The 45,728-nt window shown below is 37.3% G+C and carries 36 protein-coding genes, 1 tRNA gene, 1 rRNA gene and 1 riboswitch (1 of these 39 cut by a window edge); of the genes, 16 read left to right on the plus strand and 22 right to left on the minus strand.

Translation table 11 applies throughout. The annotated features are described in order from the left end of the window. The 17 genes from HC728_RS07490 to csrD all read right to left on the minus strand — a co-directional run. Nucleotides 1–1,914 carry the 5' portion of a DUF6701 domain-containing protein gene (locus HC728_RS07490; RefSeq protein WP_190395254.1) on the minus strand. 1,194 nt of this gene lie to the left of the window's left edge, so the window shows 1,914 of its 3,108 coding nt (coding positions 1–1,914); its start codon is at nt 1,912–1,914; its stop codon lies off the left edge, out of view. After that, nucleotides 1,914–2,348: a hypothetical protein gene (locus tag HC728_RS07495; RefSeq protein WP_017020151.1), complete on the minus strand. Its 435-nt coding sequence runs from the start codon at nt 2,346–2,348 to the stop codon at nt 1,914–1,916. Before HC728_RS07495 ends, HC728_RS07490 begins: the two co-directional genes overlap by 1 nt. Then, nucleotides 2,338–3,063, minus strand: coding sequence for a type II secretion system protein J (locus tag HC728_RS07500; RefSeq protein WP_017020152.1), 726 nt, complete (start codon nt 3,061–3,063; stop codon nt 2,338–2,340). Before HC728_RS07500 ends, HC728_RS07495 begins: the two co-directional genes overlap by 11 nt. Next, the gene (locus tag HC728_RS07505; protein ID WP_190395255.1) at nt 3,063–3,644 is read right to left on the minus strand and encodes a type II secretion system protein; all 582 of its coding nucleotides are present in this window, start codon (nt 3,642–3,644) and stop codon (nt 3,063–3,065) included. Before HC728_RS07505 ends, HC728_RS07500 begins: the two co-directional genes overlap by 1 nt. Continuing rightward, a complete protein-coding gene (locus tag HC728_RS07510; protein WP_190395256.1) occupies nt 3,641–4,237 on the minus strand; it encodes a type II secretion system protein in 597 nt (198 codons plus the stop codon). Before HC728_RS07510 ends, HC728_RS07505 begins: the two co-directional genes overlap by 4 nt. Before the next feature lie 126 nt (nt 4,238–4,363). Continuing rightward, nucleotides 4,364–4,825 (minus strand): prepilin-type N-terminal cleavage/methylation domain-containing protein, encoded by a 462-nt coding sequence (locus HC728_RS07515; RefSeq protein WP_065641744.1) that lies wholly within the window; start codon nt 4,823–4,825, stop codon nt 4,364–4,366. 164 nt (nt 4,826–4,989) lie between these two features. Beyond that, nucleotides 4,990–5,553 (minus strand): prepilin-type N-terminal cleavage/methylation domain-containing protein, encoded by a 564-nt coding sequence (locus HC728_RS07520; RefSeq protein ID WP_005417465.1) that lies wholly within the window; start codon nt 5,551–5,553, stop codon nt 4,990–4,992. Nucleotides 5,554–5,639: 86 nt separating this feature from the next. Further along, on the minus strand, nt 5,640–6,095 hold the full coding sequence (locus HC728_RS07525; protein WP_012533779.1) for a hypothetical protein: 456 nt from the start codon (nt 6,093–6,095) through the stop codon (nt 5,640–5,642). 2 nt (nt 6,096–6,097) lie between these two features. Next, a complete protein-coding gene (locus HC728_RS07530; RefSeq protein ID WP_190395257.1) occupies nt 6,098–7,324 on the minus strand; it encodes a type II secretion system F family protein in 1,227 nt (408 codons plus the stop codon). A gap of 9 nt (nt 7,325–7,333) precedes the next feature. Then, nucleotides 7,334–9,058, minus strand: coding sequence for a GspE/PulE family protein (locus HC728_RS07535; protein WP_190395258.1), 1,725 nt, complete (start codon nt 9,056–9,058; stop codon nt 7,334–7,336). Next, nucleotides 9,058–10,191 carry a tetratricopeptide repeat protein gene (locus HC728_RS07540; protein ID WP_065623415.1) on the minus strand — a complete coding sequence of 378 codons (1,134 nt, stop codon included), beginning with the start codon at nt 10,189–10,191 and terminating at the stop codon, nt 9,058–9,060. The genes HC728_RS07535 and HC728_RS07540 overlap by 1 nt, the downstream gene beginning before the upstream one ends. Beyond that, complete coding sequence (locus HC728_RS07545) at nt 10,188–11,036, minus strand: ExeA family protein (protein ID WP_005417458.1); 849 nt, start codon at nt 11,034–11,036, stop codon at nt 10,188–10,190. Before HC728_RS07545 ends, HC728_RS07540 begins: the two co-directional genes overlap by 4 nt. A gap of 12 nt (nt 11,037–11,048) precedes the next feature. Further along, complete coding sequence (mshL, locus tag HC728_RS07550) at nt 11,049–12,689, minus strand: pilus (MSHA type) biogenesis protein MshL (protein ID WP_190395259.1); 1,641 nt, start codon at nt 12,687–12,689, stop codon at nt 11,049–11,051. 11 nt (nt 12,690–12,700) lie between these two features. Then, complete coding sequence (locus HC728_RS07555) at nt 12,701–13,042, minus strand: hypothetical protein (RefSeq protein ID WP_012534271.1); 342 nt, start codon at nt 13,040–13,042, stop codon at nt 12,701–12,703. A 1-nt stretch (nt 13,043) separates the two neighbouring features. Further along, nucleotides 13,044–13,682 carry a type 4a pilus biogenesis protein PilO gene (pilO, locus tag HC728_RS07560; RefSeq protein ID WP_017020160.1) on the minus strand — a complete coding sequence of 213 codons (639 nt, stop codon included), beginning with the start codon at nt 13,680–13,682 and terminating at the stop codon, nt 13,044–13,046. Next, complete coding sequence (locus tag HC728_RS07565; protein ID WP_026029407.1) at nt 13,675–15,138, minus strand: hypothetical protein; 1,464 nt, start codon at nt 15,136–15,138, stop codon at nt 13,675–13,677. The genes pilO and HC728_RS07565 overlap by 8 nt, the downstream gene beginning before the upstream one ends. A gap of 119 nt (nt 15,139–15,257) precedes the next feature. Next, on the minus strand, nt 15,258–17,237 hold the full coding sequence (csrD, locus tag HC728_RS07570; protein WP_065597592.1) for an RNase E specificity factor CsrD: 1,980 nt from the start codon (nt 17,235–17,237) through the stop codon (nt 15,258–15,260). 204 nt (nt 17,238–17,441) lie between these two features. Between csrD and HC728_RS07575 the strand changes: the two genes are divergently transcribed. After that, the gene (locus tag HC728_RS07575) at nt 17,442–18,131 is read left to right on the plus strand and encodes a hypothetical protein (protein WP_236733970.1); all 690 of its coding nucleotides are present in this window, start codon (nt 17,442–17,444) and stop codon (nt 18,129–18,131) included. 73 nt (nt 18,132–18,204) lie between these two features. On the opposite strand, the gene HC728_RS07580 is transcribed toward HC728_RS07575, so the two are convergent. After that, entirely contained in the window at nt 18,205–18,738 is a 534-nt protein-coding gene (locus tag HC728_RS07580; RefSeq protein WP_017020164.1) for a single-stranded DNA-binding protein, read from the minus strand. 313 nt (nt 18,739–19,051) lie between these two features. On the opposite strand from HC728_RS07580, the gene HC728_RS07585 reads away from it, so the two are divergent. From HC728_RS07585 to HC728_RS07645, 13 genes are all read left to right on the plus strand, one after another. Next, entirely contained in the window at nt 19,052–20,464 is a 1,413-nt protein-coding gene (locus HC728_RS07585) for an undecaprenyl-phosphate glucose phosphotransferase (RefSeq protein ID WP_190395260.1), read from the plus strand. Continuing rightward, nucleotides 20,448–21,767: an outer membrane beta-barrel protein gene (locus HC728_RS07590; RefSeq protein WP_017020166.1), complete on the plus strand. Its 1,320-nt coding sequence runs from the start codon at nt 20,448–20,450 to the stop codon at nt 21,765–21,767. Before HC728_RS07585 ends, HC728_RS07590 begins: the two co-directional genes overlap by 17 nt. Further along, on the plus strand, nt 21,768–22,355 hold the full coding sequence (locus HC728_RS07595; RefSeq protein ID WP_190395261.1) for a polysaccharide biosynthesis/export family protein: 588 nt from the start codon (nt 21,768–21,770) through the stop codon (nt 22,353–22,355). Nucleotides 22,356–22,358: 3 nt separating this feature from the next. Then, on the plus strand, nt 22,359–24,539 hold the full coding sequence (locus HC728_RS07600; protein ID WP_017020168.1) for a polysaccharide biosynthesis tyrosine autokinase: 2,181 nt from the start codon (nt 22,359–22,361) through the stop codon (nt 24,537–24,539). Between the two features lie 4 nt (nt 24,540–24,543). Further along, nucleotides 24,544–25,749, plus strand: coding sequence for a lipopolysaccharide biosynthesis protein (locus HC728_RS07605; RefSeq protein ID WP_017020169.1), 1,206 nt, complete (start codon nt 24,544–24,546; stop codon nt 25,747–25,749). A gap of 2 nt (nt 25,750–25,751) precedes the next feature. Beyond that, nucleotides 25,752–27,131, plus strand: a complete 1,380-nt coding sequence (locus tag HC728_RS07610; protein ID WP_017020170.1) for a hypothetical protein — start codon at nt 25,752–25,754, stop codon at nt 27,129–27,131. After that, entirely contained in the window at nt 27,124–28,122 is a 999-nt protein-coding gene (locus tag HC728_RS07615; protein WP_017020171.1) for a glycosyltransferase family 2 protein, read from the plus strand. Before HC728_RS07610 ends, HC728_RS07615 begins: the two co-directional genes overlap by 8 nt. Then, complete coding sequence (locus HC728_RS07620) at nt 28,119–29,324, plus strand: glycosyltransferase family 4 protein (RefSeq protein ID WP_065641742.1); 1,206 nt, start codon at nt 28,119–28,121, stop codon at nt 29,322–29,324. Before HC728_RS07615 ends, HC728_RS07620 begins: the two co-directional genes overlap by 4 nt. Nucleotides 29,325–29,328: 4 nt before the next feature. Then, entirely contained in the window at nt 29,329–30,462 is a 1,134-nt protein-coding gene (locus tag HC728_RS07625) for a glycosyltransferase family 4 protein (protein ID WP_065623171.1), read from the plus strand. Then, nucleotides 30,449–30,853 carry a hypothetical protein gene (locus tag HC728_RS07630; RefSeq protein WP_017020174.1) on the plus strand — a complete coding sequence of 135 codons (405 nt, stop codon included), beginning with the start codon at nt 30,449–30,451 and terminating at the stop codon, nt 30,851–30,853. The genes HC728_RS07625 and HC728_RS07630 overlap by 14 nt, the downstream gene beginning before the upstream one ends. Before the next feature lie 180 nt (nt 30,854–31,033). Continuing rightward, nucleotides 31,034–31,903: a UTP--glucose-1-phosphate uridylyltransferase GalU gene (gene galU, locus HC728_RS07635; protein ID WP_005417439.1), complete on the plus strand. Its 870-nt coding sequence runs from the start codon at nt 31,034–31,036 to the stop codon at nt 31,901–31,903. Nucleotides 31,904–32,065: 162 nt separating this feature from the next. Then, complete coding sequence (gene uvrA, locus HC728_RS07640; protein WP_005417431.1) at nt 32,066–34,891, plus strand: excinuclease ABC subunit UvrA; 2,826 nt, start codon at nt 32,066–32,068, stop codon at nt 34,889–34,891. Nucleotides 34,892–34,987: 96 nt separating this feature from the next. Next, entirely contained in the window at nt 34,988–36,748 is a 1,761-nt protein-coding gene (locus HC728_RS07645) for a PglL family O-oligosaccharyltransferase (protein ID WP_190395262.1), read from the plus strand. A gap of 51 nt (nt 36,749–36,799) precedes the next feature. On the opposite strand, the gene HC728_RS07650 is transcribed toward HC728_RS07645, so the two are convergent. Further along, a complete protein-coding gene (locus HC728_RS07650; RefSeq protein WP_065641740.1) occupies nt 36,800–37,912 on the minus strand; it encodes an alanine--glyoxylate aminotransferase family protein in 1,113 nt (370 codons plus the stop codon). Nucleotides 37,913–38,123: 211 nt separating this feature from the next. After that, nucleotides 38,124–38,298, plus strand: a riboswitch (Lysine riboswitch). 64 nt (nt 38,299–38,362) lie between these two features. On the opposite strand from HC728_RS07650, the gene lysC reads away from it, so the two are divergent. Then, nucleotides 38,363–39,715 (plus strand): lysine-sensitive aspartokinase 3, encoded by a 1,353-nt coding sequence (lysC, locus tag HC728_RS07655; protein WP_190395263.1) that lies wholly within the window; start codon nt 38,363–38,365, stop codon nt 39,713–39,715. Nucleotides 39,716–39,781: 66 nt separating this feature from the next. On the opposite strand, the gene metH is transcribed toward lysC, so the two are convergent. Next, entirely contained in the window at nt 39,782–43,462 is a 3,681-nt protein-coding gene (metH, locus tag HC728_RS07660; protein ID WP_065641738.1) for a methionine synthase, read from the minus strand. Between the two features lie 182 nt (nt 43,463–43,644). Between metH and HC728_RS07665 the strand changes: the two genes are divergently transcribed. Next, nucleotides 43,645–44,922: a sodium:proton antiporter gene (locus HC728_RS07665; protein ID WP_026029410.1), complete on the plus strand. Its 1,278-nt coding sequence runs from the start codon at nt 43,645–43,647 to the stop codon at nt 44,920–44,922. Between the two features lie 571 nt (nt 44,923–45,493). Here the strand turns inward: HC728_RS07665 and HC728_RS07670 are convergent. Together HC728_RS07670 and rrf are read right to left on the minus strand one after the other, a co-directional pair. Next, nucleotides 45,494–45,570 (minus strand) — tRNA-Asp (locus HC728_RS07670). A 32-nt stretch (nt 45,571–45,602) separates the two neighbouring features. Further along, nucleotides 45,603–45,718, minus strand: a 5S ribosomal RNA gene (gene rrf / locus HC728_RS07675). Nucleotides 45,719–45,728: the final 10 nt, after the last annotated feature.

Raw genomic sequence — 45,728 nt, forward strand, 5'->3', positions numbered from 1 at the left:
TTGTGGGTAATATACTTGAGAAGATAGACTTAACTTAGCGCTCCCTTCACTATGAGTAATATAGCTTGGCGTCACAGTCTGACTGCAAACTAAAGATGGGTGATCATGATCTGGAATTCCATTTCCATAAGTTCCAGAATCTAATTCTTTAATCCAATTCACCGCTTTTAAGTAAGCATTAAAATCAGTTCCAGAAGTCAAGTAAGCGCCATTAAGCTCATCGGTATAAGACGGTAATGTAGATGATTGATCACACAATGCTGCGGTAAAAGGACGGAAATAAAATTGCTCTGAGGTCGTAAACGTATCACCTTGAATATTTGCACTGGCTGTTAATTTTGCCTTTCCAGCATCATTCAATCGAGCTTGAAGAGAACCATCAGCTTGATTTTCATCTCCACCGGCAACACCATTCACAAATGAAATCGATAAACTTTTGTTTGCTTCAGCCCAACTGCTGCCTTCTTTCTTGATTTCAATGCTCTCATTACTCGTCGCTGGTAAGACTGAATTCGAAAAAGTAACATCTATGTCCGTCGTTTCTTTAATAATATGACAATTTAACATGTTGCCATTTCCGTTTTCTTTACCACGAATCTTCAGTCTAAAAGGATAAGGACGCCCTGCTACTTGATTGCTATCAGAACCATCAACACCTTCAGATGGAACAATGCTGATTGCTTTAGCGATAAACTCATACGGTCCTTCTGTCGTAGTTAGATTTTCACTACTAACACTGGCTGAAACGTTATAAGAATTTAAGAATTTACTATGAATATATCGAGTAACCACAGCAGGGCCGCTTGATGGAAACACCGTTTCAAAACGGCTATCATTAACATGATTACATTCGGAAGTAGTAATATTTCCATCATCACTCCAACACGCTGAATTTCTATCTCCAATAACAACAGGGGCGCTGGATACTTGTAATTCTTGTCCTTTACCTTCAACCACATCACCATTGGTATCAACAAGAGAAAAATCAATTTCTATACCGTCACAAGCAAGGCCTTTACCTGAAGTTGGGGAGATGACAAGTTGATAACTATTTGCCCCACAATTTGTAAGAGGCTCATGAATAAATTCAGAATCATTACTCATAGCAACCTGACAAGCAGTAATCGCTCCTTTAACTTTTGCACCATTAGTTAACGTCATGGAACCTTTGGTATATATATAACCATTAACATAAGCGTCAGTATTTAAATTCAAACTATAATCTTGATTCACTAAAGGTTGATGAGGTGAAATATCAATAGTCGATTCACACCCACTGTCTTTATAGGAGTAGATAAAAAGAGTGCCTCCATTATTCGCATTTACATTTCTAGCAAAATCGATCTTATCTTGAACATGAAAAATAACATCTCCTTCAATTTCAATATTGCCTAAAACTCTCATATCATCAAACCAATATTCTCCTGATTTGAATAACACTGTATGTGATGATTTAACGCTAAACCCCGTATGACTCCCTATACCATAAGGGTTCTTAAAATATGTAGTTCTCTGAAAAACTTTTTGATCATCCCAATTTGAATCATATCCATTAATAACTCGAGCTTCTGAAGAAACTTGCCAACTAAAATTCAAAAAATCAGGTAAATCACTATCATTAGATAGAGAGCAGCTTTTCCCATCACATAATCCATGTTCGATAGGCACTTCTGGTATAAATCCAGGATATTGATTAACAATGTCATTGGTAAACCTTACTTGCCCTTTAATACTCCCGCCCCCTGAGACTACTGCATGGTTTTCCATAGTAATTAGGTTTACCGGATTATCTTTCCACGTCTGCATCCCATTAAATGCATCACATTGTTGAGGTGGAATAGTGAAATTTTGAGCCAACGAAGATAAAGAAACCAAAGATAAACAAATCAATATTACTCGCCATGCTATGTTCATCAATTAATCTCCTTTGCCCATACTTCTTGAACTCGTGTGACTTGATCAATACCAGAACCACAAGTTACTGAACTTGTAATTTTAAAATATTGAATCTCTTCACTGTGATAATTCACCGTATTTGTCACGCATACCACTTCTGGCTTTTCTTTACAGCCACTCTCATCCACTCTCATATTAGGACGACGAACCTCGCCATTACAGATACTTGTATTAGCACCAGAAACACCAATAGGAAAAAGTTGAGTTAGCCCCCATTCAGCACCCGAATGCGCTAAAAACCACGCTTGAGTACCCAAGACTTCTTTAGAAAGCGTGTCATGATTACTGCTTTCCACTTTTAATAAATTAAGAGATAAAAAGCCCACCACCACCATGACAACAATGGACATAACCAACAAATTACCCTTTTGCTTTCTTTTATTAGGGAACATTTATCACCTGCACATCATGTTGATATTGAGTAATTTCACCAAGGTCATTTTTAAAAGCTAACACTAACTTCATTATGCTATTACGTTGAATTGATGCATTTTCAAAAGAGAAATGACCACTATGAACCTGATTAATGAGTTGTGTATGTGAGCGAAAAACACCATCTCCCACTATGCAATATTCGATAGGATTAGGATGATAGAAAAATGCGCGTTCAGAAACGGAATTTGATATGAAGGCTGGATTATTATTACTTGAAAAGGTAACTGTTGATACACCACCAGAAATACCAATGCTATCTACCGTTACGTATCGATGGTTTTCTTCTTGAAGTAAATCACCTTGGGTACTTGGGTTAATTATCAAACGTAGATTATTCGTATTCAAAGGAACTTCTGACAATAAAACTACGTCGATTGTTTTTTGATTTATCAAAGGAAAAGACAAATAAAATGCACTACTTTCAATAGGAACAAAACTAATACACTGATTATTTGAGGTAACTTCGACACTATTAGGAACGGCATGACGTAATTCACGACTTAACTTTTCAATTAAGAATTTAGCCTGCATTTGATTATCTTGACGATCAATGCTGTCGTTATAACTTTGAAAACCAAGTTGTAGTGTATTACTTGCCGCCAAAGCAACAAGCCCGACAACGACAATGGTTAAAATAAGCTCAATTAACGTAAACCCTAATGCACGTTTCATTAGTAATTACCTCGATACGCACTAAAAGAATACTTGGCATGGTGGCTTCCATATAGGGTTACTTTAATAAGCTTATACGGTGTTATTACCGTATTTGAACCATCAACATTGCTATAATTAACCACAATTTCAACCGTAAAATTTTTATATTCATCGGCATTAGAAGCCCCAATAAGATCACCTAATTGATATTGCGGCAAGCTAGTTGAAGAACATACAGAAACCTCTCCCCAACAACCAATGAAGTCATCAACATCATTAAATGTGGCTGCAATAGTTTCACCCCCATCTTTACCTAAATTCGACGAACAGTTAATTAACGTACCACTGTCATTCTTTTCACCGCATCGATATTGACCACCATTAGGATCGTTATTTTCATCAAACTGACGACTTAAAATATCCGTCACTACAGAGTGGCCAAGCGTGGCAGCTTGTGCTTGATAAGTCGCTTTATGAGAAGTGGAAGAAGAAGTAAACACACCAGATACCAATACCGATAATGCAAACCCTAAGATCACAATACCTACGATCGACTCAATCAAGGTTAACCCTCTTTGTGCATTCAAGTCCCCTTTCATATTTCACAACTCGTACTTTGCAAAGAACGATACATAAAGCCTTCATTATTAATACAAACAGAGCGGCTTTCATTTGTTGATAGCGTTGTAATCGTGATACGACAATCTTCTTGAGTGCAAAGAGTCAAATCAGATGATGCCGGAATTGTTGGTCGTCCTAATAAATCAAACGAAAGAGCTGAAATTGCTACTGCACCACTTGCCGTATTAAAAGCATAACTTAACCGGATCATATCCAGATTTTCACGATCATTTTCTTTGGAGTAATCGGATAATACCGCACTCGCCATACCTTGATTTTGGCACGCAGAGTCCACACCAAATTGATTCGATGATGTAAGAACCGAACGACACGCATTATTGATATGAGAAGTATTCGTTTGCATTGATGCAATTTGAACATGACGCAAAATAGACAACACTTGCTCTTGAGCTGCAGCCGATGAAAAACGGCTTGCTCCCAAGTATTTACTGGCGGTGTAAACTGCAATAATCGCAAGTAGCAAGATCACAACGATAAGCTCAACCAAAGTAAAGCCATTCCTATTTTGTCGTTGTTTTATTTGATTTTTTTTGAGAGGAAAAGTCATCATCCGTTACCTTATAATCTCCTGTTACTAGGATAACGGAAATTATAGATATAGCGAATGGTTTGTTATTTTTAGATACAAAAAAACCAGCGGAGATCGCTGGTTTTTAACTAAAGAGGTTGAATTAGATTAACAACCAGTATCAATAACGATTGTTGATACGCCAGAAGATACTGTTGTTGCTTCTCCGTATGTAACAAAACAATTAGTTGCTGTAATTGTTGCAGCTGTTGCTGAGTCAGCTTTAAAACCAACAACTAAAGTTGCACCAGATACTGCACTACTCCAGTCTTCTGATAGACCAACTACCGCTTCACCAATACCTGTATCTTTAGCCATTGGGTAACCGTATTTTGTAGCAATACCATCAACATCAGTTTCTACTGTAGCCGTTTCTTTACCATCAATCGCTGCTTTACCGTAAACGATACCAGCAGCACCAGCCATTGCACCTTTTAGACCTTGCAGAGATGATGCACGCGCATCAGATTGCAGGTTTAAGAATTTAGGTGCAGCAGTTACTGCAAGAATACCTAAAATCACGATAACAACCACTAACTCGATAAGGGTGAAACCACCTTGTCTTTTCATGTTACTTCTCTCTTTTATTATAAAATCGATAGCACCAAACCAGTGCCATCATTATTGTTAAAACCCAAAAATTATTAACGCAAACTGTCAAAACACCATCGGTTAAAACAGATTTATTCACCCGTATATCGCTATCCTAGCTCATCTACAAGCGCTTAAATTACTTATTGTAATGTCACGACAACACGACCTGATTCAGGCTCGTAAGTAAAAAAGTGACCTTCATTTTCTTGTTGTGTGTATTTACATTGACTACGGCTATTCTCACTGATCACTTCAGCCAGATATTTACCTTCATTATCATTTTTATCATCAGTCACATGCGGTGCATTCTGTAACAACATTTCCATCAACAAAATACACTCTTTTGATGTTAATGATGCAGGGTAACTTCCCGTATCATTACCATCCAAATCTTCTCTTGGTGCAATTGGATAACCTGGACGGTAGTTTGCTTGATTAGCTTGAGAAGGATCCGTTAACCAAAACTCAGTACCATCATAGCTAACCGCATTATAACCATCGGTTTTTGGTCGAGCTTCCGCTTCCCACTGCGCTCTTGCAGAAAGAACAGCCGTGGCGTAGCCACCTGCGACACCTTCAATACTCGCTTTTTTCGCTTCAAGACTGACATCTAAAAAACGAGGTAATGCCACTGTAGCTAATAGACCAATTACAACAATTACAATCACTAGCTCAACCAGTGAGAAACCTTTTTGTGTCTTCATTGTACTGCTTCTCTCTATCTTAATTTTTCCATGAATTGTAAGGGATTATACAAAAAAAAATACGGCGTTCGTCAAAAATTTGCCACTTATTTTTTATCTATAAATCCGACACTTACTTTTAATGCATCTTTTACTAACATTACCGAAACCACCTTACCATTTGCCATACTATAGTCACAACGATACTGCTCTTTTTTTACTAATTCCGGTTTTTTAATTTCGATGCTGTCCGCATAAATTTTGTCTTTATTGGGTAATAAAAGATGTAACCATTGTAGACAGTCAATCCCATCATCTTCTTTAAGTACAATTGGCCACCCTAAAGAACTAAAATTAACGTCGATACCATCTTTTACCATTGTCTTAGGTTGCCCATTAACAACCCAATAATTTTTAAACTCATTTGCCGAAGAGAGTATCTCTCTGCTTGTCATAATGATTGCTGTATCTTCTACTTCAGGTTCAATTTGCTCCCAATTAATAAAAATCACAGCCAATAAGATAATGACAAGCGCGCCCCATAAAATTCGGGTTGCTGACATAATTAGGTTCCCTTTACTACATCCAACATGTTCCACATCGGTAAGAAAATACCTAGTGCTAAAATCAAAACCATGCCTGACACGATGACCAATAGAATAGGTTCAATTCGTGCAGTTAGCGTCTTCAAGTCATAATCCACTTCACGATCATAAAAATCAGAGACTTCTAATAATAAATCGTCTATTTGACCCGTCTCTTCACCAACCGCGATCATTTGCTGCACCAAAGGGGGGAAGATTCCACTTTGTGCCGCTGTCGCTGACATACTGGTACCCGATTCAATGCCTGCTTTCATTTCTAGCAATCGGTTCTCTAAATATTTATTCCCTAGAGACTCTGCTGATAATGCAAGGGATTGATTTAATGGGACCCCCGACTTCAACATCAGTGCAAATGTTCTTGAGAAACGTGACATTTGAGCTCGAGTCACAATTCCACCAACAATCGGTAAGCGTAATCGAAATTTATCCCATTTTTCTCGGCCTTCAGCTCGGCTAATCCAAGCTTGAAAAGCAAACATCGCGCCAGTCATTGCGCCAATTAATAAATGCCAATAATTAACAAAGAAACTCGATGTTGCGATAAGTATTCGAGTTGGTAATGGTAACTCCACACCAAAACGAGCAAACATTCCTGCAAACTGAGGGATCACTTTGATATTTAGTACAAACATCGCAAGTAAGATAAAAGTTAAAACAAATACGGGATAACGCATTGCTGACTTAATTCGCTTACGGGTTTCCATTTCTTGTTCGTAATAATTAGCCAATTGCATGAGAGATTGATCCAATCGACCGGTATTCTCACCAACATGAATCATTGAAACAAACAAAGAGCTAAACACTTGTGGATGCTGCTGCATAGATACAGACAAGCTCCGCCCGTTAGTTAAATCAGCAGTCACCTCTTCCAATGTTGTTTTTAATAATTTGTTATTACTGTTCTGAGCTAAACCATTCATTGCTCTCAGTAGAGGCACGCCAGCTTTGGTTAAGCTGTACATTTGACGACAAAAAATAACCAAAACTTCTAAAGGAATACTTGGTTGCAACCATTTTTTCCAATCCATAGAACGAGATGTTCCACCAAATTTATTGGCTTTTATCCCTGTAGGAATCACTCCATCATTCATCAATTGCTCAGCAGCAGACTCTTGAGATGTCGCTTCAATAGATCCTGAAACTGATTCTCCTCGAAGATTTCTTCCGCTGTATTTAAAAATTGCCATGATTTACGCCTACATCAATATTGGTTGATGAGAAGACGCGTGATCCCCTTCACCTAATACCATCACTTCATCCAAGCTAATCACACCACTTATCGCTAACTCCATAGCAGAAGCAAGCAGTGGTTTATAATCCGGATTTTGACGTGCTTTTTGTGAAAAGCCAACCGCATCATTTGCTCTTAGTGCATCCATCATAGGTTGATCCAACTCTAATAATTCAAACACACCAATACGGCCACGATAGCCAGTTAAGTTACAACTTTGACATCCGTTACCACGTTGGAAAGTTACCCCTACTTGATTTGGAAAACGGCTTTGAATCCATTGTTTTCTCGCGTTATCCAATTCATCAGGAGCTGAACATTCTGGACATACTTTTTTAACTAGACGTTGTGCTAATACCGCACGAACTGCACTAGCAACAAGATAACCAGGCGCTCCCATGTCCATCATACGTAATGCACTATCAACCGAGTCATTGGTATGTAATGTAGATAACACTAAGTGACCAGTTAAAGCGGCACGTAAACCAATTTCCACGGTTTCTTGATCACGCATCTCACCAATAAGGATAATATCCGGGTCTTGACGTAAAAACGTTCTTAAAATTTTTGAAAAGCTTAAATCAATTTTGCTATTTACTTGTACCTGATTAACACGAGGTAAACGGTATTCAACCGGATCTTCTGCTGTAATGATTTTCTTGCTTGGTTGATTTAATTCACTTAAAGCACCATACAATGTTGTCGTTTTACCAGAACCTGTTGGCCCCGTAACTAAGATCATGCCATGTGGACGACGAAGTTGTTTACGCAGACGAGTAAGTAAATGTTCCGGTAATCCAGATTGTTCTAGTTCTTGAACGCCAGATGTCTGATTCAATAAACGCATAACAACCGATTCACCATATTGAACAGGCATTGTAGATAAACGAATGTCTACAGACTGACCACGAGATTTGATGTTAAATCGTCCATCTTGTGGCAAACGTTTTTCAGAAATATCCAAATTCGCCATCAGTTTTAAACGTAAAACCAATGCTGAAGCGATATTAACTTCATTTAATAATGTTTCGTGTAATACCCCATCAATACGCTGACGTAAACGCAGGACTCTTTCATCCGGTTCAATATGTATATCTGAAGCACCAACTTGAATCGCATCTTCAAATAATGAGTTAATCAGCTTAACAACGGTTACTTCTTCATTATCGTTATCTGATATACCAAAATTAAAATCGTCGTTAACTTGGTGTTCTGAGTGCAACTTCTCAGCAAATGAAGCGATTTCTTTGGTTCTACGATAGAAACGATCAAAGCTATCAACAAGCTGTCTTTCAGAAGCAATAACCATTTCTACTTGATATTGCTGAAGCTGTGAAAACAAGGCTTCTTGAGCAGACAGATCAGCAGGATCACTCATGGCAACTCGGATCGTATTACCTTGCTGACTAAGAACTAATGCGCGTAAGCGACGAGCATGCACTTCAGGCAGCAATTGCACGGCTGCCGCATCAATTTCAGCGCGGTTCAAATCAACTAAAGGGACACCCAACTGCTGAGATAAAAACGTCAACATTTGTTTTTCACTCAGGAAACCTAACTGAATTAATGTTGCCCCTAACTTTCGGCCTGTTTTCTTTTGAGTCGAAAGAGCCTGTTCGATTTGCTCTTCAGTAACAATGTTTTCTTCGACTAATAGATCACCAAGTCTTTTTCTTAACTTAAGACGCATTACTCAATTCCTTCCATTGTTGCTAATAATTTAATGCGATCACGAACAAACGCTTGAGACGAGCGAGATAAACCCGGCTTAATTAATGCTGTCTGGTATGCTTCATAAGCCGATTTCACTTTTGTTTCTCTTTCATAAACAATAGCTAAACCTAACCACCAACGGCCATTATCTGGTTCTTGGTTAACCAACATTTGATAACTTTCTTTTGCTAAGTCCATCAACTTCAACTGTTGAGCTAAGCCACCACGGGTTGCAAGATAGTCAACTGGTGCACCAACAGGAATATACTCCAATACAGAAAGAGCGGCTTCTGGCTGCTGCTCTTTTTGTAATAGACTCGACAGCGCTAATCTTAACTCTACACTGTCATCGTTAAGTTTGATGCCTTGTTGAAGAATGGCCGCAGCTTCACTCACATCACGTTTACCATAAAGCAAAGCTGCGAGTCTTTTTCGTGACTCTTCATCACTAGGTTGATACTTAAGTACGGTGTAATACTCTTTCATCGCCGCTTTAAAATCGGATCTATCTAATGCTTTTTTAGCCGCTTCTCTGCTTCTACGAGCTAGCTCTGATGGCAGTAATTCAACTTCTTCAACTTGCAACATTTCATTAGCTTGTGCTTGCTCTTTTGGCGTTGCCGGAACAATTGATGTCGACTTTGATGTTGGTTTAACGACCTCTGTCGATGTCATCAATTGTGGTTTATCCACTATAGAGCGATTCTGAGTAGACTGACTACGAACCGAAGCTGTCACTTCAATCTTATCCGCCGATATTGGCTTCTCCGCATAAATAGAACTCACAGCTAATGTTGATTCTTTTTTCGTTGGTGAAATCAATAATTGATCTGTTTTAATATTACTCGGAGAGTGTTCACTCACTTCTGTTGTTAGCGCTTGCTGCTGAGTATGAGCACTCTTTTGCAGATCTACATTTTGCTCTGTCGATGCACTTAATGTTGACCATCCAATTAACGACAAAGAACTAAATACACCAATAGCAAAGAAAAACGATGCTTTGTATTTTGACTCAACATTCGGTATATCCGCAGGAGATAATGAGTGCTGTTTTTCTTTGTTTTCATTTTGTTGAGTTATATTTAATAACGCTTTATTAGTCACACTCACGAAACTCTCCATCCCCAAAATGTTGGGAAGTAATGCTTAGGTTTAACAGTATCAGCCGTATCAATAATGGCGTTAAACACGGCTTTTGAAGGCACATTATTCACTTGCTCTGAAAAGGCAATTAACAAAGATTTATGGCAAACCTGATTAATTAAGCGAGGAATACCATTTGTGGCCTTCCATATCGCTTTCATTTGAACAAGCGAAAATGGATTATTCTCACATCCAGATTCAGCTATTCTATATCGAATGTAAGCGACGGTTTCATTCATATTTAATGCTCTCAATAAAGCAGAAAACGTTATTCGTTGCCTTAATTGTCTTAAGTTATGTTGTTGTAATCTCTCATCCAATTCCGGTTGCCCAAACAGCACTATCTGTAGCAATTTTTTATAGTCTGTTTCTAAGTTGCCAAACAAACGTAATGTTTCTAATGCTTCATCACTTAGAGCCTGAGCTTCATCAATGAATACTACAACTAATTTTCCTTCCGCATGTAGATCAATAATTTTCTCATGGATACGATCAATCAGTGCAATATCATCACCACTTTGATCAAGCCATAACTCTTTTGCTAAAGCTTGTCGAAGTTCATGGCCATTCATTACCGGATTCGGAAGGTAAAGTAATTCCACATTGGAAGGCAACTCATTAATCAACATTCGGCAGACTAATGTTTTTCCGGTTCCCACCTCACCTGTAACCTTGATAATCCCTTCACCCATCGAAATCGCAGACAACACAGTATGAATCGCCTCATAATGAGGCGATAACCCATGAAACAGTGAGGTATTGGGTGTCAGCGTAAATGGTAACTGCTTTAACCCAAAGTGAGCTTCATACATGTCAGTTTTTGATTACTCGTCTGGGAACCATTCTTGCAATAAGTCACGAGAACGTTCTAATTCTTCTTGCCAAGTATCTACACCGACAACCGTTGGTTTTAATAAAATAACCAATTCCGTTTTTTGAGTTAGCTGACTGACATTTCTAAATAAATGCCCGAGTGCTGGAACATCTCCTAATAATGGCACTTTCGATACTTGGTCAACCGTTTGTGATTTCATCAAACCACCAATCACAACCACATCACCGCTTTTCGCTCGGATCACAGAGTCTGATTCACGAATAGAGCTTTTAGCTAATGGTAATTTCAGTACGCCACCAACATCACCTAAATCAATCTCTTTTACCTCGTTCTCCACATCAATAACTGATGGATGAACATGTAACATGACATTACCTTTATCATCGATTTGAGGTGTTACATCTAAAGAAATACCAGAGAAGAAAGGCGTTAATGTTACTTCTGGAGAAGCATTAGAGTTGTCACCACTACCAGTAACACTTGATACTTCAGTTACGTAGTACTCATCACGACCAACTTTAATCACCGCTTTTTGGTTATTTGCAGCAGTCACTCTCGGGCTTGAAAGTACATTTAAGTCACCTTGTGTATCCATAAAACTTAATACGGCTTGGAAGTTACCATCTGAAACCGTAATGTTTGTTTGACCACCTAATAATGTTCCAATGGTATCCATTCCAGGCAATGCGCCTTGAACAAGTCCTGGAGTCTGTCCAAAAACAACATCAGTTCCACCTAACGATGCAGTCAAATTAGACCAATTAATACCTTGTTGATAACCATCACTTAATGTGACTTCAAGTAATTTAGCTTCAAGGATCACTTGACGTTGTAATCGCTTATGAGAAGTTCCTAAAAATTGTTTAACTTTACGTAATTCATCAGGAGAGGCAGTAATGGTAACAACACTCGCTTGAGGAGATACAACAACACTTCGATCAGCTCCATTTCCTATCATCACAGAAATAGCTGTTTCTAACTCTTTCCAAAAATCGCTCTCACTCGTGGTTTCAATCTCAGTTCCACCTGTAGCAGAAGATGACGAAGATGATGAATTATTGTTCGATTTAGAACTTGAATTATTGTTATTTGATGAATTATTGTCCGAATTGGTAATCGAACCTGTTGTAATCGTCGTTAATGAACGTCCTTTACGAGTAAGCTGTAAATAATCAACAGGAATAGTTTCTGTACGAATCGTCGCAGGGTAAACTTGTAATACTTTTCCAGCTTTAACGATATCGTAACCATATAAGTCTTCAACCGATGAAAGCACATCATCCATCGTAACATCACTCAAATTCATCGTAATACGACCAGAAACCTGAGGATGAATAACGACACTGTATTCAGTTCCTTTCACTAAACTCGTGAAAAATGCTTTTGCGCCTGCACCATTTGCTCTGACTCTGAAACGTTTAACTGGCTCTTCAACCTCAACATGAGGTGTGTTTAGATCTGGCATTAAATCAGCTTGCACCGAAGCGGGTAAATCAGCAAGTAGCTGACCACCATTTTCATTAATGGATTTATCTAAGGTCTGCTTAATTTCAACAGGATCACGATGACCCATTGAGCAACCCGTTAAAGAGGCAACCATGAAACCAATGATGACATTACGTACTTTCATTACTGCAAACCTTAATTTTTAATATTTTGTGGAAATAGAGAAAGTTGCCATTGCTTACCCGCACGACCAATCGAAACGCTTTCTTCACCAATTGTTAATAATGTATAACCAGAAACTTTATCGCCTCTTTTCATTGATTTATCATCTAATACGGCATAACAATCAGACTCTGCATTGCAATTTATTGCTTGCAAAGAAGGGAAATATTGACGTTTTTTTATTACCTTTTTTTGAACTGGAGCAGGGGTACTCCAACTTAATGGTTCTGTAGGATCATGCCCCAATACCGCTTCAGATGCAGATACAGAAAGCGGTAAAGACATAAGAATAAAAACTAAAAAGCGATTTTTCATATTAACCACCAATAAACCCGCGACTTGACCCAAGGGTATAAACTTCGATTGTGACTTCTGCAATAGGGTATTTTTTCACTTCATAACGGAAGTTTCGCCAGTAATATTTTACAGGTAGCGCCTCTAAGTGAGAGAGGTACTCTTCAATATCAAAATATTCTCCAGACAACACAATCTTCACCGGATGAATGTAATAACCTGCATTATTATTTTCATCAAGCAAGCGTTCAGATGGCAATGTGGTCATAGACTGTAACTTTAACTTTGACGATTTCTTTAATACTTTTTCTAATAGAGAAGCCATCTGGCTTGGAGAAACCAATGACGCGACACGACTAAAAAGCAGATCAGCTAAATCCTGACTCTCTATCATTAATTGCTGATATTGTTTATTGATTTCAACATTAGGATCTTTCTTTAAACGAAATTCAGCTAATTCTATCTGCTGTTTTAGAGATGAAATAGAATTAGTAATACGCACTACTTTTTGTTGAGATTGATGATATTGCTCAATTTTAGGTTCAATAAACAAACTTAATGAAATAAAGATTACCGCAACCCAACCAACCAATGTAATGAGTACTTTTTCTCTTTGCGACAAAGCACCAAATTTCTCTTTTACTTGATTCCAATTACTCATGATTACCCTCTGATGCCTTAGTATTTAGAATAAATGACACCAGACCTTTATCGTCTGTTTTTATTTCAAGTTGATCAAAAGTTCGTCCAACTAAATGTAACTCACTATCAAAACTCTGAACCCAGCGAGGAATAACATCAGGTGTACGAGCATAACCAGCAAAATTAACCTTATCGCCAGAGATATAAATTTTATTAAGCGAGATGTTTCCTTTTCCTAGTTGAGTCAAGCTACTCATCACACCCGAGTAGCCTACTTGCATTCCCTCATCAAAATTATCAATCACCTTTAACGAGGCTTTTTTCGATTGAATATCATCATTTAATCGCTTAATCGCAGCTAACTTAGCTGCCGAAGGTTTGTGGCTCTCTAATTTTTTATTTAACGTCGCTAATTCTTGTTTATAACTACTTTCTTTTAATGAATTCGCGTTTATCGTTGCCTCTAGATTGTAAATTTGCCATTGGTAATACCCAACAACAGCAATACTTAACGCTAGTCCTATCCCCCAACTGATCATCACATTTTGTAATGTAAAATAATCAACTTTAGGCTTAAGGCTTTCATGAAATAAATTAATACTTGGAGTGTTAAATAAAGCTAACCAAGCTAAAACCTCACCAGAACGAAAGGCTCTTGGTTCATCAATAAGTAGTGAAGCAACCTTCACACCCAATCGATTCTGTAGCTCAAGCGCTAAAAGCGCATCATCTTCATCATCGCAACGGAAATACAAATTATTAATACTTACGCCATGCAATTGAGAGCTTAAGTAGTCAAGGGAGCGCTGCAACTCTAATGCCAAGCTGTCCATTTGAAAACTATTAGTTTGGTCGCCCGTTAATGGTGCAACGATACCACGTAAAGAACGGTTAAGATGTAGATGCCCATTATTAAACGCTAACAGCTTAAAATCAGCAGATTGACTATGATTTAATAACATAAAGCCACCGTCTTCAGGTTGAGAATAAGCCCAAAGTAGTTCATCTGGAGTCACATTATTTATTTGAATCGAAAGAGGACTTAATGAGTCAATCAATGTGTGAAGCGTAGCAACTTGAGAGATATAAACCTGTAGCTTGCCATTTATCGTTTCTATACCATCAGCAACAATATCGGCAATACGATCGGTAATAAGATCTTTTACCAAAAATGGTAAAGCACCCGTTAACTCTTCTTTTGGTAAGTTAGGATTATCGATCTGGAAAGATTGATATAGGTGAGATCCTAAGATTACATTAGCACTAGAATTGGTTACTCCAGCCTTTTCACATGCTTCAACAATAACGTCTTTCCACGCTTGAGGCTGGCTTGTTGGAGTAAAATAATGCTCTTTAAGCTCATCAAATCCATCACTTTTCGCAATATAAATACCACCCTGCAATATTACAATTGACGTAGTAGTTTTTACTGAACGAGATAGTTTCAGCTTTTTGAATGCATCCATCATTTTCATTGATTGCTCGACTTTTCTTACTTTACTTACAACGTTCTTATAAAGAACACAAGTGACGCGCAATCATACAACATTCTATTCTTTTAGGATACGACCGTTATTAACAAAATAAGAGAATTTTATTTACCCCAACGGCTTCTTCTTTTAGGTATGGATATCTTTTCTTGACGATGATATAAAGCCGTTTCTGATTCAAAAAATCGTCCTTGCCCACCTTCAACGCCAAGATCTTTTAATAAACTAAATTCCTTTTCTTTTTCAATACCAACAGCAATCACTTGAGCCACCGTGGTTTCACATGCTCCCAACAAACTACGAACAAATAATTGATTCTCATATCTTTGATGAATGTCCTTCATTAAACTACGGTGAAGTTTTACAAAATCAACACTCAAATCTTTAATATAATGAGTACTTACAATTGTTCTTCCCGCTTGCTCAACCACCAATTGACAACCAAAACTTTTTAACATTTTTGCGACGGGTCTTACAGCATCTAAATAGGTAACAACCTGACCTTCAATTAACTCAAAACTTAGTCGTTGAAGCTGAGCTCTTGGCGTTTGCAATAAGCGATTTCTTAATTGACGAATAAATGCAGCATTAGTAATGCTCTTAACCTGTAAATGAACTGAAAACGAATGATGGCTTAATTCAGGATCACTTAATAAAGGAAATACTTGTTTTAAAACTGCACTATCAAGCTTAACTTGATACCCTACTTGTTTAATTGCAGGCAAGAAGCGTGAAGCTTTAATTTGAACACCATTTTCATCTTTTATGCGTGAAAATAGCTCTAAATGAAGAGGGACAAGTTCATTACCCTCAAATAAAAAAGTTGGTTGCTTATAAATAATTAATTTATCTTGCTGAAAAATAGCATCAAATAAGGTTCTCCATCGAACACTGCCCAGGCTCTCAGCTAATTGCTGCTGCTTTTTAAATAACGACCAAGTGTTATTATTTTGGAGCAAGGCACTACGATGAGCCATATCAAGCTCTTCCATCAAACGACCACGTCGTTCACCACTTACAAACATACTAACCCCAATATGGCACCAATTATCACGGTCCAAACTACGAGGTGGGTTAATCTTTTCTATTAATTTTAAACATTGGGTTGCTAATGATTTTGCTTCTTTCAGTGATTGCTGAGGAACCAATAAAGCAAAATCTGATTGATAATAACGAGAAAGCACACTATCACTATAGCGTTGCATAATATTATTTAATTGCTTTCCTACCTCAACAATTAATTCATCACCAACAGCACTTCCTTGCTCTTCAACTAATTCTTCCCAACCGTTAATACGGAGTAATAATAAAACCCCTTGGCTTTGAGACTCTTGTAAAATAGATTCTAATTTACTATCGAATAACACTCTATTTGCAGATCCTGTCAATTGATCTAAAAAAGTATGTGTCCGAATAAAAGTATCAAAACGACTGCGCTCTTTTCTCGCATCTTTTAGTTCTGCAATAATATTATCTAGTGCTAAACTTGCTGTTGCTGGCCACTCTTCTTCACTACCAATAGAATAATCATCTAACTTTCCAGCAAGTAACATCCGGCCTCTTTCTTCTAACAGTTCAGAACCATGTAACTGCTTTCTCAACCAAACAACCCCCCACAGGAGTGAAACAACAATAACTGCAATAGCTGCAGTAATAGAGAATAGAGCACCTAATGAATACGTAAAAGCGCTATAAGGAGGAACTGATTTAAATGAAATCTCATACCCTTTATTAATTTGTAGCGGAAGTATTTTGTGATACAACAAACTATCATCAGGAATGATGGCTAAACTTTGAAAGGAGTATACCGGTCCAGTAGCTGAAGATAACTCCATGCTAACCACATTACTGGCTTTAAGTAATTTGGGTAACCACGTTTCCATAGACTTGGCTTTTTCAGGGTTAACTAACTCTTCATCAACAGCAGTAACAACCCCTGCTAAATAATGATCAAGATACTCTGTGCCAATTTGTTTAACGGAAATAGTACCACCAATAAATAATATAAATATTGCGGCAGAAACCATTAGAGTAACAAACGAAATTAAGCGGTTACTTAAACGTAAACTAGGTGTTTTTCTCATTAACCTCTTCTTCCTTGAAGAAAATAGATTGTGAATTAAGACACAAATTCATTGATAAATTTAGAACATTCTCTAAATACGTATTAGATATAATACAAATATTTTACGAATAACTCTATACAATGCGCCACGTTACTAACACGAAACTTAATATAATCCTGAGTAAACCAACTTAACCCATTAACCTACATTTAAGGTCTTAACGTGAATATTGAACTTAACTCAAAAAAGCTATTTATGTTTTTTATTTCAATTATCGTATTCCTTGTTATAGCAAATGGTTTTGCCATCATTTCTGAACATTTTTTATCATATTCTCACATGGAAACTATTATTCGTCTCTTTAACGTAGATAGAGAAATGAACATTCCAACCCTGTATTCATCTTGCGCAATGATTTTTGCAAGCCTTTTATTGGGACTTATCGCCTATGTACATTTGCAGAAAAATGAAAAATATTTAGCTTGGGCGGGTCTAAGTGGTATTTTCTTATTTCTAGCTTTAGATGAAATGACAGAATTACACGAGATGTTAGTTGACCCTGTTCGTAGTTCATTAAATACAACAGGAATCCTCTATTTTGCGTGGGTTATTCCCTATGCCGTATTACTAGTGATTTTTGCTTTAATTTATTTCAAGTTTTTATTTAGACTTCCATCTACCACTCGTAACCGCTTAATTCTTGCTGGTGTGATTTATGTTTCTGGCGCTCTAGTTATGGAACTTATTGGAGGGAAAATTGCAGAGCAACACGGTACTGATGCTTTAGTATATGCAATCAGTTACAGCATTGAAGAGACCCTTGAAATGCTTGGTATCGCGGTATTAATTTACACAGCTACTACTTACATTTCAGAACAATTCCCTAAATTATCCATTCAAATAAAAGATTAAAAATAGCTGATATAAAAAAGCCTCGATAATATCAAGGCTTTTTTATTTAAATAAGTTAATACATATTCAGTTCTTAGAACGGAATATCATCATCAAAATCCATTGGCGGCTCATTATACTGAGGTTGAGCAGCTTGTGGAGCTTGTTGTTGAGGTGCTTGTTGTTGCTGAGGCGCAAAGTTATTTTGCTGTGCAGGTTGTTGAGGTTGTCCCCAATTACCTTGCTGTTGTTGACCACCAGCTGGAGCACCTTGTCCGCGGCCACCAAGCATTTGCATTACACCATTAAAGCCTTGAACAACAACTTCTGTTGTAAAACGGTCTTGGCCATTTTGGTCTTGCCATTTACGAGTCTGTAATTGACCTTCAACGTAAACTTGAGAGCCTTTACGTAAGTACTCACCAGCAACTTCAGCTAATTTACCAAACAGAGCAACACGGTGCCATTCTGTTTTTTCACGCTGTTCACCAGTTGCTTTATCACGCCAAGATTCAGACGTTGCAATTGTAATATTCGCTACTGCACCGCCACTTGGCATGTAACGAATTTCAGGATCTTGCCCTAAGTTACCAACAAGGATAACTTTATTAACACCACGGCTGGCCATAGTCTACTCCAGATCATTAAGGGGAAAAACTGTTTTCACCCGGTTATATATACAGTAGTCATCAGTCTAACACGTTCGTTGTGAAATCTGATACCCCTAAACAAAGAAAGCATACTATAGTAGTAAAAATTAGAGAGTAATTTCTCACTATTTCGTGTTCATTTTATTAGAAAATTCATTAAGTTCCTAAAAGATGAGATTGCGATCCCAACAATCAAACTATATGATGTCATTTTTTTGACGAAACGCTAACTTTGTAAGTTTATTTATCATTTATAATGATGAATAATCCCCAATAATGCCTAGGAGCGATATGAAACAACAAAATATAAAAATGATAAGTGATAGTTATCGTACTTTAACAAAGGCATTTGATTTTATCGCAATCAACTTACTACTTACCTTTATCCTATCTATTTATGGGCTTGAAGAAACTGCTATCGATCTATCTGCAGGACTTTTATTCTCTACTATTTTTCTTCTAATTAGTGAGTATTCTGGCCTATACACAATAAATACAAAAGTTGAATTAAAGAAATATCTTTTAAGACTCATTTTCTCTTTACTCCTCACTGTATCAGTATTTTCTATATTAAAACTTCGTCTTGCAAGTTTAGAAGGTATGCAGATCAGCAATCTAAATTCTCATATCTATCTACTTTGGTATGTTTTTATATGGGCTGTTTTATCTATTTCTAGAACACTTTGCACCTTAAGCTATACCTATATTGTAATACCAAGATTAAAAACAAATAAAATAGCAATTATTGGTTTAACACCTGCTGGCCTTTCAATTGAACAAGCTTTGATTTCAAAATATAAGCATCAAAAAATCAGTATTGAATTTTACGATGACCGCTCTGATAGCCGTTTTAGTTATGTAAATAAAAGTGGTTATGCCGGAAAAGTCTCTGAACTGATTGAAAAAGCAAAAAATGACGAAATACAAAGTGTGTATATCGCACTTCCAATGGTGGCCAAAGATCGCATAAAAGACATTATTCATCAATTATCGAATTCAACGGTTAATGCTTATATTGTTCCAGATCTCTACACTTATAAGCTAAGCGTTTCACAAATAAAACGTATTGGTAATGTGCATACGTTTAGTATTTTTAGCTCTCCTTTTGAAGGGCTTGGCGCAATCATTAAACGTATTGAAGATATCGTTATTGGCTCACTAATTACTCTATTAATTTTACCTGTATTATGCGCTGTTGCATTGGGGGTGAAATTAAGCTCTCCAGGTCCTATCCTATTTAAACAGGACAGATACGGTCTAGGTGGGAAGAAAATCAAAGTATGGAAATTCCGTTCTATGAAAGTAATGGAGAATTCTGAAGTGGTCACTCAAGCAACCAAAAACGATCCTCGAGTCACTCGATTTGGTAGCTTTATTCGAAGAACATCATTAGATGAACTTCCACAATTTATTAATGTATTACAAGGTAGTATGTCTATTGTTGGCCCTCGACCTCATGCTGTTGCACATAATGAGGAATATCGAGTGTTAGTCGACAATTACATGGTAAGGCATAAAATTAAACCGGGGATCACTGGGCTTGCACAAATCAACGGTTATCGTGGAGAAACAGATACACTCGATAAAATGGAAAAGCGTGTAGAGTATGATATTAAATATCTACAAAACTGGTCTCTATCAATGGATCTTAAGATTATTTTCTTAACTGTTTTCAAAGGATTTGTGAGTGATACGGCCTACTAAACCGTCCACAATTTTCAGTAAATTACTTGTACTGCTTACTTTTCCATTAGTAAGCAGCTCTTGTTATGCTTATCTAACGCCAAAACCACATGTTGGTCCTGCAGGTATTGAATATCAAAGTAATGTAGCTTTAGATTATGGTTATGATGACAACGTAAATTATCAGTCAAACCATACGCCACATGTACAATCTGATTTCTTTAATGTTAAGCCTTTTGTACAATTAAAAGGGGTTCATAATGCAGATATCTATACCTTGCAATACACAGGCGATTATAGACAGTATCAAGAAAATAATACGTCCGATGATTACTATGACCATCACATTGCATTTATTGGCTCATGGAAAAAAGGATTGAACAACGATTTACTTTTCACCATAGAAAATACGACTGGTCATGAAAACCGAGGCGAAGGGTTAACGGATGGTTTATCTGCTGAACAGTTTCAAAAATATGGTATTACTGATGTTTTAGAAACAAACATGTTTCATACAGAATTACGCTATAGTATTGATAAGCAAGATAGTATTGGAAAATTAAGCTTTGCAGTTCAGTACAAAGACTTTACTTATGATGACAGAACTTCCAATTCTGCATCAGGAAGTATTTATAACTTTAACCAATACATTGAAGATCAAGAATGGGATCAAACAACGTTCACTATTGAACTATTTGATCAAGCATCCAGTCGAACTCGCTTTCGTTATTCTATCATTAGTAACTTAAGGCACTACAAAATTAATAGTCTTAAAGACACTAATGAAACGTTTTTTATTGCTGGCATTAAAACGATCAGAACAGGAAAGACAACTATAGATGCCAATATTGCTTGGCTTTATAAAGATTTCCCCAACAACCCTGACTCAGAGAGTTTTGGGGGATTAAACTGGGATATAGATATCAAATGGAGCCCAGTTAGACACTCAAGCTTTCACTTCTACACAGATCAATCAGTAGAAGATCCAACAGAAGTTGGCGGCTATGTCCTAAATACTGAATATGGAACCAATTGGGAACATTTCTGGTGGTCGAGTAGACTTTCTACAACATTAGGTTATCGCTATAAAACCAGCGCTGATAAAGATAAAAGTTCAGATAAGGTTGAAACAAAAACAGAAGCGATAGCTAAAGTCACATATAAATTTAGACCGTCAATTCAATTTGAACTGAGCTACCAACAACTTGTGAATGAATCTAATAAGGAATTCGATGATTTCACCATTAATTCAGTCGAAACGGTTACTCAAACGTTAGGCTATGATAAATCACTTATTATGTTTACAACTAAGGTGCAAATTTAGATGAAATCCTTATTTATTTCTTTTTGCCTATTTCTATATTTTGTTTCTAATGCATTTGCATCTGAAGCTCAAGACACGCCTTCAAATACACAAGAAAAAGCAAAAACTGAACAATCTCAACCTAAAGAAGATCTTGGTTATATTTTAGGTGCTGGAGATACGATTCAAATCTCAGTTTTCAAAGAACCTGAGATGACAACGCGCTTAAAAATACACCGTGGTGGTTATGTTAATTTCCCTTATCTTGGTGAAATTAAATTATCTGGTAGAACCCCGACGCAAATTGAAGAAGATATCGAAGCAAGATTAGCTGATGGCTATATTCTACAACCAATGGTAACCGTCAGCATTGAAGCATTTCGTAAATTCTTTATCAGTGGTGAAGTGGCAAATCCAAATGGGTACGAATTTCAGCCTGGTTTAACTGTTGAGCAAGCTATTGCTATGGCTGGTGGCTTCACAGATAGATCAGATCGAGATTCTATAAACGTACGCTCAGCAGCAACAAATGAGTTAATCGAAGATGTGGCTCCAACCTATCCTGTAGGTCCGGGCGATGTAGTTATCATTGAACAGAGTTTTTTCTAAATTATGGCACTATCAATTATTGAAAATGGCAAAAAGCTAGAAAGTACGATCGATTTTTCAAATTTTTTGAAAGAGTTTAAAAAATATCGCTTACGCGTTCTATTCGTTGTCGTAACAATTACACTGACAGCTTTCCCATTGATCTATGGGATGGCTCCTCAATATACTGCAACAGCAACGGTTGTCTTAAAGGCCAAAACGGACAATTCAACTCCAATTGACCAAGTGGAAGATTTTGATGCCACGCAAGCTGAATACTACCCAACTCAAGCGGAATTACTTCAATCAAAAACCGTGATTGAAGCAGCCGCTAAAAAATTAGATCTTATTAATCATCCGATCTTTGAAGCAGAGGATAAAGATGAAAACATTCCTCAATCAGAGGAAGAACAGCTTTATTCAATAGTAAAATCAATAAAGAAAAAGCTCTCTGTCTCTCCAGTACGTTTTAGCCAATTAGTTCATGTTTCTTATGAATCTAAAGATTCTGAAATGTCAGCACTCGTAGCTAATGCTGTCGTTGAAAGTTATATCGAGCAACAAGAACAAAGAAAAATAGAAAAAACCCAGCAAGCTCAACAGTGGAATAGCACTCGAATGGCTGAGCTAAAAGAAAAAATAACACAACAAAAAGCCAATATTGATAAATTTTTATCTGATAACGGATTACTTACCTATCAAGGTGTTGACGGTTTTGAAACGGAACAGCTGGCGTTAATTAACGATCGCCTTGCTACGGCCAAAGAAAAAAGAATCACGGCAAAAGCCAACTACAATACAATTAGCGAAGCTCTAGGGCACCCGCTAGAAGACGTAGCAACCTTACCAAGTATATCTAACCATGCTCAACTACAAGATCTTCGAATTGCGTTAATTCAAGCAAAACGTACCTTATTTGATCTTCAAAAAATGTATGGTCCTAAAAATCGTCAAATTTTAGAAGCTAATGCTCAAATTAAAGCTATTCAGCAACAAACAACATCTCTACTTAAAGAACTAAAAACAGGGTTATATAAAGAATACCAAGCTTCAATTGAAAGAGAAAATAAATACCGAGCTTTACTTGCTGAGCAGAAAAAAGATTTCACTGCACTAGCAGCCAAAAAAGATATTTACAATACAATGAAACTTGATCTCGATAAGACTCAAGAACTGTATGAGAAAATATTTTTACGCAGTAAAGAACAAGAATTAACCGTTTTATACCGTGAGCCAGTTGCTCGTCTGCTTGATCCTGCAACTCCACCGACTAAACCAAGCAAACCAAATAAAGCACTCTTTTTAATTATGGTTTGTGCCATGACGATTATTTTGAGTCTACTATTTATCATCATAAAATCAGCATTAAACAAATCAATCAATAACTTAACCCAAATTAATACTCGCTTAGGCTTACAAGGTATAGGGGAGCTAATCAGCCTAAATTATATTGATGAGTTGGCTTTATTTACTAAAAACTTCTTTAAAAATAGTTATTCAGCAGAAACTGTTCATGCTATTCGTACAACCATTCTTTTAGATGATAAGCCTTGGCCTATCATTGGTTTGGCATCAACTGAATCGACTGAAAGTAATGAACTAAATAGCTACCTACTTGCATATTCATTCTCACAAGACCGCTCAACCTTACTTATTGATTTAGATTATAGAAAGGAAATTTCGTTAACTGAAGCAATCCTAATGCAGATGGAAAACGAAATTGATGCTAAAAAAACAGAGAATAGTGATGATTTTGAAACGCTCCCAACATCCACAGTAATGGGTGTAGCAGAGGCATTAGAACAAAGACACCCAATCAACGATTGTCTAATAAAAATTGAAAATAACTTAACATTTTTACCTCGTGGCACATTAACAGAAACACCATTAATCACCTTAGCTTCAGAAGAGCTAGGTAGCCAACTAAAAGAGTTAAGCCAACAATTTGAACAAGTTATCGTTAATTTACCAGCAATGACAGAAAGCAAAGATGCTCAACTAATCGCTCGTCATCTATCCGGTGTCATTTACACTGTGCAAGCAGGTGAACTAAGTGCTAATCATATCCTTGCTAACATTGAAAAAGTTAGACAAGTTCAAACACCAATTATGGGGGTAATGCTTACTGATGTTCAAAACGACGAATTAGAAACAGAAGAAGCCAAGCAACAATTAATCCACCAAAATGATGACATTTTAGGTTAATAATATGAGCTTGCTAAAAAGTATTACTACGATAGCAGGAGCATCAGTGATTTCTCAGATCATTGGTGCAGTTTCAATTTGGTTGATATCTCATAAATACAATATGTCACAGGTCGGCATTTACGCGCTTGTGTACAGTATTGTTTTAATTGGGGCTCAAATTTGTACTTTTGCATCACAGTTATTGTTACCAAAGCAAAATGACCATACTTTATCGCAAAATATCGTATTCTCATTACTTCAGAGCATGCTTATTGCTCTTCCTTACAGCTACATCATGACGCTATTTTTTGAGCAAAATGGATACATACTCTATGTTCTAACGCTTTGCCATGCTTGGATTCTTGTATCTGAAAATTTATTGCTACGTGTAGAAAACATCCGTTTGTTAGCCTTCCAACGAATCTCTGTTTCATTGTTGGTTATCGGCGCTATATTCCTTACTCCGGATATTGAGTCATTCTATTTTTGTTGGGCTGCCGGATTATTATTCCTTATCTTCGCATGGCTGACCTACTCGGTCTCATTTACTCAAATTTCAATATCTCACTTTTCGCTTTCAAATAATTTAGCATTTATTAAAGAAAACCGAAGTCATTTATCAGGAATAGGGAGTGCTGAAGTACTTGCTATGGCTAACAATAATCTACCTACACTATTAATTAATTTTTGGTTTTCGCCATTAACCGCTGGCTATTTTGCTGTTGTTAATCGCTTTTGTTTGGCTCCAGTGACGATTATTGGTAATGCGGTCAGAAACTCTATTTTTTCTAAGTGGTCCATTGATTTTCGAAATAACACCTTCAATTTTCAAGAGTTTAAAAAAGTTCGCTTAATGTTATTGGTATTAGGTTTAATCGCGACCGCTGGTGTATTAATTTTTTATCCTTTAATCATGCAATTAGGTTTTAATGATGAATGGCTAAGCTCGGTACCAACCTCTCGCTATATGCTTCCTTATTTATTACCGGCACTGGCCGTGTGTCCTCTAACAGTAATTGAATTGGTATTTGGTTCACCAAAATATTTCCTTCGCATTCAAATTGAGCAATTACTAGTAATCGTGCTCGCTTTTGTTGTATTTCCTTACTTCCACAAAGATTACGCTTATTCTGTTTTATTATTTGCGGTCTTATCCTTTATTCGTTACGCCTTTATTTATTTAAAAGTAAACAAAAGAGCACACCTTTTAGCTAAGGAAGATGCTTAATAATGAAAATGAACACGGGCTTATATCTTCAAATCTACGCCATATTTACTCTTATTTTTTGCGGCTCGACACAATATTTTACAGGTGTTTCTGCTGTTTTATGGCTGCCGTTTTTGCTCGCTTTCGCCATGACGGGGTTATTATTACTACAAGTTCGTTATTCTCCCCTAAATTTAGACCATAAAGAAATGATCATACTAGTTCTCTTTCTTGGTTTCTTTGGCATAGCTTTAGTTAGTACTTACTTACAAAATGGAGCGACCATTACAATTGTTGGTTTAAAGAATGAGCTTGCTCTTTCATTAGTACTATTTTGTTTATTACTTCGCTTTTGTCGTGAATCGCAAATTTATAGAGTAACAAAAACGCTTTACTGGATATTTTACGCTCAATTCCCCGTAATCTTATTTCAGATATTTGTCATATTACCTAAGCGAGTTGCAGCTCACGGGGAATTTGAGAAATGGGATTCAGTAGTAGGTACCTTTGGTGGAGACCCTATGGGAGGCGGTAATACTGCTGCAATGGGGTTATTTTGCCTACTGATTATGTTGTTAAAACTTTCTGAATACAAACACGGCCTCTGCTCAATAAAATCAACCATCTTACATATAGGCGCTGCATTCATCCTTTGCATCTTAGGCGAAGTTAAATTTGTTATTTTATTATCCCCCATTTTGCTGGCCTACGTATGGTTAGCTCCTAGTTATATCAAAGGAATGAAAAGTTACGACATCAAAATTATCTTAGCTATTGTAGGCGGTATGCTACTACTAATGGGGGTCGCAATTTTATTATTATCGTTATCTTACTCTTCAGCTTTTGGCAGCGATCCAAGTAAGGGTGCATTAGATATTTTTATCGACTCTCTAGAGTATATTTTTGACCCTAACTACATTATGCCAACAGGCGAACTAGGACGGATGACAACCATTTTTTTCTGGTTAAATAATAATGATTTTTATGGTCTTCCAAATGTTTTATTTGGTTACGGATTAAGTACAACGAATCATGGTAGTACAGTATCTCCTGGTTTTCTCAATATCCTTTTTAATGTCATTCTTGATACTACAGCCCTAAGTGTTCTTTTATGGGAATTAGGTATCATCGGTACTATATTTTTCATTTCAATGACACTTTATATCCTCCGAGTTTGTAGGCCTACACCTCTATTTAATAGAGATGATGTAGCACCAGAAGATATTAGACTAATGAGCTATCCTCCAGCGCTTAACGCTTTTGCTATTGCTTGCTTGTTAAGTCTTCCATACAGCCAAATATTGATGCTTGTTCCCATGCTTCAATTTCTTTTTTACTTATCATTAGGTTCAAACCTAGTGATCCGAAAATCACTGATCACGGCGGCAGAAAACCATGACTAAACTTCCATTTATCTCAGTCATTATCAAGACTTATAATGAAGAAGCAGGCATAGAGAAAACTATCTCCAGTATAAAAAAAAATATGGGGGTATTCCCTCATAAAATTATTGTTGCGGATAGTTTGTCTACCGACAAAACTCAAGAGATAGCAACGAAAATGAACACAACCGTTGTTTCTCTAATCGATGCAAATGATCGCTGCTGCGGTGTTGGACATCAACTTGGCTACCTTTATAGCGAAGGTGATTTCCTGCTACTTCTTGATGGTGATATGGAACTGGAATCAGGGTTTATTGAACAAGGTGTATCCTTCTTACTTGAGAACACTCAATATGCAGGAGTTGCGGGTTCTGTGGAAATGGATGACGTTGATAGTTATGAGTTTAAATCTCGTAAACAGCGCCTTCATCAAATTTATCCTATCGGTGATTGCTCACACTTAGGTGGTGGTGGCCTTTATCGAAAATCGGCCATTGATGAAATTGGCTATTTAACCAATCGCAACCTTCATGCTTATGAAGAGTCAGAGCTTGGAATGCGTTTAACTCACGCTGGATATAAATTACATCGACTTGATGTTCCTTATTTTTTCCATACATCATATACCATGTCATCATTAGCATTAATGAAGCACCGCTGGAAAGGCGGCTACCTTTTTGCTCCTGGAGAATTAGTGAAAGGTGCTTTTGGAACGCCGTTATTTTCACACGCTCTAAAAACCATTAAGAATGAAGCTATCTTTGCTGTTTATTTAGTCATTCTATTCGCCTCACTATTTTCGTTTAATCCTATGTTAATTGGAGTAATTTCTTTGCCTTTATTCGCCTTCATTGGATTAAAAACAATCAAAAACAGATCTATCAGAGATGCCCTTCAAAGCGTATTAAATCTTTCAGTCTTTGCGGCAGGATTAATTAGAGGATTATTTATCTCTTTAAAAGACCCAAAAACACCACCACCACATACCATTATTAACGAGGGTAAAAAATGAAAATTCTATTAGTTAATAAATTCTTTTTTATGAAAGGTGGCGCAGAAACGGTTTACTTCCAAGAAAGAGATATGCTCCTTTCTGAAGGAGTAAAGATTGTTGAGTTCTCGATGCAACATGAGAAAAATATTGAATCCGAATACTCTGAATTTTTTGTTCAGAATGTCGATTATTATCAAGAACAGACCATAAAAGATAAACTCACAACGGCTATTAATTTTATTCATAACCGACAAGCATGTGAAAAGTTGCAGGATCTATTAGAGCAAGAAAAGCCCGACTTGGTGCATTTTCATAATATCTATCATCAGCTCACACCATCAATTATTAAAGTGGCTAAGCAGTTTGGCTGTAAAACAGTACTTACCGCCCACGATACAAAAATAGCTTGCCCAAGCTACACAATGTACCGCAATTGTCATACATGTGAAGCTTGTGTTCATGGCTCAGTTTGGAATGCGACTAAGTATCGCTGCCAAGAAGGGTCTCTAAGTAAAAGCTTTTTATTATCTGTAGAAGCGATATATCAAAAAATCAGCAAAAATTATCAATATCTAGATGCTATCGTTTCTCCAAGTCGCTTTTTAGGACGATTCATTCAACAAAAACTGCCACATAACCGCATTGAAGTCATCGTTAATGGTATTGATGAAAACGTTTCTTTAGAGGGAATAAAAGATAGTGGTTACTACCTTTATCTTGGGCGTTTAAGTCAAGAAAAAGGAGTTCCTACGCTAGCAGAAGCCCATCAATTGATGACAGAGAAAGCAAGCTTAAAAATCGTTGGGGATGGTCCTGAATTTAATCAATTAAAAGATAATTACCCCACAGCAGAGCTACTTGGTTTTAAAAGTGGTGAAGAGCTTTTAACGCTAATTAAAGAAGCTAAAGCCGTGATTGTCCCATCAGAGTGTTATGAAAACTGCTCGATGTCAGTGATAGAAGCCATGTCTTATGGGAAACCGGTTATAGGTTCAAAAATTGGTGGGATACCAGAACAAATTAGAGATGAGATTGACGGCTATTTATTTGAAGCCGGTAATGCTCAAGCGCTTGCTGATAAACTGGATCTACTGGTGAAAGAACCTGTAAAAACCATTGATATGGGAAAAAATGCAAGAGAGCGTTTTTTAAGTAAGTACACGCTAACTAAACATAAAAACGATTTACTAAATCTATATCAAGAATTATTGAAAGGATAATAACATGACAGAAAAAATCACCGTCATTGGCACTAGAGGCATCCCTAATGTATTAGGTGGCGTAGAAACTCATTGCCAACACCTTTATCCTGAAATTCATCGTCAATTTAATAATGATATCTGCGTAATTGCACGATCACCTTATGTAGACTATAAAATATCCTCATATCAAGGGGTTCAAACTAAAGCCGTTTGGGCTCCTAAGAAAAAATCCCTTGAAGCGATAATTCATTCAACACTCGCATCGTTAACCACACTATTTGACGGTTCTAAAGTTGTACACGTACACGCAATAGGACCAGGACTCGTTGTTCCCTTATTGCGCTTATTAGGAAAAAAAGTTGTTTTCACCCACCATGGTCCTGATTATGACCGTCAAAAATGGGGAGGGTTTGCCAAACGCATTCTTCAATTAGGTGAAAAGTTAGCGGCTACTTACGCAAATGAAGTTATTGTTATTTCAGAAGTAATCAATAACATCATCAAAGAAAAATACAATCGCTACGATGCTCACCTTATTTATAATGGTGTGAAACTACCTACACAATTGCCGCAAGAAAAAATAGACTCTACTCTATCTAAATTTTCACTCACAGCAGGAAGTTACTTTGTTGCAGTAGGCCGGTTTGTTGAAGAGAAAGGGTTTCATGACCTCATTAATGCTTACCAACAAGCTAACCTTAATATTCCATTGGTTATTATGGGCGATACCGATCACCCTACGCCTTATAGTGAAAAACTCAAACAACAAGCAAGAGATGTTGATGGCGTCATTCTTACTGGTTTTTTAAAAGGTGACGAACTGCAAGCCATTTTCTCTCAAGCAAAAACATTTGTAATGCCGTCATATCATGAAGGCTTGCCTATCGCTCTACTTGAGGCTATGTCTTATTCTTTACCTGCAATTGTCAGTAATATTCCGGCTAACTTAGAGGTGAAACTAACTCCAGATACATATTTTTCTGTTGGTAATACCGAAGAGTTAACAGTACAACTCGCTCAGCATGCTAAAAATGAATATAGCAACATCAATTATGCATCCTATCTTGAATACTACGACTGGGAAAAAATAGCGACTCAAACTATGGCGGTATATCAAAACGCGTTAACTAAGAAGGCATCAAGTGAACAATCATAAACAACAAAAGTTACTTGAGCATTTCTACTCATCTTTAGATGAGAATGTCATTGATGAGCTCACTGAAGAACAAAAAGAATCCATTGAACACGCGATCATTGCGACGGGGTTAGGTTCAAATAATCGCGTTGATATTAGAAAAAGTATTTCTGTTTTTAATAAGCGCTACTTTTTTGTTTTCCTTCTCGGACGAGATTATCGACAGCAGTTACGTAAAGAATCCCCTTTTGCATTATTAATGCTTACCTTTCTTATATCTATCGGCATTTTTTGTATATTAGGGCTAGCTGTTTTTGCTTTGTATCTGATCAAATCGGCCTTAGGAATTGATATTTTCCATAACTTTTCTTTTGGTGTTTGGGATTGGTTTAAAGAGTTAATGCAGCATTAGTTTTACATGTGGTTTTCATGCTTATTAAAGAGAAAATCACATTAATAATGATACGGAGCTCTATTTTTGATGAAAGCACTTCATTTCATGCACCTAAGTCGATAAACTGCGTCGATAATAATGAGGCTCAAAATGAAGCCTCCCCTAAATTTTTAAATATTGTCTTTCTAGGACTGAATTATGATCAAAAAATGTTTATTTCCTGCCGCAGGCTACGGCACACGCTTTTTACCAGCGACAAAATCAATGCCAAAAGAAATGATGCCTGTTGTAAACAAGCCTCTTATTGAATACGGTGTTGAAGAAGCAATCAATGCTGGTATGGACGGTATGTGTATTGTTACTGGTCGTGGTAAACATTCTTTAATGGATCACTTTGATAAAAACTACGAATTAGAGCACCAAATCAGTGGTACAAACAAAGAAGAACTTCTTGAAGATGTTCGCGAACTGATTGATTCAGCTCACTTCACTTATATTCGCCAACGTGAAATGAAAGGCTTAGGTCATGCAATTTTAACTGGTCGTGAACTTGTAGGTGATGAACCTTTCGCAGTTGTACTTGCTGATGACCTATGTGTGAACGAAGAACAAGGCGTATTGGCTCAAATGGTTGCTTTATACAAGCAATTCCGTTGTTCTATCGTTGCTGTAGAAGAAGTTCCAGACAACGAAACACACAAATACGGTGTGATTTCTGGTGAAATGATCAAAGATGATTTATACCGTGTTGATAACATGGTAGAAAAACCAGAGCCAGGAACAGCACCAAGCAACTTAGCTATTATTGGTCGTTACATCCTAACTCCTGATATTTTTGAGTTAATCGAGCAGACAGAACCAGGTAAAGGCGGTGAAATTCAAATCACCGATGCTCTACTAAAACAAGCACAATCAGGCTGTGTTTTAGCATATAAATTTAAAGGAAAGCGTTTTGACTGTGGCAGCGTTGAAGGTTATATCGAAGCAACAAACCACTGTTATGAAAACATTTATCTAAAAGATAAAAAATCATCAGAATTAGCAAAAAAAGTAACGGGTAAAAAATAACCCTAATACTTAAATAATAACGCCCTATGTTTAGACATGGGGCGTTTTTTTATCTTTCTAATCCCACCTCCACACTGTTTTTTTATCCAGTAAAATGCTTTTCTGTTTTCTTACTCTGTGCAATACTTAACCCTTAGTTATTTTTATTGCAGTGAGACTCCCATGGATAAAATTGAAGTTAGAGGGGCCAGAACCCATAACCTAAAAGACATCAGCTTAACTATCCCAAGAGATAAGTTGATTGTAATTACAGGACTTTCAGGTTCAGGTAAGTCTTCTTTAGCCTTTGATACCTTATATGCTGAAGGCCAACGACGTTATGTTGAATCTTTATCAGCGTACGCTCGTCAATTTTTATCTCTAATGGAAAAACCAGATGTAGACCACATTGAAGGTCTCTCTCCTGCCATTTCAATAGAACAAAAGTCTACCTCTCATAACCCTAGATCAACGGTTGGTACTATTACCGAAATCTACGATTATTTACGCCTTCTTTATGCCCGTATTGGTGAGCCTCGTTGCCCCGAGCACCATGTTGAGTTAACCGCACAGACTATCAGCCAAATGGTAGATAAAGCATTAGAATTACCTGAAGGCACAAAGCTGATGCTATTGGCACCTATTGTTAAAGAACGCAAAGGTGAACATGTTAAAACCCTTGAAAACTTAGCTGCGCAAGGGTTTATTCGGGCTCGTATTGATGGTGAAGTTTGCGATCTTTCTGATCCACCGACATTAGAATTACATAAAAAACATACTATTGAAGTTGTGGTTGATCGCTTTAAGGTCAGAGATGATCTTCAACAACGCCTCGCAGAATCATTTGAAACCGCTTTAGAATTAACAGGCGGTATTGCAGTTGTCGATTATATGGATGACAGCGAACACGATCCTTTAATCTTCTCTGCGAACTTTGCCTGCCCACATTGTGGTTATAGCATGCAAGAGCTTGAGCCTCGTCTGTTCTCTTTTAATAACCCAGCAGGTGCTTGTGGTACCTGTGATGGCTTAGGCGTACAACAATACTTTGATGCCGACAGAGTCGTTTTAGACGATAAGCTAAGTATCGCAGAAGGTGCTATTAAAGGTTGGGATCAAAAAAATTATTACTATTTCCAAATGCTAGGGTCATTAGCTAAACATTATGGTTTTGATTTATTCGCACCATTTAAATCCATCTCAAAGAAATTCCAAAACATTATTCTTAATGGCTCAGGCAGTGAAGAAATTGAATTTCAATACAGTAATGATCGCGGCGATCTACGAGTCAAACGCCATCCATTCGAAGGAATACTAAACACCCTAGATCGTCGCTATAAAGAAACGGAATCAAGTGCCGTTCGAGATGATCTATCCAAATATATTTCAACTCAATCTTGTTCAAGTTGTCACGGTACACGCTTACGTTTAGAGGCGAGAAATGTGTTTGTGGGTGATACCACATTACCTGAAATCTGCGAAATGAGTATTCAAGACTCAATGGCTTTCTTTAGTTCGTTAACGTTACAAGGACAAAAAGCACAAATTGCCGATAAAGTAATGAAAGAGATTAACGAACGCCTTCACTTTTTGGTTAATGTTGGCCTTAATTACCTCAATTTATCACGCAGTGCCGATACCTTATCCGGTGGTGAAGCCCAACGTATTCGTTTAGCCAGTCAAATCGGAGCCGGCCTAGTCGGTGTAATGTATGTCCTTGATGAACCATCTATTGGCCTGCATCAACGAGATAATGAACGCCTATTAAAAACGCTAAATCACCTCCGAGACTTAGGGAATACAGTTATCGTAGTTGAGCATGATGAAGATGCTATTCGCAGTGCCGATCATATTATTGATATTGGCCCTGGTGCAGGTGTTCATGGTGGCCATATTGTTGCCGAAGGTGATTATGAAGCTATTATTTCAAATCCAGACTCATTAACTGGCCAATATTTAAATGGTACAAAAGAAATTGCGGTACCAAATGAACGTGTTAAGGCCGATCCTAAAAAACAAGTTGAACTTATTGGAGCAACAGGAAACAACTTAAAGAACGTGACGTTAAAACTGCCAGTGGGATTATTTACTTGTATCACAGGGGTTTCAGGTTCAGGTAAATCAACCTTAATCAACGATACTTTCTTTAAAATTGCTCATACTCAATTGAACGGAGCCACCACATCAGAACCAGCTCCGTATAAAAAAATTAAAGGTATCGAACATTTTGATAAAGTTATCGATATTGATCAAAGCCCAATAGGTCGAACACCTCGTTCAAACCCAGCAACTTATACTGGTATTTTCACACCGATACGTGAGCTTTTCTCTGGAACACCAGAATCACGATCTCGCGGTTATAAACCTGGCCGATTTAGCTTTAACGTTCGAGGTGGACGTTGTGAAGCGTGCCAAGGTGATGGTGTTATCAAAGTAGAAATGCACTTCCTACCAGATGTTTATGTTCCATGTGATGTGTGTGCGGGTAAGCGATATAACCGTGAGACATTAGAAGTAAAATACAAAGGAAAGAGTATCGATGAAGTCCTTCAAATGACCATTGAAGATGCTCATACCTTCTTTGAGCCAGTTCCTGTTATTGCTCGTAAACTACAAACCTTAATGGACGTTGGCCTCTCTTATATTCGTTTAGGTCAGGCTGCAACGACTCTTTCTGGTGGTGAGGCTCAACGTGTAAAACTAGCAAGAGAGCTCTCAAAACGAGATACAGGTAAAACACTGTATATCCTTGATGAACCAACAACAGGTCTTCACTTTCATGATATACAACAATTATTAACGGTTCTTCATCGTCTACGTGAGCGAGGCAATACAATCGTCGTAATTGAGCATAACTTAGATGTAGTGAAAACAGCTGACTGGATTGTTGATTTAGGTCCAGAAGGCGGACAAGGCGGTGGTGAGATCATTGCAGAAGGCACACCTGAAGATGTTGCACAAGTTGAAGGCTCTCATACGGCACGCTTCTTAAAACCGATGCTAAAATAACGTAACTCAGCAGAAAGTCCGCACTTTCACCTATGGATAAGATAGAATAAGGCCAACATTTTTGTTGGCTTTATTATATAAGGAAATAGTTGGAAAATGGCTACGCTCTTAACTCAAGGCACCCTATTAGAAGCAAAAAAAATCAAAAAGCCTCTAACCAAATCTTTTTTACTCAGCCTTACCATTCTTTTCTTTGTTTGTGCCCACTTTTTTCAGCCAAACCCTGGCGGTTCTGGCCTTCACCTTGCATTTAATGCCGCTTCTTGGATCCCTGCAAGTATCGCCATTGCCATTGCTCTTTTTCATATTGCAAAGCAAGGCATACTTAAGTTTTCGACATTAACCATCGTACTATTCATCTCGGTATGTTTATTATCAATTCCATTACTTTATCAAGAGGCGTCCCCACATCTTGCTACCGGAAAATTTTTAGGCCTATGGGCTGGATTGCTCTTTTTTATTACTCTACAACAGTTTTCATTTTCAAATAAACAGAAGCAATGGCTGTTATGGTGCATCATTGGTTCAGTTCTTATTGAAACTCTATTTGGCTATATTCAATATCTGTTTTTAGAAGCTGGGAATTCATTTGGTTATAACGTAATAGCAAATCGCCCTTATGGCATTTTCCAACAACCCAATGTTATGGCGAGCTTTCTTGTAACCGGTTTAGCCATTGCTTCTTATTTCCTTGCAAGACAACCTATAAAGTATCGAGAAAATATCATTGCATTAACTTTGCTCTACGCAACAATCATATTCACTCTACCTTTAATTGTTGTTTTAGCTTCTCGTACAGGTTGGTTATCAGCTAATTTCAGTTTAGTTCTGCTTGTTCCTTATATGTGGAAATACTGTACTAAACCACGTTTTATTTCTTGGTTGCTAGCGCTAATAGTTGGTTTTAGTGGAAGCTTTGCTCTACTCGATTTATCCAAAAATGATGATATATCAAACGTAACACTTATTAGTAAAAAAGCCGATTTAGAGAGCGCAAGAGAATATATTTTTCCTCAAGCTCTGGATATGTTTTTAGAAAAACCCGTCACAGGTTATGGTTATGGTAATTTCGAAGCTGAATACATTCTTTATACAGCGAAACAGCATCAATTATCTTCTGACTATAGAGCAGGTGAACCGTCAATGGATCACCCTCATAACGAAATTCTATACTGGGGAGTTGAAGGTGGTATTGTCGCTATTTTAGGTTTATTACTTGCCGCAGGTGGTGTTTTAGCCAAGATACGACGCAGCAAGCTGGATACTCAATTTGCTCTACTCGCTTTAATTGCCCCCATTTTTATTCATAGTCAGTTAGAGTATCCTTTTTATCATTCAATGATTCATTGGTTTACCTTTATTATTCTTTTATTTTGGATTGACCAATTAAGCTGTAAATACAAAAAATATCGAATCAGTGATATCAGTAAAATAACCCTACGTGTCAGTTCATTAGTATTACCGATTGTGACAGGTTTTTATATGCTATCAACGCTACATACAAACTGGGTATTAACTCAATTTGAAACCACAAAACCAATGAACCCAGACATTTTAAGTCGAGTAACCAACCCTGTTGTGTGGGAAGATAGATTCAATTGGGACATACTTTCAACACAATTAAAAATCGGTATTATTAATAAAAAACCAGAGCTAATTAAACCCTATATTGAATGGTCACAAGAATTAATAAAAACCAAACCAAGACCTGCTTTTTATCAAAACTTAATCATTGCTTATCAAGCGTTGGGAGATGAAAAAAGAGCGGAAGATATAAGAAGAGAAGCCATATTCCTCTTTCCAAAAAGTAAATTTGAATCCGTACAACTCGATAAGAAATTACGGATGACTAACTAAAAACTATTAGCATAAACAGCCACGGAATTTAGTGGCTGTTTTATTTAATATTTACTTAAAAACATCAGATAATGCTTTTAAGCACAATGCGACATTCTCTTTTTTTGCTGCGTATCCCATAAGACCGATACGCCATGCCTTACCAGCAAGTTCACCTAAACCAGCACCGATCTCTAAATTATATTCCTCTAACAACTGCTCTCTAACTTGAGTATCAGAAATACCTGCCGGTATATATACAGCATTCAATTGTGGTAAACGATATTCTTCATCAACAATAAACTTAATCCCTAACGCTTCAAGGCCTTGTTTTAACTCTTGGTGATAATCAGCATGACGCTGCCACGCCTGCTCAATTCCTTCATGTTTAAGCATTAACAGTGATTCATGCAAAGCATATAAACTATTTACTGGTGCAGTATGGTGATAACTGCGCTTTCCTTCTCCACTCCAATACCCAAGAACCAAACTTTGATCTAAAAACCAACTTTGTACTACCGAGGATCTCGATTTCATTTTAGCAACCGCTTTATCAGAAAAAGTAACAGGAGATAATCCAGGAGTACAAGATAAGCATTTTTGAGAACCAGAATAAACCGCATCTAACTGCCATTCATCAACTAACAAAGGTACGCCACCTAACGAAGTCACCGCATCCACAATGGTTAAACAATTATATTGTCTCGCAATTTGTGCAATCGCTTTTGCGTCACTAAGAACTCCAGTAGATGTCTCCGCATGCACAAAAGCAACAACGCTAATATCAGGGTTTTCTTCCAATGCTTGCGCTACTTTATCTAATGAAACAGGTTCCCCCCATTTATCATCAATAATAATAGGAATACCACCACAGCGTTCTACATTTTGTCGCATTCGTTCACCAAATACACCATTACGACATACTAGTACTTTCTCGCCTTCTTCAACTAAATTCACAAAGCATGTTTCCATCCCTGCACTACCTGGGGCTGAAACCGCAATAGTAAAGTCATTTTTAGTTTGAAATGCGTACTTGAGTAGCTCTTTAAGTTCATCCATCATTTTGATAAATAATGGATCAAGGTGACCGATAGTGGGACGGCTTAATGCTTGTAAAACTTGAGGAGAAATGTCAGAAGGACCAGGTCCCATAAGGGTTCTTTTCGGTGGTATAAAACTTTTCATTATAAACTCCTATCAATATGAGGTGATTAAAGAATAGACATAAGAAAAATTAAACTCAATTAGACTATTTGATTAGAGTGACTTAATTACGAAAAATAGCCCTATAAAGGTACTTTTCACTTAAAACAAAAGAAAAGTAAAAAAAACATTACCAACAATTGACATTTGACTCATAAAAAAGCACATTATTGAAACGTATTTCATTTTTGAAATATAAAGAAGAGGAGCATTACCTAGGTAGCTTAATTTGTGGAGCCCAAACTCCTACACAAATAAGTGAGGGAGAGTAATGCCGAGATGATCCTATTGGGAATAGGGTTGTCGGTCGTTTAGGCTGAATCCTAACGATTGTCACTTAATTTATTAAGTGAAGAGCTTCTAGCAAACCACTCTTATTGCTATCGCTTCTTCACATTTATTTTACACTGGATGTAGTCGGGAGACAGGATAGTGAACCCTATTAATGTTGCCAAATTTGGCGGTACTAGCGTTGCAAATTTCGAAGCAATGACGAAAAGTGCAAGTGTCATTGAACAAAATCCAAATACTCACCTTGTAGTGATTAGCGCCTGCTCTGGTGTGACTAATCTTCTTGTTGAACTTGCTAATGGCGTTCAAGATAATCACAGAAAAAAAGCAATTCTTGAAGAATTAAAAACCATTCATTTTTCTGTATTAGATCAGCTCGCAGATCCACTTATTCCAGAGCGAGCTATCTTAGATATATTGGATGATATTGAAAAAACAGCAGAAACGGCAGCATCTCAATCAAATGATAAATTAACCGATCATCTAGTCTCTTGTGGTGAGCTCATGTCTACTCACTTATTCACTCAATTACTCATTGAGCGAGGAAACCCTGCAATACGTTTTGATATTCGCACTGTTTTGCGCACTGATTCTCGTTTTGGAAAAGGTGAACCACAACTTAATGATATATCTCGTTTAGCTCAAGAAAAACTGACTCCTCTTTGTCAGCAACAGATTGTGGTAACTCAAGGGTTTATTGGTTCTGATAGCGAAGGAAATACAACAACTTTGGGTCGTGGTGGCAGTGACTATAGTGCTGCACTGATTGCTGAGTCTGTAGATACATGCGGATTAGAAATCTGGACAGATGTACCAGGGATTTATACCACGGATCCTCGCATTGCTCCCAAAGCGTCACCGATTCCAGAAATTAGCTTTAGCGAAGCCTCTGAAATGGCAAATTACGGTGCAAAGATCTTACACCCATCAACACTTCTCCCTGCGCTTCGTCATCAAATTCCTGTTTTTGTTGGTTCATCAAAAGAACCTGAAAAAGGAGGGACTTGGATTAAAGAAAAAGTTGATAGTACTCCTTTATTTAGGGCGCTAACCCTTCGTTGTAACCAAACGATGGTAACACTGCATAGCCCAAGTATGTTCCATGCATATGGCTTCTTAGCTGAAGTTTTCAAGATTTTAGCTAAATACCAAATTTCTGTAGATTTAATTACAACTTCAGAAGTAAGCGTTGCTCTTACTTTAGATCAAACAAACACCAATGGTAAAGCTCCAGAGCTTCCACTTGAAGCACAACAAGAATTAGAAGAGTTATGTACTGTTGAAGTTGAACATAATCTTTGTTTAATCGCATTAATAGGTAACAAAATGAGCCATTCAAAAGGCTCAGCAAAACAAGTGTTTGGTACTTTAGAGGAGTTTAATTTACGTATGATTTGTTATGGTGCGAGTCAACATAACTTATGTTTCTTACTTCATGAGTCTGAATCTAAACAAGCCGTTAAAATCTTGCACAAAGAACTTTTTGAACAATAAGTGATACATACAAAAATGCCCATTACATTTAATGGGCATTTTTTAGTTTAAAAGGTCAGTTCACTATTAATTCAAATTTGGACCTAACCACTTCTCAGCTTCAAGCATATTCCAACCTTTACGATCGGCATAGCTTTCGGCTTGATCTTGCTGAATCTGAGCAATCGCAAAATAACGAGAATCCGGATGTGAAAAATACATTCCTGACACAGATGCACCGGGCCACATTGCATAGCTTGATGTTAAAGACATTCCAATAGATTCTTCAACATTCATTAGCTCCCATAAAGCCCCTTTTTCTGTATGTTCAGGACAAGCTGGGTAACCAGGAGCAGGACGAATACCTTGGTATTTCTCACGGATTAAATCGTCATTTGAAAGTGTCTCATTAGGAGAGTAACCCCAAATTTCTTTACGTACTTTTTCATGTAAATATTCAGCAAAGGCTTCAGCTAGACGATCAGCCACCGCTTGAATCATGATAGCGTTATAATCATCACCATTTGCTTTATATTCATCGGCTAGTTCACGCTCACCAATACCACCAGTTACAGCAAAACCACCGATCCAATCATTTTTACCCGACTCTTTGGGTGCTATGTAATCTGATAAACAGTAGTTAAAACCTTTCGGCTTCTCCGTTTGTTGTCGCAAATTGTGAAGTACTTTTGCAACTTTAGTGCGTGATTCATCAGTATAAACTTCAATATCATCACCAACACTAGAAGCTGGAAATAGCGCACACATTCCACGAGCTTTAAGTAACCCTTCTTTTTCAACTCGATCTAATAGATCATTTGCATCTTTAAATAATCGTTTGGCTTCTTCACCTACTTCTTCATGCTCTAAGATCTTTGGGTATTTTCCAACAAGAGACCAAGTCATAAAAAATGGGGTCCAATCAATATAATTACGCAATGTTGAAACATCAAAGTCATCAAATATATGTACACCAGGCTTTAGTGGGACAGGAGGTGTATAAGAAGCCCAATCAATAGCAACTTTATTCGCTCGTGCAGCCTCTAAAGTTACTGGCTTAGTTCGCGGTTGTTTACGACTATGCTGCTCCCTAACTCGTTCGTAATCAATATCTAGCTTCTCAACAAAAGAAGGTTTTAGTTCATTTGAAAGTAATGAAGTACAGACACCTACAGCTCGAGAAGCATTATTAACGTACACAACAGGTTGAGAATAGTTTTGCTCAATTTTTACCGCTGTATGTGCTTTTGAAGTTGTTGCTCCACCAATCAATAATGGTAAATCAAACCCTTGTCGTTCCATCTCTTTAGCAACATGAACCATTTCATCTAATGATGGGGTTATTAATCCAGATAAACCAATGATGTCTACATTTTCTTCTTTAGCTACTTTCAAGATAGTTTCACAAGAGACCATGACACCAAGATCAATTATTTCATAGTTATTGCACTGTAAAACCACACCAACGATATTCTTACCAATATCATGAACATCACCTTTTACCGTTGCTAAAAGTATTTTACCGTTTGTTGCTCCAACTTCTTTAGACGCATTAATAAACGGTTCTAAATGCGCAACTGCTTGCTTCATTACACGAGCAGACTTTACTACTTGAGGAAGGAACATTTTTCCTTCACCAAAAAGATCACCGACGACGTTCATTCCGTCCATCAATGGTCCTTCAATTACTTCTATTGGTTTTTCTGCATTGATTCGTGCTTCTTCTGTATCTTCGACAATAAACTCTGTTATCCCCTTCACTAGAGAATGCTCAAGACGTTTTTCAACAGGCCAGTCACGCCACTCTAAAGCAGATTTATCTTCAACTTTACCAACAGCTCGTTCTAAATACTCAGTTGCAATATCAAGTAAACGCTCCGTAGAATCATCTCGACGATTCAATACCACATCTTCAACCGCTTCACGCAGATCTTCTGGTACGTTATCATATATTTCCAGCTGCCCCGCATTTACGATGCCCATATCCATACCATTTTTAAAACAGTGATATAAAAATACTGCATGGATAGCTTCACGAACGTAGTTATTTCCACGGAAAGAAAAAGAGACGTTAGAAACACCACCTGAAATCATTGCATGAGGAAGCGTTCGCTTTATATCACCAACAGCTTCAATAAAGTCTACTGCATAGTTATTATGCTCATCGATACCTGTAGCAACCGCAAAAATATTAGGGTCAAAAATAATATCTTCAGGTGGGAAACCAACTTCATCAACTAAAATATTGTAGGCATTGGTACAAATTTCAATTTTACGCTCACGAGTGTCCGCTTGGCCGACTTCATCAAAAGCCATAACGATCACTGCAGCACCATAGCGACGTATTAACTTGGCTTGATGTACAAACTTTTCTTTGCCTTCCTTTAAAGAGATTGAATTAACTATCCCCTTACCTTGAATACACTTTAATCCAGCTTCAATTACTTCCCATTTAGAAGAATCAACCATCACTGGAACTTTAGATATTTCAGGCTCTGATGCACAAAGATTTAAAAAACGAACCATACATGCTTCAGCATCAAGCATGCCTTCATCCATGTTGATATCGATAATTTGAGCACCGTTTTCAACTTGCTCTTGAGCAACACTTAGTGCTTCATCATAAAGCTCTTCTTTAATTAAGCGTTTAAAACGTGCAGATCCAGTAACATTTGTACGTTCACCAACATTAATAAACAAAGAATCTTTTTCTATTGTTAAAGGCTCTAATCCGGAAAGACGACAAGCGACGGGTAATTCAGGTAATTGTCGAGGTTTCACACCTTCAACAACTAAAGCCATTTGACGAATATGTTCAGGAGTGGTGCCACAACATCCACCAATGAGATTTAAAAATCCGCTACTTGCCCATTCCGCAACATGCTCAGCCATATCTTCAGGGGATAAATCATACTCACCAAATGCATTAGGTAAGCCAGCGTTTGGGTGAGCAGAAACATAACATTCAGAAATACGTGAAAGCTCGCTTACATATTCACGTAATTCATCGGGGCCAAGCGCACAATTAAGACCAAAAGAAATAGGTTTTACATGTCTTAATGCATTATAAAAAGCTTCTGTTGTTTGTCCCGATAAGGTTCTTCCTGATGCGTCAGTAATTGTCCCTGAAATCATAACAGGCAGAGTAATATCAAGCTCTTCAAAAACAGACTCGACAGCAAAGGAACACGCTTTAGCATTTAATGTATCAAAAATAGTTTCGATAAGAATAAGATCTGAGCCACCTCTAATAAGTGCTCGAGTTGACTCTGAATAAGCTTCCACTAATTCATCAAACGATACATTACGAAAGCCTGGATCATTTACATCTGGAGAAATAGAACAAGTTCGGTTTGTTGGTCCAAGCACTCCTGCGACATAACGAGGCTTATTTGGTGTCTTCTCGGTCCATTTATCTGCAACTTCACGAGCAAGCTTTGCTGCTTCAAAGTTAATCTCTTCACTAAGGCTTTCCATATCATAATCAGCCATAGCAATAGTTGTTGCATTAAAAGTATTAGTTTCAAGGATATCAGCACCAGCTTCCAAATAGGCTTCGTGTATATCTCTTATAATTTGTGGTTGTGAAAGAACTAATAAATCATTGTTACCTTTAAGATCACAATGCCATTTATTAAAACGTTCCCCTCTATAATCTTCCTCTTCAAATTTATAACCTTGAATCATGGTGCCCATACCACCATCAATCAATAAAATTCGCTCTGAAAGTTGCTTTTCTATTTGTACTTTTATTTTGCTTCCTGCCACGGTACAACCTCATCCATAATACGTTTCTGTTACAATCCTATCACACATTTTATAGAAATCTAGACGTCTAAAAGCATTTTTATTTCAACAAAATGAAAATAAAATTTGATATTTATCAAATAGAGCGGAAAATGATATAAATCACACTTTGTTACATTAAATAAAAATCTAGAGGTTAAGCAATGTCCGTATATAACACACTCTGCTTTCTCGCAGCGGCTGCAATGTTAATCGCATTTTTCAATAGTAAAATTGGAAAAATGCAAACAACCATTGCTATTACTGCAGGTTCCATGATGCTTTCATTAGGCATTATCATTGCCGGTCAAAATAACTGGTTTAACCTTAGGGAAGTAGCAACTGAGACGTTAACAGATATTAACTTTGAAGATTTTTTATTAAAAGGGATTCTAGGTTTTCTGCTTTTTGCTGGAGGGTTGGGCATAAAGCTACAAAACTTAAAAGATCAAAAGTGGGAAATAACGGTTCTTGCCTTGGGAGCTACGTTATTTTCAACATTCTTTATCGGCTTTGTTTTATGGGCAATTTGTAATGTTATCGGCGTTAATTTAGATCTTATTTACTGCTTACTATTTGGTGCATTAATATCACCAACTGACCCAATAGCCGTTCTTGCTATCGTTAAAAAGATGAATGCTCCGCAACGAATCTCAACTCAAATTGAAGGCGAATCATTATTCAACGATGGCTTTGGCCTTGTTATCTTTGTAACTCTCTTTACCATCGCTTTCGGTCATGAAACACCGACAGTAGGAAGTGTAACGGCATTATTCTTCCAAGAAGCTATTGGTGGGATTGCCTATGGATTTATTCTTGGGCTAGTTTTCCATTATCTAATAAGTTCAACCAATGACCATTCAATGGAGCTACTATTAACCATTGGTATACCAACCGCTGGTTATGCTCTAGCAGAAGTGCTTCATGTTTCAGGTCCGCTAGCAATGGTTGTCTCTGGTATTATGATAGGAAATTGGACTCGATTTATTGGCTTTTCAAAAGAAAGTGAAGATCATTTAGATCACTTCTGGGAACTTGTCGACGAATTCCTCAATGGCGTACTATTCCTATTAATTGGTATGTCTATGCTTTTATTCCAATTCCATCAAGAAGATTGGATATTAATGGCAATTTCTATTCCTTTAGTTTTAACAAGCCGTTATTTAAGTGTATTTATCTCATACATTGGCTTTAATCGATTTAGAACTTACAACCCATTATCAGTACGTATTTTAACTTGGGGTGGCTTAAGAGGAGGTTTAGCATTAGCAATGGCACTAGCTATACCTGCTGGAATTATGGTTATACCCGAAAAGAATATAGATGTTAGAGAAATCATTCTTGTAATGACTTACTCTGTTGTTGTTTTTTCAATTTTAGTACAAGGTTCAACAATCACTCCTATGATTGATAAAGCTAAGAAGCTTGAAAAAGAAATGTAGAAATTGAAGTTAATAGAAGAGGCGCTTGTACGCCTCTTTTTTTAGCTTAAATAATTAACAAACCTTCTCAGAAAGTTCCCCAGTACAACAAGCTGCTAAGCTCTCCAATATAAAGTCCAACCAACTGAACTCACACTTCGCTCTGCTAATCTCATTCCGTTTTCTACAAACGTAAAAAAGCCCTAATCTTTCGATTAAGGCTTCTTCAAATAAGTGACGGAGTTAACGGGACTTTCCTATCAACCTTGAAAGCAACACTTCCCCCGGCGTGATAGGCCTCTAAGCTCTCCAATAAAAAGCCTAACCAGTTGAACTACAACTTAGCTCTGCTTAGCTCATTCCGTTTTCTACAAACGTAAAAAAGCCCAAATCTTTCGATTAGGGCTTCTTCAAATAAGTAGCAAAATTAACGGGGCTTTACTATCAACCTTGAAAGTAACACGTCCCCCCTGCGTGATAGGCCGCTAAGCTCCCCAAACCAACTGAACTACCACTTCGCTCTGCTTATCTCATTCCGTTTTCTACAGACGTAAAAAAACCCTAATCTTTCGATTAGGGCTTCTTAGTATAGTGGCGGAGTGGACGGGACTCGAACCCGCGACCCCCGGCGTGACAGGCCGGTATTCTAACCAACTGAACTACCACTCCGCAGTGTCTATTCAGGTGTATCTTAATTTAAAGCCTGGCGATGTCCTACTCTCACATGGGGAAACCCCACACTACCATCGGCGCTATTACGTTTCACTTCTGAGTTCGGCATGGGATCAGGTGGGTCCATAATGCTATGGTCGCCAAGCAAATTCTTT

This window comes from Aliivibrio sp. S10_S31 (genome assembly GCF_014694495.1).
Lineage (GTDB): Bacteria > Pseudomonadota > Gammaproteobacteria > Enterobacterales > Vibrionaceae > Aliivibrio > Aliivibrio fischeri.

Bases quoted from the DNA above. Each gene is read 5' to 3' on its own strand.
- HC728_RS07495 (WP_017020151.1), bottom strand. From the start codon at position 2,348: ATGTTCCCTAATAAAAGAAAGCAAAAGGGTAATTTGTTGGTTATGTCC.
- HC728_RS07500 (WP_017020152.1), bottom strand. From the start codon at position 3,063: ATGAAACGTGCATTAGGGTTTACGTTAATTGAGCTTATTTTAACCATT.
- HC728_RS07505 (WP_190395255.1), bottom strand. From the start codon at position 3,644: ATGAAAGGGGACTTGAATGCACAAAGAGGGTTAACCTTGATTGAGTCG.
- HC728_RS07510 (WP_190395256.1), bottom strand. From the start codon at position 4,237: ATGATGACTTTTCCTCTCAAAAAAAATCAAATAAAACAACGACAAAAT.
- HC728_RS07515 (WP_065641744.1), bottom strand. From the start codon at position 4,825: ATGAAAAGACAAGGTGGTTTCACCCTTATCGAGTTAGTGGTTGTTATC.
- HC728_RS07520 (WP_005417465.1), bottom strand. From the start codon at position 5,553: ATGAAGACACAAAAAGGTTTCTCACTGGTTGAGCTAGTGATTGTAATT.
- HC728_RS07525 (WP_012533779.1), bottom strand. From the start codon at position 6,095: ATGTCAGCAACCCGAATTTTATGGGGCGCGCTTGTCATTATCTTATTG.
- HC728_RS07530 (WP_190395257.1), bottom strand. From the start codon at position 7,324: ATGGCAATTTTTAAATACAGCGGAAGAAATCTTCGAGGAGAATCAGTT.
- HC728_RS07535 (WP_190395258.1), bottom strand. From the start codon at position 9,058: ATGCGTCTTAAGTTAAGAAAAAGACTTGGTGATCTATTAGTCGAAGAA.
- HC728_RS07545 (WP_005417458.1), bottom strand. From the start codon at position 11,036: ATGTATGAAGCTCACTTTGGGTTAAAGCAGTTACCATTTACGCTGACA.
- mshL (WP_190395259.1), bottom strand. From the start codon at position 12,689: ATGAAAGTACGTAATGTCATCATTGGTTTCATGGTTGCCTCTTTAACG.
- HC728_RS07555 (WP_012534271.1), bottom strand. From the start codon at position 13,042: ATGAAAAATCGCTTTTTAGTTTTTATTCTTATGTCTTTACCGCTTTCT.
- pilO (WP_017020160.1), bottom strand. From the start codon at position 13,682: ATGAGTAATTGGAATCAAGTAAAAGAGAAATTTGGTGCTTTGTCGCAA.
- HC728_RS07565 (WP_026029407.1), bottom strand. From the start codon at position 15,138: ATGAAAATGATGGATGCATTCAAAAAGCTGAAACTATCTCGTTCAGTA.
- csrD (WP_065597592.1), bottom strand. From the start codon at position 17,237: ATGAGAAAAACACCTAGTTTACGTTTAAGTAACCGCTTAATTTCGTTT.
- HC728_RS07580 (WP_017020164.1), bottom strand. From the start codon at position 18,738: ATGGCCAGCCGTGGTGTTAATAAAGTTATCCTTGTTGGTAACTTAGGG.
- HC728_RS07585 (WP_190395260.1), top strand. From the start codon at position 19,052: ATGAAACAACAAAATATAAAAATGATAAGTGATAGTTATCGTACTTTA.
- HC728_RS07595 (WP_190395261.1), top strand. From the start codon at position 21,768: ATGAAATCCTTATTTATTTCTTTTTGCCTATTTCTATATTTTGTTTCT.
- HC728_RS07600 (WP_017020168.1), top strand. From the start codon at position 22,359: ATGGCACTATCAATTATTGAAAATGGCAAAAAGCTAGAAAGTACGATC.
- HC728_RS07605 (WP_017020169.1), top strand. From the start codon at position 24,544: ATGAGCTTGCTAAAAAGTATTACTACGATAGCAGGAGCATCAGTGATT.
- HC728_RS07610 (WP_017020170.1), top strand. From the start codon at position 25,752: ATGAAAATGAACACGGGCTTATATCTTCAAATCTACGCCATATTTACT.
- HC728_RS07615 (WP_017020171.1), top strand. From the start codon at position 27,124: ATGACTAAACTTCCATTTATCTCAGTCATTATCAAGACTTATAATGAA.
- HC728_RS07620 (WP_065641742.1), top strand. From the start codon at position 28,119: ATGAAAATTCTATTAGTTAATAAATTCTTTTTTATGAAAGGTGGCGCA.
- HC728_RS07625 (WP_065623171.1), top strand. From the start codon at position 29,329: ATGACAGAAAAAATCACCGTCATTGGCACTAGAGGCATCCCTAATGTA.
- galU (WP_005417439.1), top strand. From the start codon at position 31,034: ATGATCAAAAAATGTTTATTTCCTGCCGCAGGCTACGGCACACGCTTT.
- uvrA (WP_005417431.1), top strand. From the start codon at position 32,066: ATGGATAAAATTGAAGTTAGAGGGGCCAGAACCCATAACCTAAAAGAC.
- HC728_RS07645 (WP_190395262.1), top strand. From the start codon at position 34,988: ATGGCTACGCTCTTAACTCAAGGCACCCTATTAGAAGCAAAAAAAATC.
- HC728_RS07650 (WP_065641740.1), bottom strand. From the start codon at position 37,912: ATGAAAAGTTTTATACCACCGAAAAGAACCCTTATGGGACCTGGTCCT.
- HC728_RS07665 (WP_026029410.1), top strand. From the start codon at position 43,645: ATGTCCGTATATAACACACTCTGCTTTCTCGCAGCGGCTGCAATGTTA.